This window comes from Pseudomonas sp. TE50-2 (genome assembly GCF_040813665.1).
Taxonomy (GTDB): domain Bacteria; phylum Pseudomonadota; class Gammaproteobacteria; order Pseudomonadales; family Pseudomonadaceae; genus Aquipseudomonas; species Aquipseudomonas soli.
Window position 1 is genome coordinate 1,266,828 of sequence record NZ_JBFNXN010000001.1, and the last position, 57,671, is coordinate 1,324,498.

General features: G+C 63.8%; 50 protein-coding genes. 9 read left to right on the plus strand and 41 right to left on the minus strand.

The annotated features are described in order from the left end of the window. Window positions 1-167 precede the first annotated feature (167 nt). The 4 genes from AAHK21_RS05635 to AAHK21_RS05650 all read right to left on the minus strand — a co-directional run bounded on the left by AAHK21_RS05635 (window position 168) and on the right by AAHK21_RS05650 (window position 14,163). Entirely contained in the window at window positions 168-596 is a 429-nt protein-coding gene (locus AAHK21_RS05635; protein ID WP_367856677.1) for a hypothetical protein, read from the minus strand. Continuing rightward, a complete protein-coding gene (locus AAHK21_RS05640) occupies window positions 596-11,368 on the minus strand; it encodes a DUF637 domain-containing protein (protein WP_367856678.1) in 10,773 nt (3,590 codons plus the stop codon). The genes AAHK21_RS05635 and AAHK21_RS05640 overlap by 1 nt, the downstream gene beginning before the upstream one ends. A 56-nt stretch (window positions 11,369-11,424) precedes the next feature. After that, window positions 11,425-13,119 carry a ShlB/FhaC/HecB family hemolysin secretion/activation protein gene (locus AAHK21_RS05645; protein WP_367856679.1) on the minus strand — a complete coding sequence of 565 codons (1,695 nt, stop codon included), beginning with the start codon at window positions 13,117-13,119 and terminating at the stop codon, window positions 11,425-11,427. A gap of 144 nt (window positions 13,120-13,263) precedes the next feature. Then, window positions 13,264-14,163 (minus strand): DMT family transporter, encoded by a 900-nt coding sequence (locus tag AAHK21_RS05650; protein ID WP_367856680.1) that lies wholly within the window; start codon window positions 14,161-14,163, stop codon window positions 13,264-13,266. Window positions 14,164-14,296: 133 nt separating this feature from the next. Between AAHK21_RS05650 and AAHK21_RS05655 the strand changes: the two genes are divergently transcribed. Beyond that, the gene (locus AAHK21_RS05655; protein ID WP_277503258.1) at window positions 14,297-14,734 is read left to right on the plus strand and encodes an Lrp/AsnC family transcriptional regulator; all 438 of its coding nucleotides are present in this window, start codon (window positions 14,297-14,299) and stop codon (window positions 14,732-14,734) included. A 21-nt stretch (window positions 14,735-14,755) separates the two neighbouring features. Here AAHK21_RS05655 and AAHK21_RS05660 read toward each other — a convergent pair whose 3' ends face one another. The 7 genes from AAHK21_RS05660 to AAHK21_RS05690 form a co-directional block, all read right to left on the minus strand. Beyond that, entirely contained in the window at window positions 14,756-15,868 is a 1,113-nt protein-coding gene (locus tag AAHK21_RS05660; protein WP_367856681.1) for an SbmA/BacA-like family transporter, read from the minus strand. 128 nt (window positions 15,869-15,996) lie between these two features. Then, on the minus strand, window positions 15,997-16,152 hold the full coding sequence (locus tag AAHK21_RS05665) for a hypothetical protein (protein ID WP_158539556.1): 156 nt from the start codon (window positions 16,150-16,152) through the stop codon (window positions 15,997-15,999). A gap of 486 nt (window positions 16,153-16,638) precedes the next feature. Next, the gene (locus tag AAHK21_RS05670) at window positions 16,639-16,860 is read right to left on the minus strand and encodes a hypothetical protein (RefSeq protein ID WP_146230448.1); all 222 of its coding nucleotides are present in this window, start codon (window positions 16,858-16,860) and stop codon (window positions 16,639-16,641) included. A 51-nt stretch (window positions 16,861-16,911) separates the two neighbouring features. Then, the gene (locus AAHK21_RS05675; RefSeq protein ID WP_367856682.1) at window positions 16,912-17,205 is read right to left on the minus strand and encodes a hypothetical protein; all 294 of its coding nucleotides are present in this window, start codon (window positions 17,203-17,205) and stop codon (window positions 16,912-16,914) included. An 87-nt stretch (window positions 17,206-17,292) separates the two neighbouring features. Further along, entirely contained in the window at window positions 17,293-18,705 is a 1,413-nt protein-coding gene (locus AAHK21_RS05680) for a TolC family protein (protein WP_367856683.1), read from the minus strand. Beyond that, the gene (locus AAHK21_RS05685) at window positions 18,702-20,855 is read right to left on the minus strand and encodes a peptidase domain-containing ABC transporter (RefSeq protein ID WP_367856684.1); all 2,154 of its coding nucleotides are present in this window, start codon (window positions 20,853-20,855) and stop codon (window positions 18,702-18,704) included. Before AAHK21_RS05685 ends, AAHK21_RS05680 begins: the two co-directional genes overlap by 4 nt. Window positions 20,856-20,865: 10 nt before the next feature. Further along, window positions 20,866-22,119, minus strand: a complete 1,254-nt coding sequence (locus AAHK21_RS05690) for an HlyD family secretion protein (protein WP_367856685.1) — start codon at window positions 22,117-22,119, stop codon at window positions 20,866-20,868. A gap of 244 nt (window positions 22,120-22,363) precedes the next feature. On the opposite strand from AAHK21_RS05690, the gene AAHK21_RS05695 reads away from it, so the two are divergent. The 5 genes from AAHK21_RS05695 to AAHK21_RS05715 all read left to right on the plus strand — a co-directional run bounded on the left by AAHK21_RS05695 (window position 22,364) and on the right by AAHK21_RS05715 (window position 27,659). Next, on the plus strand, window positions 22,364-22,567 hold the full coding sequence (locus AAHK21_RS05695; RefSeq protein WP_094010633.1) for a response regulator transcription factor: 204 nt from the start codon (window positions 22,364-22,366) through the stop codon (window positions 22,565-22,567). 156 nt (window positions 22,568-22,723) lie between these two features. Further along, window positions 22,724-24,445: a hypothetical protein gene (locus tag AAHK21_RS05700; protein ID WP_367856686.1), complete on the plus strand. Its 1,722-nt coding sequence runs from the start codon at window positions 22,724-22,726 to the stop codon at window positions 24,443-24,445. Window positions 24,446-24,449: 4 nt separating this feature from the next. Beyond that, entirely contained in the window at window positions 24,450-24,911 is a 462-nt protein-coding gene (locus tag AAHK21_RS05705) for a toxin-activating lysine-acyltransferase (RefSeq protein WP_367856687.1), read from the plus strand. A 466-nt stretch (window positions 24,912-25,377) separates the two neighbouring features. Continuing rightward, window positions 25,378-26,913: an NCS1 family nucleobase:cation symporter-1 gene (locus AAHK21_RS05710; RefSeq protein ID WP_046856516.1), complete on the plus strand. Its 1,536-nt coding sequence runs from the start codon at window positions 25,378-25,380 to the stop codon at window positions 26,911-26,913. 17 nt (window positions 26,914-26,930) lie between these two features. Continuing rightward, window positions 26,931-27,659: an aspartate/glutamate racemase family protein gene (locus tag AAHK21_RS05715; protein ID WP_367856688.1), complete on the plus strand. Its 729-nt coding sequence runs from the start codon at window positions 26,931-26,933 to the stop codon at window positions 27,657-27,659. 101 nt (window positions 27,660-27,760) lie between these two features. On the opposite strand, the gene AAHK21_RS05720 is transcribed toward AAHK21_RS05715, so the two are convergent. The 8 genes from AAHK21_RS05720 to AAHK21_RS05755 form a co-directional block, all read right to left on the minus strand. After that, a complete protein-coding gene (locus AAHK21_RS05720; RefSeq protein WP_367856689.1) occupies window positions 27,761-28,951 on the minus strand; it encodes a D-amino acid dehydrogenase in 1,191 nt (396 codons plus the stop codon). Window positions 28,952-28,996: 45 nt separating this feature from the next. Next, a complete protein-coding gene (locus AAHK21_RS05725; protein WP_023629101.1) occupies window positions 28,997-29,659 on the minus strand; it encodes a hypothetical protein in 663 nt (220 codons plus the stop codon). 726 nt (window positions 29,660-30,385) lie between these two features. Further along, window positions 30,386-30,724: an FKBP-type peptidyl-prolyl cis-trans isomerase gene (locus tag AAHK21_RS05730; protein ID WP_110703933.1), complete on the minus strand. Its 339-nt coding sequence runs from the start codon at window positions 30,722-30,724 to the stop codon at window positions 30,386-30,388. 74 nt (window positions 30,725-30,798) lie between these two features. Beyond that, on the minus strand, window positions 30,799-31,212 hold the full coding sequence (locus AAHK21_RS05735; RefSeq protein WP_367856690.1) for a GFA family protein: 414 nt from the start codon (window positions 31,210-31,212) through the stop codon (window positions 30,799-30,801). Window positions 31,213-31,319: 107 nt separating this feature from the next. Next, the gene (locus AAHK21_RS05740; protein ID WP_046856523.1) at window positions 31,320-31,880 is read right to left on the minus strand and encodes a DUF1285 domain-containing protein; all 561 of its coding nucleotides are present in this window, start codon (window positions 31,878-31,880) and stop codon (window positions 31,320-31,322) included. Between the two features lie 11 nt (window positions 31,881-31,891). Beyond that, on the minus strand, window positions 31,892-32,497 hold the full coding sequence (locus AAHK21_RS05745; RefSeq protein ID WP_023629097.1) for a DUF4823 domain-containing protein: 606 nt from the start codon (window positions 32,495-32,497) through the stop codon (window positions 31,892-31,894). 66 nt (window positions 32,498-32,563) lie between these two features. Then, window positions 32,564-33,532, minus strand: a complete 969-nt coding sequence (locus AAHK21_RS05750; protein ID WP_367856691.1) for a GTP 3',8-cyclase MoaA — start codon at window positions 33,530-33,532, stop codon at window positions 32,564-32,566. Between the two features lie 128 nt (window positions 33,533-33,660). Further along, on the minus strand, window positions 33,661-34,296 hold the full coding sequence (locus tag AAHK21_RS05755) for a TetR/AcrR family transcriptional regulator (RefSeq protein ID WP_023630645.1): 636 nt from the start codon (window positions 34,294-34,296) through the stop codon (window positions 33,661-33,663). Window positions 34,297-34,369: 73 nt separating this feature from the next. On the opposite strand from AAHK21_RS05755, the gene AAHK21_RS05760 reads away from it, so the two are divergent. Then, entirely contained in the window at window positions 34,370-35,503 is a 1,134-nt protein-coding gene (locus tag AAHK21_RS05760; RefSeq protein WP_367856692.1) for an aminotransferase class V-fold PLP-dependent enzyme, read from the plus strand. A 252-nt stretch (window positions 35,504-35,755) separates the two neighbouring features. Here AAHK21_RS05760 and AAHK21_RS05765 read toward each other — a convergent pair whose 3' ends face one another. The 12 genes from AAHK21_RS05765 to AAHK21_RS05820 form a co-directional block, all read right to left on the minus strand. After that, window positions 35,756-36,538, minus strand: coding sequence for a TatD family hydrolase (locus AAHK21_RS05765; RefSeq protein ID WP_367856693.1), 783 nt, complete (start codon window positions 36,536-36,538; stop codon window positions 35,756-35,758). 34 nt (window positions 36,539-36,572) lie between these two features. Next, window positions 36,573-37,559, minus strand: a complete 987-nt coding sequence (locus AAHK21_RS05770) for a DNA polymerase III subunit delta' (RefSeq protein ID WP_046856528.1) — start codon at window positions 37,557-37,559, stop codon at window positions 36,573-36,575. After that, window positions 37,552-38,184: a dTMP kinase gene (tmk, locus tag AAHK21_RS05775; protein ID WP_367856694.1), complete on the minus strand. Its 633-nt coding sequence runs from the start codon at window positions 38,182-38,184 to the stop codon at window positions 37,552-37,554. Before tmk ends, AAHK21_RS05770 begins: the two co-directional genes overlap by 8 nt. Continuing rightward, window positions 38,181-39,356 (minus strand): endolytic transglycosylase MltG, encoded by a 1,176-nt coding sequence (gene mltG, locus AAHK21_RS05780; protein WP_367856695.1) that lies wholly within the window; start codon window positions 39,354-39,356, stop codon window positions 38,181-38,183. The genes tmk and mltG overlap by 4 nt, the downstream gene beginning before the upstream one ends. A gap of 3 nt (window positions 39,357-39,359) precedes the next feature. After that, a complete protein-coding gene (gene pabC, locus AAHK21_RS05785) occupies window positions 39,360-40,175 on the minus strand; it encodes an aminodeoxychorismate lyase (RefSeq protein WP_367856696.1) in 816 nt (271 codons plus the stop codon). After that, window positions 40,175-41,419: a beta-ketoacyl-ACP synthase II gene (gene fabF, locus AAHK21_RS05790; protein ID WP_102683587.1), complete on the minus strand. Its 1,245-nt coding sequence runs from the start codon at window positions 41,417-41,419 to the stop codon at window positions 40,175-40,177. Before fabF ends, pabC begins: the two co-directional genes overlap by 1 nt. Before the next feature lie 154 nt (window positions 41,420-41,573). Beyond that, window positions 41,574-41,810 carry an acyl carrier protein gene (gene acpP, locus AAHK21_RS05795; protein ID WP_046856533.1) on the minus strand — a complete coding sequence of 79 codons (237 nt, stop codon included), beginning with the start codon at window positions 41,808-41,810 and terminating at the stop codon, window positions 41,574-41,576. Between the two features lie 203 nt (window positions 41,811-42,013). After that, window positions 42,014-42,754: a 3-oxoacyl-ACP reductase FabG gene (fabG, locus tag AAHK21_RS05800; protein ID WP_023630496.1), complete on the minus strand. Its 741-nt coding sequence runs from the start codon at window positions 42,752-42,754 to the stop codon at window positions 42,014-42,016. Window positions 42,755-42,770: 16 nt separating this feature from the next. Beyond that, complete coding sequence (fabD, locus tag AAHK21_RS05805) at window positions 42,771-43,709, minus strand: ACP S-malonyltransferase (protein WP_367856697.1); 939 nt, start codon at window positions 43,707-43,709, stop codon at window positions 42,771-42,773. Between the two features lie 148 nt (window positions 43,710-43,857). Beyond that, the gene (plsX, locus tag AAHK21_RS05810; protein WP_082120461.1) at window positions 43,858-44,868 is read right to left on the minus strand and encodes a phosphate acyltransferase PlsX; all 1,011 of its coding nucleotides are present in this window, start codon (window positions 44,866-44,868) and stop codon (window positions 43,858-43,860) included. Window positions 44,869-44,871: 3 nt separating this feature from the next. Then, a complete protein-coding gene (gene rpmF / locus AAHK21_RS05815) occupies window positions 44,872-45,054 on the minus strand; it encodes a 50S ribosomal protein L32 (RefSeq protein WP_028690987.1) in 183 nt (60 codons plus the stop codon). A gap of 13 nt (window positions 45,055-45,067) precedes the next feature. Next, entirely contained in the window at window positions 45,068-45,595 is a 528-nt protein-coding gene (locus AAHK21_RS05820; RefSeq protein ID WP_023630499.1) for a YceD family protein, read from the minus strand. 96 nt (window positions 45,596-45,691) lie between these two features. Between AAHK21_RS05820 and AAHK21_RS05825 the strand changes: the two genes are divergently transcribed. After that, complete coding sequence (locus AAHK21_RS05825; protein ID WP_367856698.1) at window positions 45,692-46,270, plus strand: nucleoside triphosphate pyrophosphatase; 579 nt, start codon at window positions 45,692-45,694, stop codon at window positions 46,268-46,270. 94 nt (window positions 46,271-46,364) lie between these two features. Here AAHK21_RS05825 and AAHK21_RS05830 read toward each other — a convergent pair whose 3' ends face one another. From AAHK21_RS05830 to rluC, 3 genes are read right to left on the minus strand one after another with little or no spacing between them, the layout of a single operon-like run. Then, window positions 46,365-47,351, minus strand: coding sequence for a S49 family peptidase (locus tag AAHK21_RS05830; RefSeq protein ID WP_367856699.1), 987 nt, complete (start codon window positions 47,349-47,351; stop codon window positions 46,365-46,367). Between the two features lie 2 nt (window positions 47,352-47,353). Then, window positions 47,354-48,034 carry an HAD family hydrolase gene (locus AAHK21_RS05835; protein WP_367856700.1) on the minus strand — a complete coding sequence of 227 codons (681 nt, stop codon included), beginning with the start codon at window positions 48,032-48,034 and terminating at the stop codon, window positions 47,354-47,356. A 3-nt stretch (window positions 48,035-48,037) separates the two neighbouring features. Further along, window positions 48,038-48,991, minus strand: coding sequence for a 23S rRNA pseudouridine(955/2504/2580) synthase RluC (gene rluC / locus AAHK21_RS05840; protein WP_046856538.1), 954 nt, complete (start codon window positions 48,989-48,991; stop codon window positions 48,038-48,040). Window positions 48,992-49,785: 794 nt separating this feature from the next. Between rluC and rne the strand changes: the two genes are divergently transcribed. Further along, window positions 49,786-53,001 (plus strand): ribonuclease E, encoded by a 3,216-nt coding sequence (gene rne, locus AAHK21_RS05845; protein WP_367856701.1) that lies wholly within the window; start codon window positions 49,786-49,788, stop codon window positions 52,999-53,001. 107 nt (window positions 53,002-53,108) lie between these two features. Here rne and murB read toward each other — a convergent pair whose 3' ends face one another. Genes murB through AAHK21_RS05880 form a run of 7 tightly spaced genes read right to left on the minus strand, consistent with a single transcriptional unit; the run spans window position 53,109 to window position 57,645 of the window. Then, entirely contained in the window at window positions 53,109-54,128 is a 1,020-nt protein-coding gene (gene murB, locus AAHK21_RS05850) for a UDP-N-acetylmuramate dehydrogenase (RefSeq protein ID WP_367856702.1), read from the minus strand. Beyond that, the gene (locus AAHK21_RS05855) at window positions 54,125-54,589 is read right to left on the minus strand and encodes a low molecular weight protein-tyrosine-phosphatase (RefSeq protein ID WP_038705674.1); all 465 of its coding nucleotides are present in this window, start codon (window positions 54,587-54,589) and stop codon (window positions 54,125-54,127) included. The genes murB and AAHK21_RS05855 overlap by 4 nt, the downstream gene beginning before the upstream one ends. Beyond that, on the minus strand, window positions 54,589-55,353 hold the full coding sequence (kdsB, locus tag AAHK21_RS05860) for a 3-deoxy-manno-octulosonate cytidylyltransferase (protein ID WP_367856703.1): 765 nt from the start codon (window positions 55,351-55,353) through the stop codon (window positions 54,589-54,591). Before kdsB ends, AAHK21_RS05855 begins: the two co-directional genes overlap by 1 nt. Continuing rightward, window positions 55,350-55,535 (minus strand): Trm112 family protein, encoded by a 186-nt coding sequence (locus AAHK21_RS05865; protein WP_003247142.1) that lies wholly within the window; start codon window positions 55,533-55,535, stop codon window positions 55,350-55,352. The genes kdsB and AAHK21_RS05865 overlap by 4 nt, the downstream gene beginning before the upstream one ends. Window positions 55,536-55,568: 33 nt before the next feature. Beyond that, window positions 55,569-56,579, minus strand: coding sequence for a tetraacyldisaccharide 4'-kinase (gene lpxK, locus AAHK21_RS05870; RefSeq protein WP_367856704.1), 1,011 nt, complete (start codon window positions 56,577-56,579; stop codon window positions 55,569-55,571). After that, window positions 56,579-57,013 carry a biopolymer transporter ExbD gene (locus AAHK21_RS05875; RefSeq protein WP_023632003.1) on the minus strand — a complete coding sequence of 145 codons (435 nt, stop codon included), beginning with the start codon at window positions 57,011-57,013 and terminating at the stop codon, window positions 56,579-56,581. Before AAHK21_RS05875 ends, lpxK begins: the two co-directional genes overlap by 1 nt. Next, window positions 57,010-57,645: a MotA/TolQ/ExbB proton channel family protein gene (locus AAHK21_RS05880; RefSeq protein WP_046856543.1), complete on the minus strand. Its 636-nt coding sequence runs from the start codon at window positions 57,643-57,645 to the stop codon at window positions 57,010-57,012. Before AAHK21_RS05880 ends, AAHK21_RS05875 begins: the two co-directional genes overlap by 4 nt. Between the last annotated feature and the right edge of the window lie 26 nt (window positions 57,646-57,671).

A 57,671-nucleotide genomic window follows, 5' to 3' on the forward strand; every position in this document is an offset into this window, starting at 1 on the left:
CGTCCTTGCTACAAAATGGCAAGTTCCGTTCGCCGCCAGGAGCCGAAATTAGAGCAGTAAAAATAAATCCGCCCCCTTTTCTACAGCCCCCTTTTCTACACAATTTTCGGCTATGAATTTTCTCAACATAATTTGAAGCCATAAGTCCTGTAAAGGAAAACCTCTCCTCACATTTCACACATAGATCTTATATCTTCCAATTTAGCAGTACCTTTCTGATCATCAAAGTACAAACAACCGTCATCATATACAACCTTCCCTCCCCCACCCACACCTACACCATAAGAAACTGCAAGAGCGAGATTCCTTCCTTCGCCAACGCTACCTGAAATATGTGCAATAAATGGCATGCCAAACTCGTCCTCTTCCAGCAAACAGTCATCTGCACTCAAGAACGTCACCCAGCAACAGACATTTCTTTCATGATCAAAAATATAAATCATGTTCGAAAGCAAGTCAGATGCACCAACCAAATTAACACCAACCGTAACTCTATTAACCACAAACCCTAAAGCAGACAAAGCCTCTTGAAGCCAGCTTTTTAACTCTTCAAATTCAGGCACACGTGTCACAGGGACAAATAAACTTGCTGCCACTACTGCCACCCCTTATGCTGGGAAACTCTACCAGCCGATACATTCAGCCAGCCATCCTGAGTTTTAATATAAACATTTGAGACCGTTCCTTCCCCAACAACATTAGATACCGGAGAGCCAGGCCGGAAATGGTCAATCATTTTCTCCATCGAGACGCCTGTTTTCGAAGCATCAACATACATATCGCCTTTATACCCAGCCTTACTCATATCCTTGGCACCACTAACAATATTCCGCCGTACAGCATTGATGCTTGTTCCTTCTACGACTTTAAGCTGCACGGGCACTCCATCTAGCCAACCATCAATACCCGCAAAGCTTTTGCCCTCCGCACCTTTGAACTCACCGCCCCTGAAGGCAACGATTTCTGAAGCTTGCTTGAATTCATGGTCCTCCAAAGCTCCCCTGATAACAATGCCTGGCCTTGCTGAGGGCAATGCCAAAGGTGGGTCAAGTTTGGGAATCTCCTTACTTGTAGCCGAACCACCTGCCTCGGCCATTGCAGCACTAACCCGCTTGGCCAGCAACGCCCGTAACACAGCAGGCGCCCCTGTCATCGCCAAAGCGATATCCAGGTCCACCGTCACATCCTTCACACCACCCGTGGCAATGACCGAGATGCGCTCCATCAGGTCTTTCATTTCTGCCGGGCTGCTCGAGACCTGCCCAATCTCGCGCATGTAGATCGCGGCATTCTTCTCACCAAACTGCCGCTTCCAGGCCTCGGGTACAGTGTCTACTTCACCGGCCCAACTGTTGCCCGAGGCTTGCGTCCATTTCGAGTCGGTGTTGAACAAGCCATGGTCCTGCCTCTGCATTTCAGTCGCCTGGAATGCCTTCACCTCATCCCCATCTGCCATGATGGGACGGCCGTCTTTCCAGGTCAGGACAATATCCTGGGCGGCCAGTTTGGAAATGCTGTCCTGGGCGATCTGCAGGTTTTGGGCAAAATGCAGCCCCTCAGGTTTCTTCGGGTCATACATCTGCAAGAGCACCTGCAGGCGTTTGTTCTCTGTCTCGTCCACCTCAGCGTTGGCGGCCAGCAACAGCAGGTCTTCCCAGGAAAGGTCGGTCCCAGGCTTGCCCAGCCGCTTTTGCAACTCGGCCGCCTCGGTCGTCAGCGCCTTCTTTTCAGCGTCATGCAAGAGACGGTTGTAAGAGGTGGCATTGCCCGCGACCCACGACCCCGTCTGCAGGTCCTTGGCTTCGCCCCCAGCAGCAGCAGCCGTCAATATGCCGATGAGCTGCGAGTTCATCACCAACAGGCGGTTCCTATCCTCTTTCGGGATTTTGGTGTACTGATCAGCCAGTAACCCGACTACCGCTTCGTTCACCCCGGCCGACAGGGCACCAATTCTGAAATCGCCGCCAGCTGCCTCTGCGGCCAAACCGCCCATGAGGGCGTGCAGCGCGATCTTGGGTAACCCCCCATCCTTCAGGTTGAGTTTGTTTTCTCCGCTGATATCACCAACCCATTTGAATCCAGCCGCCGCAAAAGTGTTAACCAGACTATTGCGCAAGGCATCGCTGAACGAGCTGTTACCGCCAAGTGCGCGGTCGAGCACAGCGGACGTACCGTTCTGCAACATCTGGCTGCCGGCGAAACGCCCGATCCCGTCCAGCGTGGAAAGCCCGCCCGGTGGCAACACGGTAGTGGCGTTGACGACGGCTCCGGTCGACCCCGCAGCAGCAACGGCATCGGTCTTGGTTCCGGTCCAACCCTCGAACAGCCCCGCAGTCAGCCCTGCCGTGATACCCGAGACAGCGTATCCTCGCAGTGCATCCTTGGACGTCACGTCCTTGAGCACCAGGCTCAAGTTGCCCTTGTTGTTGATGGTGCTGATGGCAGCATTGCTGGTCAGGCCCATCGCGCCTGCGGTCACTATCGCATTGGCCCAACCAATGCCCTGCAAGGACGCACCGGCGCCAGCGGCCCACATGCCGCCCGCAGTGGTGGCCGCCGTAGATGCACCAGCGGCCGAAGCTCCACTGGCAACCAACCCACTGGCCGCACCTGCGGTGAAATAGGCGATCAGGATGGCGATGACCATCTGCGCCCCTGCCCCAAGCCCCGAATGGCTGTACTTGAAGGAGTCATGCACCTCCTTCACCTGCCGCCAGTCCACATCCCCGCGCTTCTCGACTTCCTTCAGCCAAGCCAGCTGTGGATCGGCCGCAACCATCGCGTCGATGCTCTGACTGATGGTCGCCTGGTCGACATGTTTCACATCGACCTTCAAGCCATCCACCGCCTTGATCACCAGGTCGCCCTTGGCCGTCAATTGGCTCTGGCGCAGGGTCTCGTCGGTGCTGCCCTTGCCCTTCATGCTGTTCCAGGCAAGGTCACCCTTGGACTTCTCGTGACTCTCCTGATGCATGTCCTTGACCGCTTCGAAGGTCACCGAACCGCCGCTATCAATGGTCAGGTCCGCACCGGAGGCGAGTTTCGCGCCCTGGTACAGCTGGTCACCGCCGCTCTCGAGGGTCAGGTTGCCACCACTGGTGATCTCGCTCCCCACCGCCTTCACGTCGGTCACTTCATCACGCTGGGTCTTCTTGCTCCCCCAACCACCCTTCTTGTTCATGTCATACAGCGAGTACTGGCTGTCGTTGGCGGCCAGCAGCTCGAGCTTGTCGCCGGCCACCAGGTAGGCTTCGTCGCCGGCGCTGGCCTTGCTCGCCACCATGCGCAGGTCGCGCCCGGCGTCGATGGTCAGGTCGCCGCCGGCCTTCACTTCGGCCGACTGCTGCTCGACGTCGTCCTCCTGGCGCTCGTACTTGGTCTTGCCTTTCTTGCCCTTGGCGTAGCTGTGCTCCTCGTTCGCCGCGGCGGCCAGGGTCACGTCGCGCCCGGCCTGCAGGGCCAGGTCGCGGCGGGCCTCGATTTCGCTGGCGACGATGCTCAGGTCCTGGCCGGCCGTGGCGGTGAGGTTGCCGCCGGCCTTCACCTCGCTGCCGTACTGGGTGATGCTGGTGTCGTGGCCGCTGACGCGACGGCGCTGGTACTCGTGGCTGTCGACACCTTCCTGGCTGGCGATGATCAGGTCACGGCCGGCATCCATGTCGATGTTGCCACCGGCCTGCACGGCGCCGCCGACAATGCCGATGTCCTGCCCCGCCGTGATCGTCAGGTTGTTCGCCGCCTCGATGCGCGCGGCGGTGTCGACCAGGTCCTTGGTCACGTGCTCACCGCCCGCGCGGCCTTCCAGGCGGGTGACGCTGCGTTCGTTGATCACGTCGCCGGTCAACGCGGTAAGGCTCACTTCACGCCCGGCGATGATCCCGCCCTGGGCGTTGCGGATCGACTCGGTGGCCAGCATGTCCAGGCGCCCGCCCGCTTCCATCAAACCGGCGTTGCCGATGTTGGTGGCGCTGACGGCGAGGTTGTTGGTGGCGCGCAAGGTGCCGACGTTGACCAGCTCGCCGCCGCTGATCAGGTTGACGTCGCGGCCCTGGATCAACGCGCCGTTGGGGGCCACGCGGCCGTTGGCGTGGGCCAGGTACAGCACCGGGGCGAGTACCTTCTCGCCGTTGACCTCGATGTTTTCCATCCACACGATGTCGTGGGTCAGCGCCGCCACCTGCTCGGCGCTGAGCGACACGCCCACGCTCAGCGACAGCTTGTCCTTGCTGGCGATGGCGTTGTCCATCAGGTAGCGGAACAGCGTTTCGTCGCTGGTCATGCCGTCGATGTAGCGCTGCCCGGTACGGGCCACCACCGCCTCGCGGATCAGGCGCTGCTCGTAGAGGCCGTCGCCCAGGCGCTTGATCGCCTGGTCCGGCTTGATATTGAGCTGGCCGAGCATGTAGTCGGAGCTGAGGAACTGCTTGAGGTCGGTCAGGACCGGGTTGGTCTCTACCAGGTACTTGTGCGAGACGCTCGGCACGCTGCGCTCAGGTACGCCCTGGACCAGCTTGACGCCAGCGGCCAAACCGCCCAGCGCCACGCCGGAGCCGGCCACGGCGCCTTGGGCAGACGCCGCGCTGTCGGCACCGAGCGCCGAAGCCGCGCGGCTGTCGGCGCTGGTCGCAGTGGCCAGCGGTGCGATGAAGGTGCCGCTGCCGGCTTGGGTGCGGTCAGCGGTCGCGCCCAGGGCGTCACCGCTGATCGCGGCCTGGCCGGCCTGGCTGCTGATGCGGAACAGGCCGTTGTCGCCCTGGGGCAGGCTGAAGCTGGGCAGGGTCACCGGGTTGACCTGGCGCTGGGCCAGGTCTGGCGGCAACTGCGGGTTGAGCGCGCGCACCTGGGTCTGGGCCTGGCGCGCATCGGCCGTGGCATCGCCACGGGCGTTGATGGTGCCGGCACCGGCCTGGTTGACGCGCACCACGCTGTTGTCGATGCGCTGGGTGGCGTTGATGGTCACCGCGCCGGCCGACTGCACCACCGCCGGGGCGACCACGGCGCCGGCAATCGGCGTCTTGTTGTCGATGACGTCATAGATGCTGGCATACGGATAGCCAGACGCGGCCATCACCTGGTCCAGGGTCAGCGAACCCGGGTTCTGGTTGAACTGGTTCTTGGCGTTGATGAACGCGTTGTACTGGCCGCGATCACGGGTGTACATGCTGGCGGTGAGGTTGCGCTGCTCGCCGCCACCGGCGCCCTTGTTCTCGAACACGGCCGTATTGATGGCGATATCGCCGCCCGCCGAGACACTGCTGTAGTGGTTGCGGAACGCGTCACCGGCAAAGGTCAGCTTGCCGCCGCTGGTGATGAAGGCCGTGGGGCTGTCCTGGTCGATGACATCCTGCCAGCTCTCGGTGGCCGAGAAGTACAGCTCGCAGCCCTTGCCCTTGCAGCGGTCATCGGAATACACGTTGACGTAGCCGGCCACCAGCTTCTGCTTCGAAGTCAGGTGTTCCTTGCGGTTGAGCAAGGTGTCCACCGCCAGGGTCATGCTGCCGGCGCTTTCCATGCTGGCGGAGATATTGTCCAGCAACGCGGCGCGGGCGCTGCCGTTGCCGGCCAGGTCCAGGCCGCCGAGGCTGTAGATGTCGCCGTAGTAGTTGCTCAGGCTACCCACGCGCAGGGTCATGTCGTTGCCGCTGAACACCAGGCCGCGCTGGTTGCTCAGGGTGTTGGCGGCAAGTGTCACTGCCGCGGCGCCGCCGAGGGTGCCGCGGTTTTCCAGGCTGGCGGCGTTGACCGTAAGGCCACCGAGGGCGGTCAGGCGACCGTCGTTGCTCAGCAGGTTGCGGGCGGTCACCACGCTGCCCGCGCCGCCGGCCAGGCTGGCGGCACTGGACAGGCGGATATCGGTGGCGCTCAACCCCAGGCTGCCGAGGCTGCTCAGGCGGCCGTTGCCGTCGTAGTTGCCGGTGAGGTCGAGTTGCAGGCTGCCATCGCTGGCCAGCAGGCCATGGTTGGTCCAGTCGCCACCGCGGCCCTTGAAGCTCTCGACCGCCAGCAGCTTGCCGCTGGCCGTCTGCACGAAGCGCCCGATGTCCAGCTCCAGGCGCCGAGCCTGCAGCACGCTGCTGTTGGTCCAGCTGGCGGCGCCGATGCTCAGCAGGCCATCGGTGTGCAGGACACCGCCGGCCTGGGTGACCTTGTCGGAGGCCAGGCCGAAGGTGCCAAGGCCGGTGTGCAGCAGTTGCCCGCCGCTGTTGCTCAGGCCGCCGATCTGCAGGTCGAGGTCGTGGTTGGCGGTGGCCAGCACGCCGTTGTCGTTGAGCAGGTTGCCCGTGACGATGAAGCGGCTGGTGCCGGTCTTGCCGAGGGCGCGCAGGTTGCCCGTGCGGTTGTCGAGCTCGCTGGCGCGCAGCTGCAGGTCGCTTTCGCTCTCCAGCTGGCCAAGGCCGTTGTACAACGCGCCGCTCAAGCCGAAGTCGATGCGCCCGGCGCCGATCTTGCCGCTCTGGTTGAGCAGTTGCTGGCCCTGCAGGTGCAGCAGCCCGGCGGCGTACAGGCCACCGCCCTGGTTGTCGAACTCGGCGGTGACGAGCTGATTGTCGCCACCCTGGGCCGAGAGGTAGCCGCCCTGGTTGTTCATCCGGGTGTCGGCCTTGATGTCCACCGACTGCGCCTGGGTGGTGCCGCCGCCGTTGTCGAACAGGCCGCTGAAGACGCCCTTGAACAGGCCTTTGGCCGCGCTGAGCATGCCGCTGCCGCCGTTGTCGAGGCTCGCGGCGTGCAGCTCGAGGCCGCCGTCCTGGCTCTCCAGGCGCCCGCCGTGGTTGTTCAGGGCCTTGTCCAGGTGCACTTCGATGGCGCCCTGGCTCTTCAGCGTACCGGCCTGGTTGTCCAGGGCATTGGCGTGGATGTCGAGCTTGCCGTGTTCGCTGAACAGCAGGCCATCCTGGCCGTTGAGCAGGTCGCCACTCAGGCGCAGTACCAGGTTCTGCTGGCTGGCCAGGTTGCCGCCGCGGCTGTTGTCCAGCGTCGTCGCGTCGACGCGCAACAGGCCGTGGCTGATCAGCTTGCCGCCGTTGTTGGCGACACTGCCGGTCTTGAGCAACAGGTCGGCGCCACTGACCAGGCGCGCACCGTCAGTGTTGAGCAGCGCCTCGGCCAAGGTCAGGTCAAGCAGCGCGCGGCTGGTCAGCTGCCCCTTGGCGTTTTCCAGGCGCTTGCCGACGACGGTGATCGCCTGGCCGTTGATCTGCCCGCCCTGGTTGTCGATGACGGTGCCTGCCTGGTCGAACGCCAGGTCGCCGGTGGCGGAAATGAGGCCGCCACCGCTGTTGTCGAGCCGGTCGGTGACACTGAGGGTGATGGCCTGCTCGGAAGAGATGATGCCCTTGCTGTTATGCAGGTTGGCCGCGGTGATCTGTTGGTTACCCTTGCTGACCAGGGCGCCCAGTTCGCGGTTGTCGAGGGTACCGGCCAGGGTCACGGTGAGGTCGCCGTCCTTGCTGGACAGGGTACCTTCGCCGCTGTTGTTCAGGTCGGTACCCTTGGCCAGCAGGCCCTGCGCGCCGGAAATCAGGCCCTTGCCGCTGTTGTCCAGCTGTGGCGCCTCCACGGTCAGCCGGCCATCGCTGAGAATGCGTCCCTGCTGGTTGTCGATGCGTTTGGCGAGCAGGTTGTAGGATTGCTGGCTGGTGATTTCGCCGGTGCTGTTGTCGAGCTTGCGCAGGTTCTGGATGTTCAGTGGGCCGTTGGCGCTGATCAGGCCGCCCTGGTTCAGCAGGTCGCCGCCGTTCAGGTCGAGATCGAGCTTCTGTTCGCCGATCAGCCGCCCCTGGCGCTGGATCAACGTGCTGACGCGCAGCAGCAGGTCGCCCTTGGCGGAGATTTCGCCGCCCTGGCTGGAATCGACCTGCCCGGCCACCAGCGTCAATGCGCCATCGCTGTGGATCCGGCCGCCGCGCTGCAGGGCATCGGCGCCGTTGCGCAGCTCGCCGGTGGTCAGCTTCATCGCCTGCTTGCTGCTCAGGGTACCGCCACGGTTGTCGAGCTCGTTGCTGTCGACGGTCATCGCCGCCTGGCTGGTGAGCTGGCCGCCTTGATGGTTGTCCAACTGGCCGGTAGTGACGGTCACGCCGGTGTTGCCCGACAACAGGCCGCGCTCGCCGTTGAGCAAGCCGGCGCTGGTCACGGTCAACCCGCCAACGGCGGACAGGATGCCCTCGTCATGGTTGTCGAGCTGGCCGTCGATTGTGGCCTTGATGGCCTGGCCGCTGGCCAGGCTGCCGCCGCTGAAGTTGTCTAGGCTGACGGCCGCGACCTCGAGGTCGTGGCTGGCCGACAACACCCCCTTCAGGCTGTTGTCGAGGACGCCGGCGATGCGCAGGGTCAGGTCCTGGCTGCTGACCACTCGCCCACCCCGGTTGTCGAGGCGGCTGGCGACCAGGCTGAAACCACGGCTGCTGGAAATCTCCCCGGCATCGCGGTTATCGACCACGCCGATCTGGCGCAACAACAGGTTGCCCGGCGAGCGCAGCAGGCCGTGATCACGGTTCACCCACTGGCCGTGCTGCAGGTCGAGGTCGATGCCGGTCTCGCTGACCAGTTGCCCGTGGTCATGCTGGTCGAGGCCGGTCAGCGTGGCGTCGATCTGGCCGGCGGCGCTGATGCGGCCATAGCCGTAGTTGTCGAGCTGGGTACCGACCAGCAGCAGGCTGCCGGCACCGATATTGCCCTTGGCGCTGTTGTCGATGGCGCCGCTGCGCAGCTCGGCGTGCTCCTGGGCGCTGATGATGCCGAGGTGGCTGTTGTCCAGGCGACCGGCCTTGAGCAGCAGCCCGGTATTGGTCACCAGGGTGCCGCCCTGGTTGTCCAGCAGCTCCTGGCTGGTCAGGTCCAGGGCCGCGATGGCCGAGACCTTGCCGCCCTGGCGATTGAGCAGCGTGCCGGCATTCAGGGTGACGCTGGCGTCACTGATGATCAGGCCGGCGTCGCTGTTGTCCAGCTTGCCGTCCAGGGTCACGTCGATGTGCTGGTGGCTGCTCAGCTTGCCGCCGTTGTTGAGCAGCTCGGTGCCGTGCAGGCTCAGGCGGTCATGGCCACTGAGCAGGCCCTTGTTCTGGTTGAGCAGGCGCTGCACGGTGAGGGCCAGGCCACGGTCGCCGATGACCTTGCCACCCTGGTTGTCCAGCAATTCGCTGGCATTGAGGATGACCTTGCCGACGCTGGAAATCTCGCCCTGCTGGTTGAGGATGCGCGCCGCGCTGATGTCGGCCACGCTGGTCGCGCCAATCTTGCCGCCCTGCTGGTTGTCGATCATGTCGGCGGTGAGCAGCAGGCTGCCCAGGCTGGTCAACTTGCCGCCTTGATGGTTCAAGGTGCCCAGGTGGGCCTCGAGGTCGCCCTTGGCGGTGATGTTGCCCAGGCGCTCGTTGTCGACCTTGCCGGCGATCAGGTCGAGGCGACCATCGCTCTGCAGGTGGCCGGCATCGCTGTTGGCCAGGCTCTCGACGTCGATAAGGGCCTTGCCCTTGGTAGTCGCCGCGCCCTTGTCACGGTTGTCGAAATGCCCGCCGGTGACGGTCAGCGAGCGGTCGGCGAGGACCAGGCCGCCGCGGTTGTCGAGGCGCTTTCCATCCAAGGTCAGGTCGCCGAGGCTCGACAGCAGGCCGTTGTCACGGTTGTCCAGGGTCGCCACCTTGACGCCCAGTGTGCCGTCGCTGCGCAGGTTGCCCTTGCCGCTGTTGTCCAGGCCCACGGCCTTGAGGTCGAGCAGGCGCTTGGCCGAAACCACGCCGAGGCGGTTGTCGATGTCGGCGCTGGCGTTTACCAGTACATCGCCGCCGAGCAACTGGCCGCCACCGTTGAGCAGGCCGGCGGTGGTGATGTCCAGGCGGTCGGCACTGAGCTTGCCGCCGCCCTGGTTGTCCAGCAGCGCGTGGGTGGTCAGCCTGGCCTGCCGGTCGCTGCCGACCAGGCCTTTGTCACGGTTGTCCAGCCGGGTGGCGGTGACCTGCAGGCCGCCCTGGCCCACCAGGCGGCCGCCACGGTTGTCGAGAGTGGTGCCGACGTCCACCACGGCCTTGCCCTTGCCTTGCAGCAGGCCCTGGTCACGGTTGTCGATCGCGTTGGCATTGACCGTCAGGATGTCGTCGGCCAGTGCCTGGCCTTTGCGGTTGTCCAGCTGGCCAGCCGTCAGGGTGGTGACTTGGCCCTTGAAGGTGCCGCCCTGGTTGTCGAGGGTGGTGCTGCCGGTGGCCTCCAGGGTGCGGTTGGCCACTACGCTGCCACGGTTGCGCAGGGTCTGGCCGGTGAGGGTCACGTCGCCGTGGGCATTGCGGGTGTTGTCGGGTTCCACGCCGGCTTCGATGATGCCCTGGTTGTCGATCCGCGCGCCGGTCACGGTGATGCTGTCCTTGGCGGCGAGGCTCTGGCCGACCGTTACCTCGTCACGCACGCGCACAGTGGCACTGCCGGCGGCGTAGGTCTTGCCGGTCAGCTCGGCGCTCTGCGCGGCGACCGTCAGGTTGCCGGCACTGGACGTCTGCGCCAGGGTCACCTTGCCGTTGGCGTCCACCTGGATGTCGCCGGTGGTGGCGGCCATGTTGCCGGCCAGCTTGACGCCCACGCCCTGCTCGGTGCCGACCAGACGAATGGTGTTTGCATACATGCCACCCAGCGCCGAGCTGTCGATGGCCAGCAGCGGCTTGTCGCCGCCCTCGTCGGCACGCGGCGTGGCCTGCAGGGTGTCAGCCTTGACGTCGTTGCGCCCGGTGACGATGTTCAGCTGCTTGGCGTGCAGTTCGGTGTTGAGCTTGGCGCTGCGGGTGATCAGGTCGAACTGGTCGAGGTTGGTGGCATTGAGCGCATCGCCTTCGATGGCGATGTCGCCGCCGTCGACCTGGAAGCGGTCGAGGCGCTCGCCGTCCATGATCGGCTTGCCGGTGGTGAGGGTCGCCCGCGGCGTGTTGATGAAGCCGCAGCCCTTGCAGGTGATGCCATGGGGGTTGGCGACGATGACCCGGGCCGCCTGCCCCGCCACCTCGGTGTAGCCCTGCAGGGTACTGCGGTTGCCGCCGGTGACCTGGTTGAGAATCACCTGGGCCGCCTGGCCCCTGAGGTTGGGGTTGCCGACGATGATGCCGCCCAGCTGGGTCGACTGGGTCTTGCTGGTGGCGTTATTGAGGATCAGCCCGTTGCTGCCGACGTTGTAGTCGCGGAAGGTGTTGGTCGACAGGCCGCTGCCGTTGGGCGTGGCGATATTGACGATCGGCACGCCGTTGCCGGCCTGCTTGAGGCTGGTATTGGCGTTGGCCGCCGCATCGACGGTCAACTGCGCGGCCGTGGCGACGATGGGATTGAGGAACAGCACCCCCGCGACGATCAGGGCAATGCATTGGTTCAGTGGGGTGCGGATATCCATGTCGAACAAACTCCAGGCGCGGGCGGCGGTGTCACGGGCAAAGGGTGGGTCGGGGCTCAGAAGAACGCGTCGACACGGAAATAGATCGGGTGTTCGCGGCGTGTGATGACGTCAGGGCGCTCCAGCGAGCGGGCGAAGGTCGCGCTGGCGGCGAAGTACTGGCCGCGCACGTTGAACTCCAGGGCATTGCCGCTCAGGCGGCCATGGTCCTGGCCGTTACCGTGCTGGCCCTTGATCACCCCCGCGTCGTAGGCGAACGCCATGCCGTATTCGCGCAGCCAGGGCTGCAGCGGCGCCCAGGTGACCGGCCGGCGCCAGCGCAACTGGTTGCGCCAGTAGCCGCCGCTGTCGCCGGTGAGGGTCTGCTCCTTGAAACCGCGCACCGAGGTCAGCCCGCCGACGCTGATGCGCTGGCCGCTGTAGAGGGCATCTTCGCTGCGCTGGCCGGTGGCCAGGCTGTCGAAGCTGAACTGCTCGCCCCACAGCTGGAACGGCTGCAGGTAGCTCAGGGTGAGAGTGTACTTGTTGTAGCGCGCCACCGGTTCGTTGCCGCGCGGATCGCCCGCGCCCTGGGCGTCGAGCGCACCGATACCCTGCTGCCAGCCGGCATCGAGGTTGACGAAGGCATTGCCGATGCGACGACCGTGGTTGACGCCCAGCTGGCGCTCGGTGATACGGGTGCTGGAAACGTCGATAAGGGTGTCGTCCAGGTAGTTGCGCGCCCGCAGGTGGCTGACGCCGACATTGACCGCGGTCTTGCTCAGGCTGTCGCGGTGGATCACCCGTTCGGCCTGGAACTGGTGCACGCTGTTGTCGCCGTCGAGCTTGAAGGGGAAACCGCTGGAGGTGTCGCGGGTGCGGTAGTAGTTGTGGTTGTAGCTGTAGTTGAAGGTCCACCAGCCCCACGGCAGGCTGTAGTTCAGGCCATGGCTGTCGGAATGGCGCCAGTGGTCGCTGACCACGTCGCGCCCGCCACGCAGGCTCAACTGATCGGCCAGGCCCAGCGGGCTGTCCCACTCCAGGCCAAGGTTCATCTGCTGCTCGCCGCTGCTGGCGTCGCCGTTGTTGTGGCGGCTGGCCGAGACCCGCCAGGGCTTGTCACGCTGGCCCTTGAGCTGCACGCGACTGCCGCCGACCTCCTGGCCGGGCACCAGCTCCACCTCGACCTGGCGCGAGGGCAGACGGCCGAGCTGGTCGACCATCTGTTCCGTGTCGCGCAGGTTGAGGACCTCGCCAGTCTTGCCGGGGAAGGCCATGGCCATTTCCCGGGGGCTGGCCAGGGCGGAGCCGTCCAGCCCTTCCAGGCGGCCTTCGACGATGATGATCTGCAGCACGCCGGAGCCCAGGTCCTGCTGGGGCAGGTAGGCGCGAGTGGTCAGGTAGCCACGGTTCAGGTAATGGTCGGTGATGCGCTTGAGCAGGTCGTTGAGCTGGCCGACCTGCAGGCACTTGCCCTCATAACCTTCGAGCAGCGCCTTGCGCTGTGGCTCGTCGAGCAGGCTGGCGCCTTGCAGGTCGATGCGCTGGATCTGGAAGCAACGCCCTTGCTCGGTGGGCTGGGCAGGCGCCTGCGGTGCCTGCCTTCCCGGCAGTTGCTGAAGCTCCTCGAGGCGCTTGCGCTGCTCCTGCAGCAGGTTCTCCTGGCGGTCACGGATCAGGTCACGGTCGCCGGGTGTCTGGAACGGTGCGGCACCGGCGTACAAAGGCAAAAGAGCCAGGCCTGCGGCCAGGAAGCGGGTAGGAAGGGGCATGGGGCATGTCCATCACTTAAAGCCGAGCGCATCACTGCGAAATAGCCGCGCAGGGTACTAAAGGACAGCAGTGCTATCAATAGGCCACCCTTCCCCCGTATTACCGGATAATTCCTTTACGCCGGCAAGCCGCCCTTCATTGCTTTACGGTTGTCGCGCAGGCTTGCCGGCAGGCCGGAACCACCACCCCTGCTGCATGCCGGCAGCGGCGAGCAGAATCAGCCCGACTCCCAACCACTGCAACGCTACCAGGCGATGGTCGAAGGCCACCCAGTCGACCAGGATCGCGGCGATCGGGTAGATGAAAGACAACGCCCCGGTCAACGCCGTGGGCAGGCGCTGGATGGCGCTGTAAAGCAGTACGTACATCAACCCCGTGTGCACGATGCCCAGCGTGACCAGGCTGCCAAGCGCCGGCAGTTCACCCGGCAGGCCGCCCAGCTTCACCCAGGGCGCCAGCAGCAAGACGCCGGTACTCACCTGGATTAAAGCGATCAGATGCGGCGGCGTGCCGGTCAGGCGCTTGATGATCAGCGCCGCCACGGCATACAGAAACGCCGCGCCCAGCGCCAGGGCGATGCCCTGCAGGTACTCGCCACCACTGGCCTGCCCCGCGCCATGGGCGCTGACAATGGCGAGCATGCCGAGGAACGCCACGCTCAGCCAGGTCAGCTTGGCCAGGGTGATCTTTTCGCCCAGGAACAGTGCCGCCAGCCCCACCAGCATGAACGGCTGGACGTTGTACACCGCGGTGCCGATGGCGATCGATGCCCGCGAATAAGAGGCGAACAGCAGTACCCAATTACCGACGATCGCCACCCCGCTGATCACCGCCAGCAGGAAAGTGGCACGGGTCAGCACGCCCGGTTTGAGGAAGCCCATGGCCGCGCAGATCAGCAGCAAGGTGCCGGCACCGAACACGCAACGCCAGAACACCACCTCCAGCACCGGCTGCCCGGACACCAGCACGAACCAGCCGATGGTTCCGGAGATCAGCATGGCGGCGATCATTTCCAGAGAACCACGGCGCAACGAATTGTCCATCTCACACCTCCTGTCGACGATGGGCACAGTATGCGGAGGGTTGAGGCTGACCTTCCAGCGGATAACCAAGGCCGATCGGCTCATGCACCTTTACTATCAAGGCCGATTTGGAAAATCACCTAACGAGGCAGCCATGACCGATGACATTGACCAGTTGCTGATCAACGCCCTGATGGAAGACTCGCGCCGCTCGCTCAAGGCCCTGGCGCAGATCAGCGGCCTGTCGGCGCCCAGCGTCAGCGAGCGCCTGCGCCGCCTGGAGGAGCGCGGCGTGCTGCGCGGCTACACGGTAGAGGTGGACCCGCGCTGTTTCGGCTACCAGTTGCAGGCCATCGTGCGCATTCGCCCGCTGCCGGGGCAACTGCAGGAGGTGGAACGGCAGATCGTCGCCATCCCCGAGTTCACCGAGTGCGACAAGGTGACCGGCGAGGACTGCTTCATCGCCCGCCTGCATGTGCGCTCGATGGAGCAGTTGGACACGCTGCTCGACCGACTGAATGTGCTGGCCGAGACCAATACCGCGATCATCAAGAAGACGCCGGTGAAGCGGCGGTTGCCGCCGATGAATTGATAAAGGCGCCTCAGGGTGAGGCTACTTCGCGAAGACAGTTCCGTGCCCACGCGTCACACCCTCTATTACGGAGCGTTCGGCCAATGCGCCATCGAACGAGATCAACCTGTCCGTCGTGGCTTTCCAGTCGGCCAGGCGGTGATAGGCATTGATGAACCAGCTGAGATTATCGCAAAGGTTGCCGAACGCCGAGTTGATCTGCATGACGTCACCAAACTGGATGGCACCGGAAAAGAAGCGCGGAACCGCCAGCAGGCTGCTGAACACCAGCGAGAGCTGGCTGTAACTCTCGGTGAACAACGAAAGACGCATCTTCACGCGGATAGTGCGGCGCATGTTGGCCAGGCTGACATCGAGCTTTTCACTGATGCGGTCTTTTTCGCCATTGCGGCCTGACTGATCCCCCTGCTCGCAGGAGTGGTCACGGAAACGGATGAGGAAATATCGCAGGTCCGCCTCGGAACGCTGCTGGTTGTTGCTCAAGGAGACCAGTTTGAAGCCGATTTTCTGGCTGATGAAGGTGCCCAGCAGGGCGTAGAAAATGGCAGCCCAGAACATGTAGGCGGGGATACTCAAGCCCCACAGTTGCGCACTGCCTGAAATACTGATCAACACCACGCTGAACGAGACCACGCTGGCCAGGGTGTAGAACAGGCCGCAGGCCAGATCGATGGTCTCGAACGTGAATTTGTTGATGTCCTCGGCGATGCGCTGATCGGGATTATCGACCTGCTGCTCGATCTGCTGAGGGCGATTCGACTCGACGACCCATGCGGACAGGTAGTGATTGGTCAACCAGCGCCGCCATCTCAATGCGAAGACGTCGACCCAATAGGTGATCAAGACGGAGCGCAATACCGACAGCAGCACAACGGCAACGAATACCAGCACCAGACGATAGAAGGAATAGGCATCGAGTGCCTGGATGGCATTGTAGAAGTGCTTGTACCATTCGTTGATAGCCAACGCGGTGGCTACGGCCAGCAGCGACAACACCGCCAAGGCCACCAGTGAACACCAGGCGAATAGCTTCTCTTCACTCTTCCAGTACAACGACACCAAACAAAAGGTCTTACGCAAAAATGACGCGTCTTCAGGGACGCCATCATTCCCGCTAGCGATTTTCGAATTCATTGGACATCACGGAATAAAAATTCATTATTAGCGGAGTGTGTACCACTCCTTATATACACGCTGCACGCACTATCTAACCCTTGCGCGCAGGGCCGCCAACCGGCCACTGAAAACCAAGAACAACTGCCTTACAGTTTACTTCCACGCAGTACCCGTAGCGACAGCGTTATCACCACTGCCATCAATGCGTACTTTATAAATTTATCAAGCATCCAATAATCGGCAGCCGTACCCACGGCTATTCCGATCAAGATGGTTACGACCATCGCGACAAAAGCATTCATCAGTACTACTCCAGATCATCTATCGTCTGACTTTTTTCGTCGAACCGAGGCCAGATGCCACCACTCACATTCAGTGTATCGCCACCCGACCGCGCCCGACACCCTACAGGTGTAGGGCTGGATCTAGTGTGGTGTTTCACAAATAACGACCATAACTCGCGGCGCTTTTTGCGCTCATGCGGCGTTGTCGCTCCTCGCCGTAGCTGGGCTACAACTCGTCGCGACGCCTTGCCTGAGCGCAAAATTCGCCGCGATTTATTGGTCGTATTTGCAAAACACCACACTAGTTGACTCGCCCAGTCGAAAAGAAGCTCAAACACCCAGCGAATACCGGATGTTCAAGCCTCTTTCGACGTTGAAGCGGTCAACCGGTCAAAATTGACCGCACTGCCTTCCCTGATGGTGGGCCATCGAAAGCACTTTGCAGCCACCCTGTTACTGCGCGCCTGTAAGGCAATCGAGCTTTACAGGCGAGCGGCAACCTGTCTAGAACCACTTGGACAACGACGGGTGAACAACAAAATAAATCAACAGGTAGATGACCGGCACCGATATCAGACCCAGCACGCCATCAGTGTTCCAGCCGAACTTGCCCTTCAGCAAGCCGGCCACTTTTTTGAACAACACTGCCAATAGCAAGGCCGACAGCAAATCCATAACATATATCAACCTTACCTCCAACCTGCGGGCATTGATGTAACGTGCCATCGTGAGGAAAAACCGCTCTCACCTCGAAATCACCACCATCGGGATAAACGCTCAAGCCCCCGTCGAACCACTGCCCCACATACGCGATCCATTACCTGTAATCACTCCGCCACCAAAACCTGCGGTCGTTCCCGCAGCAATGCTGCCGATGCCGGCAGGGCCGGTAATAGCACCTATCAGAGCACCAGCCCCTGCCGCCAACGCCAGATCAGCTCCATTGATACTTCCACCACCGGTCTGGCTACCGAGATAAGTAGCAACTCCAACTGCCGCACCACCGACTGCCCCAACAGGACCAAAGGCGCCTGCCACCATCTCGAGCTCTTCTGCTGTGATATCTCGCATTGTTACAACTCCCTATGATTTCATGGAAAAACGTTTGGCATTTACCCTTTGGCTACACGCGCGAACCCACTTGTCGTACAGCAGCGATCAAAGCGCCCAGAACCCCAGGCGCCCCAAGCTCGCCGCCAGACGCAATCGCGCACGGTGCCAACCATTCAATGCAGCAATATGCTCCTGCTCCGCCATTGCATAGGCGGACGAAGCATTGAGCAGCTCGATCATGCTGCCCACTCCAGAGCGATAACGGCCCTGGACCACGGTCAGGGCGAGCATTGCCTGCTCGACCCACTCGGCGGTTCTGTCCAGCGCCTGGGTCTCGATACCCAAGGCCTGGTAACTGGCCCACAGCTCCAGCGCCACACGCTGCCGAGCATCGGCCAGTTCTGCTTCCTGGGCCTGCACCCTGGCCCGGGCACCCCGAACCTGATAGGTGCGCCCGAACCCTTCGAACAGCGGGATGCTGACCTGAAGACCAACGCTGTTGTCACGGATATGGCTATCGCCGTTGTACGCCATTGCCTGATGGGTCTTCACATCCGACAGCGAGGCGATCAACGACAGCGATGGGCGGCCAGCAGCCTCGCGCTCGGCGACGGCTGCCTTGGCCGCCTCCAGTTTCGCCTTTGCGGCGATCAACGCAGGGTGGTCGCTGCCCGCCTGCTCGAGCAGTGCATCCAGGCCTTTGACGAAGGCGGTGTCCGGCCGTCGTGTCAGCGCTTGCGCCAGCATCAACCGCGTCTGCGGCGCCAGCCCCATGCGCAAGGCGATCTGGCCTTTGGCATCGCGCACCGCCCCCTGGCCGCGAACCAGGTTCAGGCTGGCCTGCGAGTAGGCGGTCTGCGCCTGGAGGCGGTCGCTCAGCGCGGCGGCGCCCGCGTCGAACTTGGCGCTGGCATCCTTGAGGTTTTCCGCGGCCAGCGCGGCAACCTGCTCGGCGGCCCGTTGCCTGTCCTGGGCGGCCAGGGTGTCGTAGTACAGGCTGGCTGCCTGCACAAAGGCCTCCTGCAGGCGCTCATCCTGATTGGCATTGGCCGCCACCAGCAACTGCCGCGCATTGCGCAGGTCGGCTTCACGCCGGCCGGAATCGAACAGCACCCAGCTCAGGCTCAGACGATGGTCCAGCTGACGTTGACGCCCCTGGGCCGAGGTGTCGGTCTGTTCGTATTGGGTGTCGTTGCGGCCGCGTCTGTAGATGGCCGTGGCATCGAGCCTGGGCAGGTACGCCGAGCGCGCTACCCCGACCTGCGCCGCCTGGGCCTTGGCCTGCGCCCAGGCGTGCCGGGCCTGGGGGTCGTGGCACAACACCCGCTCGACCATGACCTCCAGGCTGAGCACCTCCGGTAGCGCCCCATCCACGCAGGCCGCACCCAGGCCTGAGCCTTGGAGCACGGCCGCAGGCGCCACGGCGTCGGCGGTCGAGAACACGTCCAGTGCAGCGGCACAGGGCGCCCATGCGCACACAAGCACCAGCAGGCAACGATTGAAGACACCTGCACTCATGGCGTGACAACTTCGCCCAGGTCCGACGACACGCACGCCACCCGCTGATCAAGCACCACCCGCCCCGCCTCGAGACGCACTACCCGATCTGCGGAGGCGATCGTCTCGGCACGGTGGGCAACGATGATTCGCGTCACATCGAGTGCACGTACCGCCGCGTTGACACACTGCTCGCTGGCCACATCGAGATGACTGGTGGCCTCGTCGAGGATGAGAATATCCGGCCGCCGGTACAGTGCCCTGGCCAGCAGCACGCGTTGTTTCTGCCCGCCCGACAGTACGGTGCCCATGTCGCCCACCAGCGTGTTGTAGCCCATCGGCATGGCTGCGATGTCGGCATCGATGGCGGCCATGCGCGCGCATTCCATGGCCCATTCCAGATCGGGGCTCGTTTCGAAGAAGGTGATGTTGTCCGCGAGCGAGCCGGCAAACAGGCAGTCGTCCTGCATCACCGTGCCGATCCGCCCGCGCCAGGATTCCAGGTCCAGCTGGCGCAGTTCATGCCCCGCCATGCGGATCTGCCCGCTGGTGGGCGGCAATACCCCCAGCAGCACATTCACCAGGGTGCTCTTGCCACATCCCGAGGCCCCGGTGATGGCCACGGACTCTCCGGGAGCAATGCGCAGGTCGATGCCATCGAGCACCAGCGGCTCATGCTCGGAGTAGCGGTAGCTGAGGTTCTGGATGTCGATGCTCATCCGCCCGGCTGGCCAGTTCACCGATTGGCACGCATCGCGCTGTTCCTCGGGCGGCTGCAGGACGATGTCAGCCAGACGCTCGCCCTGCAAACGCAGCATATGCAGGTCGAACAGGTGGTCTACCAGGCTCGCCACACGGCTGACGAACTGGCTCTTGTACGCCACGAACGCCATCAGCACGCCAACGGTGAAGTGGTTGTCCATCACCAGCGCAGCGCCAAAGCCAATGGTGCAGAGGTTTTCCAGGCCGAAGATCAACGCATTGAGCTGGGTATAGAGCAACTGCAGTTTCTGCGTACGCAACCCCGCGTTGATCTGCGCGACCAGCAGCCCCAGCCAGGTGGAACGCCTTTCGCCTTGCCGCTGGAACAGCTTGAGCGTGCGTATGCCGCGCAGGGTTTCCAGAAAGTGGCTCTGCTGGCGGGCCGCATGCACGATCTGCTCCTCGCTGGCGCGGCGCAGAGGGCCATACCACGCCCATCGCACGCCGATGTAGGCCACCATGGCCAGTACCGCGATCATCGCCAGCAAGGGGCTGTAGAGGAACATCAGGGCCAGGGTCGCGACGGTCATCAGGCCATCGAGAATCGCCGAGAAGAACGCGGCGGTCAGCGTATGCTGGATTTGATCGACAGCCCCGAAGCGAGACACCACATCACCCAGGTGGCGTTTCTCGAAGTACTGGATCGGCAGGCGCAACAGGTGGCTGAAGACGTTCGCCCGCCATTGCACGCTCAGCAAGGTGCTCATGTGCATCATCACCCAGGCCCGCGTGGCGCTGACCAATTGCTGCATCAGCAGCAACAGGCCGAAGCCGATCATCAGCGTGCTCAGCAAGTCGCGGTCCTGGGTGACCAGCACATTGTCGAGGGTCCATTGCAACAGGAACGGGCTGACCAGCGAGAACACTTCCAGCGCCAGCGCCAGCAGCAACACCTGGACCAGGCCGCGGTACAGCCCGCTGACGCGACCGAGCATTCTCGTCAAGCCGAGCCGGGGCTTGGCAGCTTGCGGTTCGAAGCCCGGCTCGGGCCAGACCTCCAACGCAACGCCGGTGAAGCATTCGCTGGCCTGGGCCAGGCTCAGTTGCCGTACCCCCTGCGCGGGATCATGCAGGGTCAGGCGCTGCCCGTTGACCGCCTTGAGCACCACGAAATGGTTGAAGTTCCAGTGCAGCACACAGGGCAGCTTGAGCTTGTTCAGGTCGCTCAGCTCCAGCCTTACCGCCCGAGTGCCAAGATCGAGGCGCTGCGCAGTCTGCATCAGTTGCCTGAGGGTGATGCCCTTGAGCGAGACGCTGAACTGCCGGCGCAGCTCCATCAGGGACGTATGGTGGCCGTGCAGGCCAGCGATCATGGCCAGGCAGGCGAGCCCGCACTCGGTGGCCTCGGTCTGCAGGATCAGCGGCAGGCGGCGCCCCAGTGTCGGGGTGATGGCATCGATGTAGTTCATGCATGCATTCCTAGAGCTTGCCGGTCAGGCTGTAGAGCGGTTCGAGCACCCACTCGTACAGATGCCGGGTTTCCTGCAGGACATCCGCCTCTAGCAGCATGCCCGCCTGCAAGGGCCGGGACTCACCGTAAGCCAGCACCGCCTGTTTCTGTATCTCCACGCGGATGCGATAGATCTGTTCGCCGTCGCCTCCCAGGCCCGGCACGGTCCCCACCACATTGGCAAGCTCGGCGGCCGAAAGCGTCGTTCTGGACACGGAAATCACCTGGCCACGGTGCTGGCCGAACTTTTGATAGGGATAGGCCTTGTAACGCAGCAACACGGCATCGCCTGCCCGGATGAAACCGATGGCCTTGCTGGGCGCATACAACTCGGCTTGCAGGTTGGCATCCGCCGGCACCAGGCTCATCAGCGATCGCGAACTGTCCACGACCTGCCCCGGCTCGGCCAGGATGGACGTGGCCACGCCTTGCTGCGGCGCCGTGATGACGAGCGAACGCTTGGCTTCGCTCTCGATAAGCGCCTGCTGCACCGACGACAGGGAGCGGCCGATGCTGGCCAGCTGATTGCCATGCAACGCGGCCAGCCCGGCCCGTTCGTGCTGGCGCTCGACCAACTGCTGCTTGAGCACCGTGGACTCGCGCACCAACCCCTGCAGGCTCCGGCGCTGACCAAGAAGCTCGGCCTGCCGCTGCTGCAACTGGTCCATGGAGATGTAGCCCTTGTCCATGAGGCCCTGGTAACGCTCCGCCGCATTGCCGGCCAGTTGCACAAGCCGCTGCTGGCTGGCGATTTGCTGGGCCAGCGTGTCCAGTTCCTGAGTCAGGCTTTGCAGTTTGCTGTCCAGGCTCAGCCGCGCTTCGACTTGCAGTTGCTGCTGCTTGCGCAGCTCTTCCTCCAAGGAATGACGCTGGCGCAGGAGCTGGTCGCTGACCTCTGCCTGGACAGGCCCCGAGTCGACCGAGCGCTCACTGGAAATCAGCAACAACCGAGCCCCCTGCTCTACCAGCTGACCCTCTTCGACGAAACGCTCCAGCACGACACCGTACTGCGGTGCGTGTATTTTCAACTGCCCGGATGACGGCACCAGTTGACCCGGGACTGTGCTGCGCCGGGTATAGCTGCCGTAGAAGAAAAAACTCACGACCATCACCGCGAGCAACAACGCCACGAGTGTCATCACCGTGAAGGAAACGGGCCGGACCAGCACGATGTCACCCAGCCAGTTGGTCTGCCGCGCGGCCAGCGCTTCGTGTCGAAACAAGGGGGCCTTACCTGTCACGCCGTCATCCTTTACCTGCCCGGGCGCCACGCCCTGGGCTCAACCCCGCAGGGCCTATCGTGTCAAGAGGTCGCCTTCGGTGGCCGATAAAAAATCGGTCACCGCACTAAATTTTTGACCTTACCGCTCGTCCCACCCCACCATGAGCAGAACCGCACACCCAGCCACTCGATTTTTACCATCCGCCGCCTGACAGTCGGCAACTGCAACACAAAGGGAACATGCGTTGAACATCACGGAACGAGAACATGACGTCATTCACTGCTTATCAAAAGGATTGACCAACAAGGAAATCGGGCAACAACTGGGTATCAGCCAACACACCGTCAGAGACCATTTGTCTTCGGTATTCAAGAAATTGAATATCAGCAGCCGTATTGAACTGGCGATTCTTATCAATGCGTCGAAAGTACCTGCGCACAACGCTTGATTATCCACACTCTTGAAGTTCAGGCCATCCTACACCTGTAGGGTGGCACTTTGGCATTACCGTGAGGTATAAACAGTCACTGCCCCGCCAGTTCGATACGCTGACTGGCCACTTCGGCACCCACCTGCCCACCACTGTCGAAACTACGCTTTCCCGATGAACGCCCCAGACAATAAAGCGGCTCAACTCAATGAGCTGCACGAAGTATTCGTCCCTTTCGACGCTGTACTTATCGAAGGCTGTGAAGTTGTTTATCTCAACGAGTCGCTGTGCCAACAACAGACTTCGGATGACGTACTCGCTTCTTACAGTTACTTGATCAAGCCCGAGGCCGTGCCGCGGTGCGACAGCGCACCGCGCAAGACTTTCATGGCTGAACGCTATGGCGGCGACGGCATTCTCAGCAACGGCGGTGGCGCGCGCTGCGGGTTCGATGGCACCTGGCAACTCAAGGGGCTGGGGGCCAATGCCCTGGTCGGTCATGATGTCGACGCGGGCCATGGGGATGGCAACCTGTCGCTGACCACCGCGCTCTATGAATCGATCTGGGCAGAGATCATCGAGTCGGTGCTGCCTTTCGGGGCGACGCGCACCGTGGCCATCCTCGACACCGGTCTGACCTATGACACGTGGAAAGGGGCGTTGAAACGCGGCCTTCTCGTGCGTCAGCCGGTTGTGCGCCCCGCGCATTTCATCAGGTCCGTTTACTTCAGACAGAAGCGCCTGGATGGTTTGGGCGAGGATGCGCTGCGGGTAAAACAGGCCATTCAGCGACTTGTCGAATTCCTCCCCGCGGCACCAGGCTCGACCGCCCAGATGCCCGCACTCGAACAACGCCTGCAAAGTGGCCTTGTTGAACTGGCCGACCGCTACGCCGAGCAATTCGCGGCTGCGCGGGCAAAGCACATCATCCATTTCAATGTCAGCGCATCCAATGTTTCACTTACAGGCGGCTGGCTGGACCTCAGCGGTATTTGCCTTTTCACTGACGACGCTATACACGACCGCTCCAGCATCGACCGCTTCAATACCGAATACCTGCCCGCCGTGCAAAGCCTGCAGAGCCTGTGTTACTACCTGGGCAAATATGCGGTCGTGACAGGCGACGTTTCGCTACGCCTTTGGCAAACGACTGCGGAGCACTTTACCCAACGCTACAACCACTACCTGCACCTGTATCAGGTCGCTCAGGCCGGGTTCCCGCTCTGGTTGTTGCGCGCGGTGGAAAATGCCCCGGAGTTCACCGCCTTTGCCACGGCACTGCACCGTGCTCTGGAACTTGACGAGTTCACGGTCACCTCCATAGCCGACGCAGTAGGTTGGGACGGATATGAACGCTGGAGTGGAGCGCTCTTTCACGCCCTGCTGGCCAGCCTGGACCAGGACACTGCAGCAGCCGGCCCAGCCTGGCTGGCGAGCAATCCCACCCTGGACGCTCAACTGCGCTCAAGTTACGGCCAGTTGTTTGACAGGGTTGTACAGGCAGCTGGCGATCACGGCATCGACCGCCGGCACTTGCACCTCGCCCTGCTGATCAATGCCACGCGGCTGAACCGCAGCCACCGCGTGCTGCATGAGCTGCAAAGCCAGATCGATGCCCTCGACGAGAAACCGGACGGTGACCGAAGAGCGGCCCTGCATGCCTTGCAAGACCACGCGCTGCTGGCGGCTCGCTTCAACCTCGGCCATGAACAGCCGGACGCCCTGCCGTTCTGGTCAACTGCCACGCTGGCCATCAGCTTCAACCCTGAAACCGGCTGCTTCACCTTACCAGGGCGTGCTGCACAAGCGCTGACCCTGGAGGCGCTGCTGGCCGAGGCCGATGGCGATGAAGAAATCAAACAAGCATTGAACTTCTACCCTGGCCTCGCGAGGTGAAAAGATGAACAGACATTACAACCTGCAGACCAGCTGCCGGGATCCCAAGCTCAATGACAAGGCGACGATGTTGGGCCATGCGGCCATGGTCATGGCCTCTTGCCGACGCTCTTCAAGCTTCCAGATACGCACGTTGTACTACTGGCTCGCACCCGCTATCGAGCACGCACAGATCATCATGCTCTTCGACTCGTCATCTGCCCCCCGAGGTTTTCTCATCTGGGCGCACCTGGCGCCCGATACCGAACAACGCTTTGTGCAGGACCCGAATTTCCTGTTGCACCCCAGCGAGTGGAATGAGGGGGGACGGGCCTGGGTGATCGATTTCTGCTTCCCTGGCGGCGCTGTCAAGGAAGCGCTTGCCATGTTCCGGAAGCATTTGCGCGAAGCCGGCGTCAGCCAGATTTCCTGGGCACGCAGACGCGCTGACTATTCGATCCGGCGCGTTGGAAGCTGCAGGACATGAATGTCCTGGCCGGAAAAAGGATCCACTCGCATAAATAGTTGTACACACAAACGTCACCATTGGTGCCATTTTTGTGTGCACTTTCACAAGGTAACGCCCCAATAAGTTACACATCAATCGCTATAAAATTTGACCAAATGATCAACTAATTCAACATCATAAATTTTAAACCTGTTCATTCGGTCAGTTTATAATCGACTACTTTCATTAACTTACCTACCAACTAGATCTATTCGAAATAAAAGCTACACCGCACTCCGATTCCCTCTGGCATGGAACTGGCTTTTGTGTGCTCGTGTTTTGTATACAAATTCAACAAAACATAAATACACAAGAACTCGCAGCGCCGCCCCATCGGCGGCCGTTGCGCCCAGAACCCAGTGATGCCAACGCCTGCACCGACGAGATGGCGAGCCCGTGCGCCAGCGCCCGCTCATCGCAGTCACGCGCATCAGGAGCCGCCGGAATGAGTAGCAGCCTCCCCCTTGCCCCTGAACTTTCCGTTGCCAGCACCCATCCCTCGACCACCAGCCTCGAAGGCCATCCGGCCGACCTCGAACTGAGCCCACGCCTGCACAACCGCGACCTCGCCCCGACCAAACTTGCGGGCCGCCGCTGGGGCGGCTACAGCATCTTCGCGCTGTGGACCAACGATGTGCACAACATCGCCAACTACTCGTTCGCCATGGGGCTGTTCGCCCTGGGCCTGGGCGGCTGGCAGATCCTGCTGTCGTTGGCGATCGGCGCGGCGCTGGTGTACTTCTTCATGAACCTGTCCGGCTACATGGGGCAGAAGACCGGCGTGCCGTTCCCGGTAATCAGTCGTATCGCCTTTGGTATCCACGGCGCGCAGATCCCGGCGCTGATCCGCGCGGTGATCGCCATCGCCTGGTTCGGCATCCAGACCTACCTGGCCTCGGTGGTGCTGCGCGTGCTGCTGACCGCGGTGTGGCCGCAGGTGGCGGCCTTTGATCACGACAGCATCCTCGGCCTGTCGAGCCTGGGCTGGGTGTGCTTCGTGGCGATCTGGCTGGTGCAGTTGGTGATCCTCGCCTATGGCATGGAAATGGTGCGCCGCTACGAGGCATTCGCCGGACCGGTGATCCTGCTCACCGTGGCCAGCCTCGCCGTGTTCATGTACTTCAAGGCCGATGCGCGCATCGCCTGGTCGGTGGCCGAGCCCCTGAGCGGCTACGAGATGTGGCGCAACATCTTCGCCGGCGGCGCGTTGTGGCTGGCGATCTACGGCACCCTGGTGCTCAACTTCTGCGACTTCGCCCGCAGCTCGCCATGCCGCAAGACCATCCGCGTCGGCAACTTCTGGGGCCTGCCGGTGAACATCCTGGTGTTCGCGGCGATCACCGTGGTGCTGTGCGGCGCGCAGTTCCAGATCAACGGCCAGATCATCGACAGCCCGACGCAGATCGTCGCCAGCATCCCCAACACCGCGTTCCTGGTGCTCGGTTGCCTGGCCTTCCTGATCGTCACCGTGGCGGTGAACATCATGGCCAACTTCGTTGCCCCGGCCTTCGTGCTCAGCAACCTGGCGCCGCGACACCTGAACTTCCGCCGCGCCGGGCTGATCAGCGCCACCCTGGCGGTGCTGATCCTGCCCTGGAACCTGTACAACAGCCCGCTGGTGATCGTGTACTTCCTCTCCGGCCTCGGCGCCCTGCTCGGCCCACTGTACGGGGTGATCATGGCCGACTACTGGCTGCTGCGCAGGGGCCGCATCAATGTGCCCGAGCTGTACAGCGAGAACCCCGCCGGCGCCTACCACTACACCAAGGGCATCAACCTGCGCGCCGTAGCGGCATTCATCCCCGCCGCGCTGCTGGCCATCGTCCTGGCCCTGGTACCCAACTTCCACAGTGTCGCGCCGTTCTCGTGGCTGATCGGTGCCGGCATCGCCGCCGCCGTGTACCTGCTGATCGCGCCGCGCCATGTCCAGTACCACGACGTCAGCGGTGAATGCATCGCCGTCGACCACAGCAGCCACTGAATTCAGGGAGATCTGTCATGCGTATTCTGATCGCCAACGTCAACACCACCGCCGCCATCACCGAAGCCATCGCCGAACAGGCGCGCAGCGTGGCCGCGCCCGGCACCGAGATCGTCGGCCTGACCCCGTGGTTCGGCGCCGAGTCGGTGGAAGGCAATTTCGAAAGCTACCTGGCCGCCATCGCGGTGATGGACCGGGTGCTGGCCTACGACCAGCCCTTTGACGCCGTGATCCAGGCCGGCTACGGCGAGCATGGCCGCGAAGGCCTGCAAGAGCTGCTGGACGTGCCGGTGGTGGACATCACCGATGCCGCCGCCAGCACCGCCATGTACCTGGGCCACGCCTACTCGGTAGTGACCACCCTGGACCGCACCGTGCCGTTGATCGAGGACCGCCTGAAACTGTCCGGGCTATACGAGCGCTGCGCCTCGGTGCGCGCCAGCGGCCTGGCGGTGCTCGAACTGGAGGCCGATCCACGGCGTGCGGTGGAGGCCATCGTCGAGCAGGCCGAGCGGGCTGTGCGCGAGGACAAGGCCGAGGTGATCTGCCTGGGATGCGGCGGCATGGCCGGGCTCGATGAGCAGATTCGCCAGCGCACCGGGGTGCCGGTAGTGGACGGTGTGAGCGCGGCGGTGACCATTGCCGAGTCACTGGTGAAGTTGGGGTTGAGCACCTCCAAGGTACGTACCTATGCCACGCCGAGGGTGAAGAAAGTGGTGGGCTGGCCGATGCGCTTCGGGCGCTGAGAGACTCGGCGCCTGCTTAGGCCCTATCGCCGGCAAGCCGGCTCCCACAGGACACTGCAGCCCTTGTGGGAGCCGGCTTGCCGGCGATAGGGTCAGTTTCGTCAGCGCAACAGCCGTGCCAGTCGCTCGCCACTGCCACACGCCAAGGTGAACCCCAGCGCACCATGCCCCAGGTTCAACCACAGGTTGCGATACCGTGTGGCCTCGATGATCGGCACCCCGGTCGGCGTCGCCGGCCGCATCCCCGCCCACTCCACCGCCTGCCCGTAATCAGCGGCCTGTGGCAGGGTCTCGCGCGCCAACCGGCGCATGCTCGCGAGCCTGCCGGCGTCCACCGCCTCGTCATAACCGACGATGTCTACCATCGCCGCCACCCGCAGTTGATCGTCCAATCGGGCATAGACAATCTTGCGTTCGTAGTCGGTGATGCTCACCTCGGGCGCCCGGTGCGTGGCACCGACCGGCGCGGTCAGGCTGTAGCCCTTCAATGGGTAGACAGGCAGCCGCAAGCCGGGCAAGGCCAGGCCGGCGCTAAGGTGCCCGGCGCTGAGCACCAGGCGCTGCACCTCCAGCTGCTCACCGCCCAGCTCCAGCGCGGCCACACGATCATCGCGCGCTATCAGCCGGGTCACCGGCCGCCCCAACAGCAACCGGCACTGCCCTGATGCCTGCAGGCGCTCGGCCAGGCGCAGGCAGAAGCGGTGACAGTCGGCGACCTCCTCGTCTGCCGTGAACACGCCGCCCACGAAAGGGGCTTCGGCAAGCGCCGGGTCGAGCCCGCGCAGATCGGCGGCATTCAAAACCCGTTGCGTGTCGGGATCCAGCAGGTGTTGGCGGCCGTGCTCGAATGCGCGCTGGGTTCGGAACGCGACCAGCTTGCCATTGCGTCGCCAGGCGAAGCCATCGAGGCCGTCCTCTTCACGCCAGCGGGCGAGAGCGGCCTGGCTTTGCAAGGCCAGATCCAGCAACTGGGCGGCATTGCGCCGATTGATCCGGGTACGGCAGGCCATGACAAAGGCCGCCAGCCAGCGCCACTGCGCGGTATCCAAACGTAGCCGCAGACGTAGCGGCGAATCGCCGCGCAACAGCCAGCCCAGCGCTTGCCATGGCACCCCGGCATCGGCCAGCGGCGCCACGTAGCGATATGACAACTGCCCGCCATTGGCGAAGCTGGTCGCGCTGGCCAGGGTGTCGCGGGCTTCGACCAGGTCGACCTGCCAGCCTTCGCGTACCAGTGCATAGGCCGTGGCCAGCCCGACAACGCCGCCACCGATCACCGTTACCCGCTCCATCGGCACATCCCTGCCCAGCCCAGAAAGCCAGACAGTAACAGCAGGTCAGGTCGGGCAGCCAGGTTCGCCGTTATCAAGGCCCTGGCGCACGTTACGGCTGAGCAGCGTCGCCTTGCCATCGCGCCAGGTCAGCGTGAGCACGTACAGGGAGTCGAAATCGTCGCGATGCCAGTCCTCGGTGAGCACCCGGTCTTCGCCCAGGGCCTTGCCGGCCACGGTGTTGATCAACTCCGGCAGATACCCCCGCGACCAGGCGGTGTAGACCGTCGCATTGCGATACTTGTCACTGAGCAGTTCGTCGGCCAGCGCGGCCGTGTCATTGGCGCCGTAGTCGATATTGACCGGCAAACCGAGGCGGATGGCGGCGGGGCTGATGGTCATCAACGGGCGGATGTAACTGTAGCGCTCGTCCTGGCTGCCCTCCTCGACACCTCGTGAAGGGTTGGCGGCGAAGACATAGTCGGCATCGCCGAAACGCTCGGGCAACAGGGTGGCCAGGTCCAGGGCGCGGTTCAGGCCCTGGCAGTTCAACTGCCCGAGGCCCTCGCCGGGCTTCTCGGCGTGGCGCAGGAAGACCAGGGTCTGGGTCCCGTCGACCGGCTGCGCCCGGCTCTCGACCACATCCAGGGCCAGCGGCACGGCGGCGGCGACGAGCGTCAGGCTCAACAACAGGTGGCGGCGACGGCGAAGGAAGGCTGGCAGCTTCATACAGGGCGGACTCTATGTGGCACTGGATATCGGGTTGCCCCGCCATATGTCCCTGTCGTGATCGCCATCCTTGGCAGCGAGTGAGGCTCAGAGTGCCTGCGGCCCGTTTGGTTCCTCCATGACTGCACATACCTTCCTTGGACAATCAGCACCTTAGCGCATCGGTGTTGCTGAATTATTGCGCGCGGTTCAATCGTCGCGGGTCAGACGCGAAGAATTGAACCGATCCATTTCAAGAGCAACGTCATAGCGCATCTGTATAGCGGTCTCGAAAAACAACCAGACATATACCCAACACGATAGCGAAGGACTTCCACAACACCACATCAACCCCATTGAGCGTTTCACGATGCAAGAACAGCATACCCAGCGCCCCGGCAGTGAACAGGCTCAAGCCAAGCCATGTACGCAGCCGGGGAGACCTCAGCCAACGATCGATGGCAAAACCTATGAATAGCGACAGGGCTACCTGGACAGGATCCTCGTACATTGGCGGTTACTACCCAGGGACGACCATTGATATCGAAGGTGGCACGATAGCTCCGGCAATACCGTATCAAACACCCGTAGACGTCCGATAAGCAGGTGGGAAACTTCCTAAATCAAGCAACTAACATCACAGCGCAAACTCTTCATCAGCCGCTTCCCAGGCATGAGGGGCCTTGAAGGACTTAATGAACTTGATGTTCTGCCATTTGTACACCGAGTAAACGCGCAAGCTGCCCATCAATCGTCGCGGGTCAGCACTTCCAGCAACTCGATCTCGAACGTAAGGTCCGAATTCGGCGGAATCGCACCGACCGAGCGTTCGCCATAACCCAGGTGCGCCGGTACCTGCAGCTTGCGCTTGCCACCCACACGCATGCCCATCAGGCCCTGGTCCCAACCCTTGATCACCCGGCCGGTACCGATGACGCACTGAAAGGGTTTGCCGCGTGCCCAGGAGGAATCGAATTCACGGCCGTCAGCCAGGGTGCCGCGGTACTGGGTAGTGATCAGCGCACCCTTGACCACGGCCTTGCCGTCGCCTTCCTGTAGATCGATGACTTGCAGCTCACTGCTCATGGCAGGTTCCTCGAAGCGGTTTTTCGTGGCCGCCGTTTTCTCAGGAATGCGCAGGTTTGGCAAGACGAGCCGTGTCAGGTGGGGGCGAACTGGTCGAAGACCTGTTGGCCGGTGAGTTTCTTGGTCTCGTTCTTGAAGCAATACCAGGCGGGCTGTTCGTCAACGAATATCTGCTCGGTGAAGCTCCAGTCACCCTCGCCATCAAGCAGGCCAACCGGTACGACGTACATGTCGCTCTCTTTCAGGCGGTAGAACAGGTGCGTGCCGCACTGGCCGCAGAAGCCGCGCTGGGCCCAGGGAGAGGAATCATAGGCGATGGGCGCCGGGCCTTCGATGGCTGGGGGCTCGGTGCATTGCACTGCCAGCAGCGGGCCGCCGGTCCATTTGCGGCACATGCTGCAATGGCAAGCGCTGACATGGTTATTCTCGAGCGTGACACTCAGTCGGGTTTTGCCGCAGAGGCAACTGCCTTGCTTTTCCAGTGACATGGCCCGGGCTCCTTGCTGTTGTTCTTGGGGACTTGGAGTATAGGGTCCGGCCGGTCAAGAGCAAGAACGCGTGTCGATGGGGCTGGGCGGCCCCGACAACGCCATCGTCAGGCAGCACGCCCAATCGGATAGAACGTGCCCCGGCTCCAAACCCCAAGCCACTCCTCCCCGTCGATCTCGCGCGGCACCGCCAGTTCCACCAGCTGGTAGAACACGTTGCGATGGACCAGCGCCTCGAGATTGCCGCGCATCAGCACATAGGGCGAAGGCTCTTGGGTGACGGGATCGAGCTCGACCCGCAGCGGATGGTCCGGCCCGGCCTCGACCAGGTCCTCGACGTTGCTGGTGAAGCGCAATACCTGCTGCTCGCCACTGCCCTGCACGTCGAGCAACACAGCCACGAACGGCGCGTCATCCACCGTGATACCGACCTTCTCCACCGGCGTGACCAGGAAGTAGTCGTCGCCATCGCGGCGAATGATGGTGGAGAACAGCCGCACCATCGGCTTGCGGCCAATCGGCGTGCCCAGGTAGTACCAGGTGCCGTCACGCGCGATGCGCATGTCGATGTCGCCGCAGAAATCCGGGTTCCACAGGTGCACCGGGGGCAGCCCCTTGTGCGCGGGGATCTGCGCCAGCAGATCGCTGGCCTTGCCGGAATCGCTCATGACTCGCTCGCTCAGTTGCTCATGCCCAGGAGGCTACGAGCGTACTCGCGCATTGGCGCGGCAAGCAAATCCTGTGGCGTGTTGTCGTGGAACGTCAACAAACCGCCGCGACTCTTGATCCGGGCCGTGTCGATCAGATAACGGGTGCTGGTCTCGATCAGCATCATCTGTACCACGCCACGGTCCCAGCCCAGGCGGTCGACGGCCTGCTCGTCATACCATTCGTCACCGTTGCCGATACGGTCGTCGGTGCGGGCGAAACGGGTGTACAGCACGTAATCGGCGCCGACCGAACGGGCTTCGGCGATCGCGTCCTCAAGCCCCAGGGGGCCTTGGGCACGGCGCACCAACGGGAAGTACTCGACGAAACTCTTGAAGGCCTCCTCGGCCACTGCGTTCTGCCGTGGTACCGGCCCCTTGCCCGGTGGCACGAAGGCGCCCTGGCCGATGAAGATGAACGAGTCCGGCTGCAAGCGGATCGACAGGGTACGAGTGGTGTCGCTGTGATCCAGCAGGCCCGCATCACTCATGTGGTAACGGACGCCCTCGCCCATATCGCTGACATTCATGCAGCCGCCCAACGCCATCAGCGCCAGCAGCAAGACCAGGCTACGCATCTTTCCTCCAGAAACCGGTGACGAAAAACCGGCGAATAGCCGCAGGATGCAGCTTTTGCGCCAGAGTCAGCCACCGATCACCTTCATCACCATCACATCACCGGAAAATGCCACATCCTGCTTGTCCGCCAGGGCCTTCACCAATAACCGCTGCAATGCCGGAAGCGCTTGATGACGGGGCTTGTCGAGCAGGTCACCGACAAAATGACGGTTACTCGACGACAGGCAACCATGCAGCCAGCCGGTGGACGACAGACGCAGGCGCGAGCAACTGCGGCAGAATGGCACGCTCTCGTTGGCGATCACCCCGAAATGACCTTTGCCGGGAATGCGATAGCGCAAGGCCGTGGCATCCAGCGGGCGTGGCGCCTGTTCATAGGCATGGGACTGTCCGATCAGCGCCAGCAGTTGTTCCAGGCCTACGAACTGCTGCAGGAAGGCGTTGCCATCACGCGCCAGGTGGCCCATGCGCATCAGCTCGATGAAACGCAGCTCGTAGCCGCGCTCGAGGCAGTAGTCGAGTAGCGGCAGCACCTGGTCGAGATTCTGCCCGCGCATGGGCACCATGTTGACCTTGATCGTCATCCCCGCGTCACTGGCCTGGGCCATGCCCGCCAGCACGCTGGCCAGGTCGCCGCCGCGGGCAATGCGGCGAAAGGCCGTGGCATCGAGGGTGTCGAGCGAGACGTTGAGCCGGCGGATACCTGCGTCGCGCAGCAGCGGGAGCTTGCGGGCGAGCAATTGGCCGTTGGTGGTCAGGCTGATGTCCTCGAGCCCCAACCCGGCCACCGCGCCGAGGAAGGCCTCCAGGCGCGGGCTCACCAGCGGCTCGCCACCGGTAATCCGCAGCCGCTCCACCCCGGCCGCCTCGACCAGGTACGCCACGCCGCGCGCCAGGGCATCCGCCGTGAGCTCGTCCTGCGCCGCCACCAGGCGCTTGCCGTCAGGCACACAGTAGGTGCAGGCATAGTTGCAGGCAGCAGTCAGGCTGACGCGCAGGTTGCGAAAGCGCCTGCCTTGACGATCGACGATCATGGATGACTCCGGCATGGATGAATCGGGCCGGCAAAACCTGACTCAAAAATCAGGTTTTTGCAAGCCTTCCTGTCGAAGCCTTGAAGCGAAAATGCCTGGCGAAGGTCGACAGGCATCTTGCGAGGGCTTTAGTTCGCGCCTTCCGGATCGCGCTTGCGCTTGTTGCCCATGCGCACGCCGATGTCCATGAGGAACTGGAAGAAGCCCTCCTGGTCCTCAAGCACGTTGCTCCAGAACGGCGAGTGATACAGCGCCACGGCGCCATGGACCAGGGCCCAAGCCGCGCAATAATGGAAGTATGGCGGCACGTCCTCGAGCTTGCCCTCGCTGATGCGCCCCTTGATCAATTGCGTGAGGCGGTCGAAGTTGGAGGCACGGATGCTGTGCAACTGCTCGACCATTTCCGGCACCTGGTTGCCCTTGACCACCTTTTCTTCCAGGCGGTCGAACAGCCGGTAACGCTGCGGGTCACGCATGCGGAACTCGAAGTAGGCGCGCGACAGGGCTTCCTTGTCGCGGTCGACGTCAGCCGAGTGCAGCAGCGCGTTCAGGTCGCGCTCGTAGTCGAGCATCAGGCGCAGGTAGATTTCCGCCTTGGACTTGAAGTGCTTGTAGATCGTGCCTTTGCCGATGCCCACGGCGTCGGCGATCATCTCGACGGTGACGCTGTCTTCACCTTGTTCGAGAAACAGCTTGAGCGCCGTGTCGAGGATCTCTTGTTCGCGACGGCGAAACTCACGGACCTTGCGAGGTTCTTTCTGCATAAGAAGGACTGGGATGACAATCGAAGCGGATTATTATGCCTAACTGGCGGCAAAATGCACGGATCTTCCAACCATGTCTGTGTTTCTTGATGAGTTCGAGCAGGCGCCGGGCCTGTGTTACCTGAACCACGCGGCAATCGGCCCCTGGCCACGCCGGGCCGCCGAGGCCGTGGCAAGCTTCGCCCGTGACAATGTACGCCTGGGTGCCAGCGGTTATCCGGCCTGGCTGGCCACCGAGCGACGCCTGCGCGACCGCCTGGCACGCCTGCTCAATGCCCCCACCAGCGGTGATATCGCCCTGGTGGGCAACACCTCCCAAGCGCTGTCGCTGGTGGCCTTCGGCCTGGACTGGCAGCCCGGCGACCAGGTCGTCATCAGCGACGAGGAGTTCCCCTCCAACCGCGTGGTCTGGCAAGCGCTGGCCAACCATGGCGTCGAGGTGATCGAGGCGAGCCTGGCCGGTGCCGACCCGGAAGCGGCGTTGCTCGCCGCCTGCGGTCCACGGGCGCGACTGCTCTCGGTCAGCGCCGTGCAGTTTGCCAGCGGCCTGCGCCTGGACCTGGCGCGCCTCGGCGCCGCCTGCCGCCAGCGCGGCGTGCTGTTGTGCATCGACGCGATCCAGCAGGTGGGCGCCCTGCCCTTCGATGTACAGCGTTATCAGTGCGACTTCGCCATGGCCGACGGCCACAAGTGGATGCTCGGCCCAGAGGGGTTGGGCGTGTTCTATTGCCGTAGCGAACTGCGCAGACAGTTGAAACTGCACGCCTATGGCTGGCACATGCTGGAACACCTCGGCGACTTCGAGCGCCGTGAGTGGCAACCGGCACGCAGCGCGCGGCGCTTCGAATGCGGCAGCCCGAACATGCTCGGCGCCTGCGCGCTGGAAGCGAGCCTGTCGCTGCTGGAAGATGTGGGCATGGTGGTGGTCGCCGAACAGTTGGGGCTGCGGGTCGAGCAACTGCATCAAGGTTTACTGGCGATCCCCGGCGTGCAGGTGCACAGCCCGGCTGATTCTTCACGGCGGGCAGGGATCGTCAGCTTCAGCATCGATGGCCACGCCAACGCCGACATTTATCGAGCCTTGGGCAGCAACGGGGTGATTTGCGCCCTGCGCGGTCCGGGCGTGCGGTTTTCCCCACATTTCTATACCGACCAGCGCCTGATCGACGAAGTACTGCGCCAGGTTCGCCAATTGGCAATGCATTGATCGCGCAAGGGGCTGCGCACGTATTCCAAATCTGTTTAAAAAACGATCAACAGCCGCTGGCAGCGCGCCAATCCTGGCCAATACTTGAAGTGTTGGCGCGGCACATCCCCCCCAAGTGGTGCGCCGATAAAGGTGCCCAGGGACCGTGTACCTTTGTTTTACTCCTAATGGTCTTAACCCGGATTCCCCCCCCAGAACCCGGGTTTTTTTTGTCCGGGCCTCAAGCTTTTATTGGGGGGGGGGGCGAAATCCTCAGGCCACCCGCGCCAGCGGGAACAAGCGCTTGAAGTTCTCGGTGGTCTGCCCGGCCAGCTGCTCATAGCTCACACCGCGCAACGACGCCACGTACTCGGCCACTTCCCGCACGTACTGCGGCAGGTTCGGCTTGCCGCGGTGCGGGATCGGCGCCAGGTACGGCGAGTCGGTCTCCACCAGCAGGCGGTCCACCGGCACCTGCCGGGCTACATCGCGCAGGGCATCGGCATTGCGGAAGGTGACGATGCCGGACAACGAGATGTAGTAACCCAGGTCCAGCGCGGCCTTGGCCATCGGCCAGTCCTCGGTGAAGCAATGCAGCACACCGGCCTGGGGCAGGCTGGCCTCGCGCAGCAACGCCAGGGTGTCCTCGCGGGCCGCACGGGTGTGGACGATGACCGGCTTGCCGGTCTGCCGGGAGGCTTCCAGGTGCAGGCGGAACGAAGCCTGCTGCAACTCGGCGGCTTCCGGCTCGTAGTGGTAGTCCAGGCCCGTTTCGCCAATGGCCACCACGTGCGGGTGGGCCAGCTCGCGCAACAGCCACTCCAGGGCCGGTGTCTCACCGGGCGCCAGGTCGAGCGGGTGCACGCCTACCGAGCAGTCGACATCGGCGTAACGCTCGCTCAACGCCTTGACCGCCCCGGCATTCTCGGCACTGACGCCAATGCACAGGAAATGCCCTACCCCACGCTCGCGGGCCGCCTGCAGGGCGGCGTCGAGAGAACCCTGGTGGGCACTGAGATCGAGACGGTCGAGGTGGCAATGGGAATCTACGAGCATGGGAACACGACACACATAAAGGGAGCGGTGGAAATCAACGCATGCCCGGCAGCTGCACCCAGTGGGCGAGCAACGCTTCGAGCAGCAGTACACGATTGAGGTTGGCCTTGCCCAGCACCTTCTGGCGCTGCTCGAGAATCCACGCCTGAACCTCGAGCACCTTGGCCTGCCGGCTCTTCTGCGCCAGGTACTGCAACACCTTGCGCATGTCGGGCAAGCCTAAACCCTCTTCGTCCTGGGTCAACTGATAACGCAGAATCAAGTGCGACCAGTCGCAGAACCAGTCGAACAGCAGCAACAGGGGCACCGTGTTCCAGGCTTCGGCCAGCTGGGTAGGCGACTGCTGCTGCTTGAGCAGCTTCTTCACCCCTTCGGTAACCAGCGCCCGCTGCTCCCGCACGCCCTGGGCCTGCAGGCTGACCGCCATCAGCGGCGAACCCGCGGCCAAGGTCAGCAGCTCTTCGCGCTCCTGTTCGTCGCTGCCTTCGAGCGCGCCGGCCAGCCAGGCACGGCTCTGCTCCAGGCTTGGCTGCGGGCAGGCGACCTGCTGGCAGCGACTCTTGATGGTCGGCAGCAGGCGGCTGGGCTGGTGGCTGACCAGCAACAGCACGGTGTCGCCAGAGGGCTCCTCCAGGCTTTTGAGCAAGGCGTTGGAGGCATTGATGTTCATCGCCTCCACCGGCTCGATCAGCACCACCTTGCGCCCACCCTGCTGGGCGGTCTGCACCACGAACGACACCAGTTCACGCACCTGGTCGATCTTGATCGGCTTGTCGGCCTCCTCCGGCTCCAGCACGAAGTTGTCCGGGTGGCTGCCGGCCTTGAGCAACAGGCACGACTTGCACTGGCCGCAGGCATCCAGGCCCTGTGGCTGCTGGCACAACAGCCGCGCCATCAGGCGTTCGGCCAGGGCCCGCTTGCCGATGCCCTGGGGGCCGTGCAGCAAGTAGGCGTGGGCGTGTTGGGCACGCCCGGCCAGTTGCTGCCAGAGCGCCTGCTGCCAGGGGTAGGCCTCAGCCACGGCAACGCTCCAGGATGCTCGGCACCAGGGCGTCGATGGCCTGTTGCACCGCGCTCAAGGGCTGCGCGGCGTCCAGCAGGCGATAGCGCTGTGGCTGCTGACCTGCGCGCTGCAGGTAGGCCTGGCGCACCGCCTCGAAGAACGCCTGGCCCTCCTGCTCGAAACGATCCAGCCGGCCACGGGCCGCAGCGCGGGCCAGGCCGACCTCCACGGGCAGGTCGAAGACCAGGGTGAGGTCCGGGCGCAGCTCGCCCTGCACAAAGCTCTCCAGGATGGCGATACGCTCTACCGAAAGACCGCGGCCACCGCCCTGGTAAGCGTAGGTGGCGTCGGTGAACCGATCGCACAGCACCACGGCACCACGGGCCAGCGCCGGGCGGATCACTTCGGCCAGGTGCTGGGCGCGGGCGGCGAACATCAGCAGCAGCTCGGTGTCCACCGCCATGCGCTCCTCGCTCGGCGCCAGCAGCAGTTCGCGGATGCGCTCGGCCAACGGCGTGCCACCGGGTTCACGGGTCATGACCACATCGACGCCCTGCTCGCGCAGGCGCGCCGCCAGATACTCACGATTGGTGCTCTTGCCCGCGCCTTCGGGGCCTTCCAGGGTGATAAACAAGCCGCTCACGAGCGTTCCTTAGGGTCTTCTGGCACCGACGTATCAGCCGGCGCGGATTCATCGGTGGGGGCCGGCGCGTCGCTTTCAGGTGCGGGCGCAGGGGCCGCGTCAGGAGTCGTCTGCTGTTCGGGCGTCGTCGGTTCGGCCTGCGGCGCAGGGCTCGAACGATAATCCGCCCGCCGCTTGATCTGGAACTCGCGCACCGCGCTGTTGTGATCGTCCAGGTCATCGGAGAACACATGGCTGCCGTCGCCACGGGCGACGAAGTACAAGCTCGAGCCATCGCTTGGGTTCAGCGCGGCGTGGATTGCCTCGCGCCCGACCATGGCGATCGGCGTCGGCGGCAGGCCGGTCATGGTGTAGGTGTTGTAGGGCGTCGGCTCACGCAGGTCGGCGCGGGTGATCTTGCCGTTGTAGCGCTCGCCCATGCCGTAGATCACGGTGGGGTCGGTCTGCAGCATCATGCCCAGGCGCATGCGCCGCACGAACACCCCGGCGATCTGCCCGCGCTCCTGCGGAATGCCGGTTTCCTTCTCCACCAGCGAGGCCATGATCAGCGCCTGGTACGGGTCGCGATACGGCAGGTCGGTGCTGCGCTCGGCCCATTCCTTGGCCAGCACTTCGTCCAGGCGCATGTAGGCCTGCTGCAACAACTCGACATCGCTCATGCCGCGCACGAAGCGATAGGTATCAGGGAAGAAACGGCCCTCGGGGAACACGCCGGTATGACCAAGCTTGTCCATCACCTCGGTATCGGACAGACCCTCGAGGGTGTGCTTGAGCTTTTCATGCTTCGCCACCGCGGCACGCACCTGGCGGAACGTCCAGCCCTCGACCAGGGTGAGGTTGTACTGCACCACATCGCCACGCTTCCAGGCATCGAACAACTGCCCCACGGTCATGCCCGGGGTCAGGCGGTATTCACCGGTGTGCAACGCCGTGCCGGCCATGTTGAAGCGCCAGTACAGGCGCAGCCACAGCGGGTCATCAAGCAGGCCTTCGCCCTGCATCCGGTAGAACATGCGGTTTGGCGTCGTGCCATTGGGCACGTCGAGCATGCGCTCCTGTGCCACTTGCAGCGGCTGCTCCAGGACCGAGTTGACCTTCCAGGCGGCCCAGCCGAGTGCCAGGCCGGCGAGGATCAAGCTCATTTCCAGCAGCAGCAGGAATTTGCGTCTCACGAATCAGGTATCCAGTAACGTACGGGCAACGGCCTGCAGTTTACGGGTGAGCGGCCCTGCCGGCCAGTTCAGCGCGGCGAATTCACGCACGGGCCAGATGCCGTAGACACTGTTGCAGACGAATACCTCGTCGGCCTGCTCCAGCGCCTCCATCGGCAAGTCCCGCACCTGCGTGGGGATACCCAGCAGCGCAGCCTGCTGCAGCAATGCCGCGCGCATCACCCCGGCCACGCCGCAACGGCTCAGGTCGGCGGTAAACAATACGCCGTCACGCACCAGGAACAGGTTGCTGTACACCCCTTCGATCACCCGCCCTTGGCCGTCACGCATCAAGCCTTCGGCAAACGCGCTGTCCTGCCATTCGGCACGGGCCAGCACCTGCTCGAGGCGGTTGAGGTGTTTGAGCCCGGCCAGCAGCGGTTGTTCCGCAAGGCGCGTCTCACAGGGGAACAGCCGCACGCCGACCTCGGCATGCTGCACCGGGTAGGCCGGCAAGGGGCCGCCTTGCAGGATACGCCGTGCCTGTGCGCCGGCCAGCGGGGCATAGCCGCGCTGGCTGTCGCCACGGGTCAGGATCAGCTTGGCGACGCCTTCGCCCAGTTGCCGGGCGAATTGCAACAGTTCATTGCGAACAAGCGTCAGGTCAGCTTCGATCGCCAGGCGCTGGCACCCCAGCGCCAGGCGGTCGAGATGCTGCGCGAGCAGGCTGGGCCTGCCGCCGCGCACGGCGATGGTCTCGAACAGGCCATCGCCGTAGGCCAGGCCACGGTTCTGCAGATTGACCGCAGCCGCGTTCTGGCCATCGATCCAGCTGAGCATCAGCCGGCGAACCGGCGGAACACCAGCGAACCGTTGGTACCACCAAAGCCGAAGGAGTTGGACAGCACCACGTCGATCGGCATGCTACGCGCCTGGTGCGGCACGAAGTCCAGGTCGCAGCCTTCGTCCGGCTCATCCAGGTTGATGGTCGGCGGCGCCATCTGGCTGTTGATCGCCAGGACGCTGAAGATCGCCTCCACCGCACCGGCGGCGCCGAGCAGGTGGCCAGTCATCGACTTGGTCGAGCTCACCGCCAGCTTGTAGGCATGCTCGCCGAACACCCGCTTGATCGCAGCCACTTCAGCCACGTCGCCAGCCGGCGTCGAGGTGCCGTGGGCGTTGATGTAGCTGACGTCCTCAGGCTGGATGCCGGCATCGCGCAGGGCGTTGGCCATGCAGCGGGCGGCGCCTTCGCCGGAATCGGGCGGCGAGGTCATGTGGTAGGCGTCACCGCTCATGCCGAAACCAACCAGCTCGGCATAGATGGTCGCGCCGCGGGCCTTGGCGTGCTCCAGCTCTTCGAGCACCAGGGCGCCGGCGCCATCGGACAGCACGAAGCCGTCACGGCCCTTGTCCCACGGACGGCTGGCACGGGCCGGCTCGTCGTTGCGGGTGGACAGCGCGCGGGACGCACCGAAGCCGCCCATGCCCAGGCCGCAGGCGGCCATCTCGGCGCCACCGGCGATCATCACGTCGGCTTCGCCGTAGGCAATGTTGCGCGCGGCCATGCCGATGCAGTGGGTACCCGTGGTGCAGGCAGTGGCGATTGCATAGTTCGGACCCTGCAGACCCAGGTGGATCGACAGGAAGCCGGAGATCATGTTGATGATCGAGCCCGGCACAAAGAACGGCGAAATCCGCCGCGGCCCCTGCTCATGCAGGGTACGGCTGGTTTCCTCGATGTTGGTCAGGCCGCCGATCCCCGAACCCATGGCCACGCCGATGCGCTCACGGTTGGCATCGGTGACTTCCAGCCCGGCATTGCGCACCGCCTGGAAACCGGCCGCCAGGCCGTACTGAATGAACAGGTCGAGCTTGCGGGCCTCCTTGGCCGACAGGTACTGCTCGACTTCGAAGCCCTTCACCGAGCCGCCAAAACGGGTGGAGTAGGCAGACAGATCCGTATGTTCGATCGGACCAATGCCACTGCGGCCAGCCAGAATGCCCTGCCAGGTGCTCGGTACATCGGTACCCAGTGGCGACAGCATACCCATACCAGTGACCACGACGCGTCTACGCGACACAGTACTCTCCTCATTTCCAAATAACAGAGTCTCTTGCCAGTGCACTTGCCATGGCGAATGGAATGGCAGCAAACCCCGGCTCTCGCAAAGAAAAAACCGCACGCCGGCAAAGGCAGTGCGGTTTTTCCCGACAAGAAGCGTCGACTACAGCGTCTTAGGCCTGGTGGGCGTTGACGTAGTCGATGGCAGCTTGAACGGTAGTGATCTTCTCGGCTTCTTCGTCAGGGATTTCGGTCTCGAATTCCTCTTCCAGAGCCATCACCAGCTCAACAGTGTCAAGCGAATCGGCACCCAGGTCCTCAACGAAGGAAGATTCGTTCTTGACTTCCTCAGCCTTGACGCCCAGTTGCTCGGCGACGATTTTCTTGACGCGTTCTTCGATGGTGCTCATACCTAGTTTTCACTCCTAATGGACATATGTCAGGCAGCTGGCCGGTGACCAAGTTTATAGGAAGACGCCTGCTTTTCAAGCGTAACGCGCCTTCCACCAAGTCACCGGGCCCTCTGCCCGGAATCTGGTTGCAGCTTTATAACGGATTTTAGGCTCGGAGTATGACTCTTTTTTGAAGCAATCCGTCACATTGAGTTGCGGTTTTACATGTACATCCCGCCGTTCACCGGCACGGTGGCGCCGGTGACATAGGCTGCGCCGTCGGAAGCCAGGAAGGAAACCACTTTCGCGATTTCCTCGGCCTGGCCCAGGCGGCCCAGCGGAATTTCCTTCTGCAGGGCCTCGCGCTGCGCTTCTGGCAGCTCACGGGTCATGTCGGTGTCGATGAAACCTGGGGTCACCGAATTGACGGTGATGCCACGCGAACCCACTTCACGGGCCAGGGCACGGCTGAAGCCTTCCAGGCCGGCCTTGGCGGCAGCATAGTTGGCCTGGCCGGCGTTGCCCATGGCACCCACCACCGAACCGATGCTGATGATACGGCCCCAACGGGCCTTGGTCATGCCGCGCAGCACGCCCTTGGACAGACGGTAGAGGCTGTTGAGGTTGGTGTCGATCACATCGAACCACTCATCGTCCTTCATGCGCAGCATGAGGTTGTCGCGGGTGATACCGGCGTTGTTGACCAGGATGGCCGGCGCGCCGAACTGCTCGCCGATGGCGCCCAGCACCGCATCCACGGACTCGGCGCTGGTGACGTTCAGCTCAAGGCCGGTGCCGTTGATGCCGTGCTCTTTCAGGGTGGCGGCGATACGCTCGGCACCGGAAGCGGTGGTGGCGGTACCGATCACGGTCGCGCCCTGGCGGCCCAGTTCGAGGGCGATGGCCTGGCCGATACCACGGCTGGCGCCGGTGACCAGTGCAACTTTACCTTGCAGGCTCATGCAAGCTTCTCCGAATTCAGGCCAGCGCCGCACGGGTGGCGGCGACAGCGTCTGGGGTGTTGAGGTTGTAGGTGGTCACGCCGTCGGCGCAACGCTTGTTCAGGCCAGCCAGGACCTTGCCCGGGCCGCATTCGACCAGGTTCACCGCACCGCGCTCGGCCAGGGCCTGCACGCACTCGACCCAGCGTACCGGCTGGTACAGCTGCGCCAGCAGGTCCTGCTTGAGGGCATCGAGGTCGGCGGCGATCGCCGCGGTGACGTTCTGCACCACCGGGATCTGCGGCGCTTTCCATTCGATGGCGTTGACCGACTCGGCGAAGCGCTCGGCGGCCGGCTTCATCAGGGCGCAGTGCGATGGCACGCTGACCGCCAATGGCAGGGCACGCTTGGCGCCCTTGGCCTTGCACAGCTCGATGGCACGATCGACCGCAGCCTTGTTGCCGGCGATGACCACCTGGCCCGGCGAGTTGAAGTTCACCGCGCTGACCACTTCGTCTTCGGCGGCTTCGGCGCAAATCTCGACCACCACGGCGTCGTCCAGGCCAAGGATGGCGGCCATGGCACCATGGCCGGCAGGCACGGCCTCCTGCATCAACTGGCCACGGCGCTCGACCAGGCGTACGGCATCTTTCAGCGACAGGCTGCCAGCGGCGACCAGGGCGCTGTATTCACCCAGGCTGTGCCCGGCGACGAAGGCCGGTTGCGCACCGCCCTCGTTCAGCCACAGGCGCCACAAGGCGATGGAGGCGGTCAGAATGGCCGGCTGGGTCTTGTCGGTCTGGTTGAGTTGTTCTTCCGGGCCTTCCTGGACCAGTTTCCACAGGTCGTAGCCCAGGGCCTCGGACGCTTCCTTGAAGGTCTCGACGATTACCGGTTTTTCGGCGCCCAGCTCTGCGAGCATGCCCAGCGACTGGGAACCTTGACCAGGAAAGACGAATGCGAGGGATGCAGACATTGAACAAGCCCTTATGATCTTGTCGTCGGATAGGGTGCGCCAGGCCGCGGGCCAGACGCGCAATCTGAAAGCTTGGATGGAACGGCGGACCAAGCGGTCACATTTAAGCACTTCATCGCGGATATGCCTAAGACCTGTTTTGGCCGCATCACGGCAACAGGTCTTCAAGACGCCCGTGCAAACGCTGCGGCAGGTTCTCCTGGATCTCGATCAGCGCCCGCTGGATCGCGCTCTGCAAACCCTGCACGCCCGCCGAGCCATGGCTCTTGATGACGATGCCCTGCAACCCCAGGAAGCTTGCGCCATTGTGTCGCGCCGGCGCCAGGTCGGCCTGCAGGCGCTTGAGCAACGGCATGGCCATGGCCCCCGCCGCCCGCGCCAACAGCCCGCCACGGAACAACGCCTCGATGCGCGCACCGATCATGGTCGCCAGGCCTTCGCTGGACTTGAGCAGGATATTGCCGACGAAACCGTCGCACACCACCACGTCCGCCTCGCCACGGTACAGCCCGTCACCCTCGACGAAGCCGATGTAGTTCAGCCCCCGGGCGTTCTGCAACAGGCTGGCGGCCAGCTTGACCTGCTGATTACCCTTGATGTCCTCGGTACCGATATTGAGCAACGCCACCCGCGGCCGATGCACGCCCAGGGCCTGGGCGGCCACCGAACCCATCACGGCGAACTGGTAGAGGTTTTCCGCGCTGCAGTCGACGTTGGCGCCGAGGTCAAGCAACTGGCAGTAGCCGGCCTGGGTCGGGATCGCCGCCACCATCGCCGGGCGATCGATACCGGGCAAGGTCTTGAGCACGAAACGCGACAAGGCCATGAGCGCGCCGGTATTGCCGGCACTCACGCAGGCCTGGGCCTTGCCATCACGCACCAGTTCGAGGGCGATGCGCATCGACGAGTCCGGTTTGCCCCGCAACGCCTGCGATGGCCGCTCGTCCATGCCGATCACTTCGCTGGCCGCGACAATCTGCAGGCGTGCGCGATCCGCAGCTGCAAGGCCACCGACAAGATCTTCAAGGAGGGAGGGTTGACCGACGAGGGTCAGGTGCAGCGAGGGGGTAGCCGATAGGCAGGCAATGCTAGCCTGGACAATGCTGCGGGGACCGAAGTCCCCGCCCATTGCGTCGATCGCGATGATCTGAGCGGACAAGGATTACTCGTCAGCGCCCTTGTCGATCACTTTGCGACCACGGTATACGCCTTCTGGCGAAACGTGGTGACGCAGGTGTACTTCACCGGTGCTCTTCTCTACCGACAGAGCTTCTGCCGACAGGGCGTCGTGCGAACGGCGCATGTCACGGGCAGAGCGGGATTTTTTGTTCTGCTGAACAGCCATAATTGATTAACTCCTAAACGTTTGGGTCACGCTTTAACTGCGCCAATACACTGAACGGGTTGGACCGCGATACCTCGTCCTTGCTCGGCTCGGGCTCATCGAGTCCCGCCGGCTGCTGGCATTCTTCCGGATGATGAGCAGGCACGATTGGCAGGGCAAGCAAAAGCTCTTCCTCGACCAGCGCCTGCAGATCCAATGGATCTTCGCCCAGTTCCAGCACGTCATAGCCTTTCGGCAACGACTGGGTGTTCGCACCCTCCTTCACCACGGCGTACGTACATTCGCTGTGGATCGGCAGGGTGACCAGCTCAAGACAACGCTGGCAAACCATCTTGACTTCGACATCCAGCGCGCTGTGGATAACCACCACGTGCTGTTCATCTCGTTCAAAATCGAACTTCGCCTGCACCGTACCGACATTGTCGGAAAGCGGGTCGCAGAGTCTTTCCAAATCAGCGAGTTGCAGCGAACCTTCGAGGGTTACGCCACGATCAGCCAATTTGCGCGGGTCAACGTGAGGTGGAATCGGGTCATTCAACATAGGCGCAGCATTCTAGGGATGCACCCCCTCCCTGTCAAAGGAAATTAGGTGCCATCTCGCATGTTAGAATTCGGGGCAATTGCCCAGGAGTCTACCATGCTTCCCTTGTTACTGGCTTCCAGCTCGCCCTACCGCCGCAAACTGCTCACCCGCCTGCGCCTGCCCTTCACCTGGGCGAGCCCCGACCTTGACGAACGGCGCCTCGATGGCGAGCCCGCCGTCGAGCTGGTGCGCCGCCTGGCCCGACAGAAGGCCGAAGCCCTGGCCGCCAGTCACCCCGGCCACCTGATCATCGGCTCCGACCAGGTGGCGGTACTGGGCGAGCAGATCCTCGGCAAACCCCACACCTTCGAACGCGCCTGCGAGCAGTTGCTGGAGGCCAGCGGGCAGCAGGTCACCTTCCTCACCGGACTGGCACTGCTGAACAGCGCCACTGGCCACTGCCAGGTCGATTGCGTGCCGTTTACCGTGACGATGCGCGAGCTGGATCGCGAGCGCGTGGAGCGCTACGTGACAGCCGAGCAGCCACTGGACTGCGCCGGCAGCTTCAAGGCGGAGGGCTTGGGGGTCAGCCTGTTCCAGAGCACCCATGGCTGCGACGCCACGAGCCTGATCGGGCTGCCGCTGATTCGGCTGGTGGACATGCTGCACAAGGAAGGCGTGCAGGCGCCTTGAAAATGCAATCGCGGGGCAAGCCCGCTCCCACCAGGCCAATGAGCGACCTGTGGGAGCGGGCTTGCCCCGCGATGAATGCCACGCCGACTTCAGATCAACGCAGCGAAGGCCCCTGGAAGCCCATGTACAGCGCCAGGCGCTCCGCCACACTGGCACCGATGCGCTTGGAGAAACGATCGAACGGCGACTCCTGCACTGTGAAGTCCACCAGTTCCTTCTCGCCGACGATTTCGCGGGCGACATAGCTGGCACTGCCCAGCCCGTCCACCAGCCCCAGCTCCTTGGCCTGCTCGCCCGACCAGATCAGCCCGCTGAACAACTCAGGGTGATCCTTGTCTTTCAGGCGCTCGCCACGCCCCTGCTTGACCATGGCGATGAACTGGCGGTGCGTGGTATCCAGCACACCCTGCCAGAACGCGGTTTCTTCCGGCTTCTGGGGCGAGAACGGATCAAGGAAGGCCTTGTGCTCGCCCGCCGTGTAGGTACGCCGCTCCACGCCCAGCTTGTCCATGGTACCGACAAAGCCGTAGCCCGCCGCGGTGACGCCGATGGAGCCGACCAGGCTGGCCTTGTCGGCATAGATCTCGTCGGCCGCGCTGGCAATGTAGTAGGCGCCGGAGGCACCCAGGTCGGCAATCACCGCGTACAGCTTAATGGCCGGATATTCGGCGCGCAGACGGCGGATCTCGTCATACACATAGCCCGCCTGCACCGGGCTGCCGCCCGGGCTGTTGACGCGCATGACCACGGCCTTGGTCTTCGGATCCTTGAACGCCTCGCGCAGGCTTTTGACGATATTGTCGGCGCTGGCAGGCTCCTGATCGGCGATCACCCCGCGCACCTCGACCAGCGCGGTATGGCTGCCGCTGCGCGAGGCAGCCTTGTCCACATCCATCAATGGCGTGAACAGGAACAGGATGCCGAACAGGTAAACGAAGGTCAGCAGCTTGAAGAAGATCCCCCAGCGCCGCGCCCGACGCTGCTCCTGGACACCCGCCAGCAAGGTCTTCTCAAGCAGCTTCCAGCTCTTGCGCTCCTCGCCAGCCTCATCGGCCTCGGGTGCCTTCCACTCGTCAGTCATGCTCACCTACCTTGGAAATTGATCTGCGCAGGCTCGGCCAGCCATTCGCGCAACTGGGAAAAATGCTCGATGCACACTTGCGGACCAAATTCGGCCAGGGCCTGCAGCGACATGGCGCCATAGCCCACGGCGACCGAATGCATGCCGGCATTGCTGGCCATCTGCAGGTCGAACGCCGAATCTCCGACCATCAGCGCCCGCCCGGGTTCGACCTGGCAATGAGCGAGAATCTCCTCGAGCATCAGCGGATGCGGCTTGCCGCGGGTTTCGTCGGCCGCCCGGGTAATGTCGAAGTAGCTTTCCCAGCCATTGGCCTTGAGCACCCGATCCAGACCACGCCGCGCCTTGCCGGTGGCCACCGCCAGACGATACCCCTCGGCACGGAACGCTGCCAGCGACTCGACTACACCGTCGAACAGTGGCGACGGCTGTTGATCCAGCGCCATGTAGACATCGGCGTAATGCTGGCGGAATGTTTCCACCTGCGACGGCTCAAGATGCGGATACAGGGTGGCGATCGCCTCCCCCAGCGCCAGGCCAATGATGCCCTTGATCGCCTCGTCGCTGCTGGCGGCCTCCCCGGCACGCCCGGCGGCCACGTTCATGGCCTCGACAATGCGCCCGATGGAATCGGCCAACGTGCCATCCCAGTCGAAGATCAGCAGGTCATAACTTTTATTCATGGTTCAGGACGCCAACCGCGCAATGGTCTTGGCCCACATCTCGTCCACCGGCGCCTCGAGCTTGAGCTCGCCGCCGTCGGGCAGCGGCACGGTCAACTGGTAGGCGTGCAGGAACAGGCGCTTGCCACCCAGGTCGCGAATCTCGCGGCTGAAGTCTTCATCGCCGTACTTGCTGTCGCCGGCGATCATGTGTCCGGCATGCAGGGTGTGCACGCGGATCTGGTGGGTGCGCCCGGTAATCGGCCGCGCCTCGACAATCGTGGCGAATTCGCCGAAGCGGCGCAGCACGCGGAACAGCGTCAGCGCGTCCTTGCCCTCGTCATTGACCTCGACCATGCGTTCGCCGGAGCGCAGGTTGCTTTTCTGCAGCGGCGCATTGACCTGCTTTTTCGAGGTCGGCCAATGGCCGCGCACCAGCGCCATGTAGCGCTTGTCCACGCCATCGCCGCGCAGCGCGGCATGCAGGTGGCGCAGCATGCTGCGCTTCTTGGCGATCATCAACAGACCCGAGGTGTCGCGGTCCAGGCGATGCACCAGCTCCAGCTCCTTGGCGTCGGGGCGCAACTGGCGCAGCGCCTCGATCACCCCGAAGCTCAGGCCGCTGCCGCCATGCACGGCAATGCCGGCCGGCTTGTTCATCACGATCAGCGCCTTGTCTTCATAGACGATGGCAGCCTCCAGGCGCTGCAACAGCCCCTGGGCCACGGGCGCGGGTTCGTCACGCTCAGGCAGGCGCACCGGCGGCACCCGCACGATGTCGCCGGCCTGCAGCTTGTACTCAGGCTTGATCCGACCCTTGTTGACCCGCACCTCGCCCTTGCGCAGGATGCGGTAGACCAGCGTCTTGGGCACGCCCTTGAGCGCGGTGATGAGGAAATTGTCGATGCGTTGGCCGGCAAGCTCCGGCGCGACTTCGATCAGCTGAACGCCGGAAGTCGGAGGGGTATTGGTCGTCATGGCGGGATCATAACAATTTTTTATGGAATTGAAGCACTTAATCATAACTGCTATAGTCGCGAACGCCGCCAAAAGCGGCAGGCCAGCGGCATCAGGCTCTACGCCGGCCCTGACCATCGCAATTCCGAGGACGCGAGGCCGTCCTACGGAGCGTTTGCCAGTTTAACTAAATGCCTGGAATCGCCACCAGCGCTGTGTAGAGAAGACCGAAAAAAAACGACAAGTGCGGTGTTTCACCTGCTTACCCGCTTCTTTTCGCCGTACCTCTGCCCGCCACCGTCGTTTCCGCGCATTCGGGCGAATGCTTCGGAAATACCTGCCTTGGATATGTCATGGCGCCAGCCCGGAACCGGGCTGGCGAAAAATGCAACCCGTTGCGGATTCAGCGCGCGGCAGCACCGAATTTTCAGGGATACGTGCAGGGTGGAGATGCACAGCCTTCGGACCGTGTGGCACCGAACCCGACCCACCGCCCCACTCAACGGGCGATGAGCGGGCAAGGTCCTGAACAGACGCCCTTGTGGCATCCACGGACGACCGGTTGATTCCTCCTCCTGACTGAGTGCACCAGGCCCGCTCGATTGATTCGGATAACCTTCGAAAAGCTCGACAGGTCTTTTGGCACCGCAAAACAGGACGCGTCGTCGCGACAACGGCAGGCTGGGCAACCGGCTGGTGCCGAACGTCGTCAGACACGGGGGTGGTTCGCCACCCTTTGCGCACCTTGGCACCGATCATGAAAAGTCGTGTGTGCCGAACGCCGTTTCCGGCAGCCCGGAAACCGACGGTACAACATGAAAAGAATGCTGATTAACGCAACTCAACCCGAAGAGTTGCGTGTAGCCCTGGTGGACGGCCAACGCCTCTACGACCTGGACATCGAGTCCGGTGCCCGTGAGCAGAAAAAGGCCAACATCTACAAAGGCAAGATCACCCGGATCGAGCCCAGCCTTGAAGCCGCCTTCGTCGACTTCGGCTCCGAACGTCACGGCTTCCTGCCGCTGAAGGAAATCTCCCGTGAATACTTCAAGAAAGCCCCTGAAGGCCGGGTCAACATCAAGGAAGTCCTGAGCGAAGGCCAGGAAGTCATCGTCCAGGTCGAGAAGGAAGAGCGCGGCAACAAAGGCGCCGCCCTGACCACCTTCATCAGCCTGGCCGGCCGCTACCTGGTGCTGATGCCCAACAACCCGCGCGCCGGCGGCATCTCCCGCCGCATCGAAGGCGAAGAGCGCAACGAGCTGCGTGAAGCACTGAACGGCCTGACCGTTCCGGGCGACATGGGCCTGATCGTGCGTACCGCGGGCCTTGGCCGCAGCAGCGAAGAAATGCAGTGGGACCTCGACTACCTGCTGCAGCTGTGGACCGCCATCAAGGAAGCCTCGCTGGACCGTACCGCGCCGTTCCTGATCTACCAGGAAAGCAACGTCATCATCCGCGCCATCCGCGACTACCTGCGCCAGGACATCGGCGAAGTGCTGATCGACAGCATCGACGCCCAGGAAGAAGCCCTGACCTTCATCCGTCAGGTGATGCCGCAGTACGCCAGCAAGGTCAAGCTGTACGAAGACAGCGTGCCGCTGTTCAACCGCTTCCAGATCGAAAGCCAGATCGAGACCGCCTTCCAGCGCGTTGTCGACCTGCCGTCCGGCGGCTCGATCGTGATCGACCCGACCGAAGCCCTGGTTTCCATCGACATCAACTCGGCGCGCGCCACCAAGGGCAGCGACATCGAAGAAACCGCCCTGCAGACCAACCTGGAAGCGGCCGAAGAGATCGCCCGCCAGTTGCGCCTGCGTGACATCGGCGGCCTGATCGTCATCGACTTCATCGACATGACCCCGGCGAAGAACCAGCGCGCCGTCGAAGAACGCGTGCGCGAATGCCTCGAGGCCGACCGCGCCCGTGTGCAGGTCGGCCGCATCTCGCGCTTCGGCCTGCTGGAAATGTCCCGCCAGCGCCTGCGCCCATCGCTGGGCGAGAGCAGCGGCATCGTCTGCCCGCGCTGCTCGGGTACCGGCATCATCCGTGACGTCGAGTCGCTGTCGCTGGCGATCCTGCGCCTGATCGAGGAAGAAGCCCTGAAGGACCGCACCGCTGAGGTGCGCGCCCAGGTGCCGATCCCGGTGGCCGCCTTCCTGCTCAACGAGAAACGCAACTCGATCACCAAGATCGAACTGCGCACTCGCGCACGCATCATCATCCTGCCGAACGACCACCTGGAAACCCCGCACTTCGAAGTCCAGCGCCTGCGCGACGACAACCCGGACGTGCTGAACAACCAGTCCAGCTACGAAATCGCCTCGGCCGAGACCGAAGAAGCGCCGCTGCCGACCGCCACCCGCACCCTGGTACGCCAGGAAGCCGCGGTGAAGACCGCACCGGCCCGCGCCAACGCACCGGTACCGGCCGCCGTCGAAGAGCAGCCAGCCGCACCCGTGGCAGTGGCGCCTAGCGTACCGGAGCCAAGCCTGTTCAAGGGCCTGGTCAAGTCGCTGGTCAGCCTGTTCGCCGGCAAGGAAGAGCCTGCCGCCGCACCGGCCGTCACCACCGAAAAACCGGCCACCGAGCGTTCGCCACGCAACGAAGAGCGCCGCAACGGCCGCCAGCAGAGCCGCAACCGCAATGGCCGCCGCGAGGAAGACCGCAAGCCGCGTGAAGAACGCAGCGAGCGCGCCCCGCGTGAAGAGCGCCAGCCACGCGAAGAGCGTGCACCGCGTGAAGAACGCGCCCCACGCGAAGAGCGCCAGCGCCAGCCGCGCGAAGACCGCCGTGGCAACCGTGAAGAGCGCGTGCGCGAACTGCGTGAGCCTCTGGATGCCGCTCCGGCCCCGGCCGCCCGCGAAGAACGCGCCCCGCGTGAAGAGCGTGCGCCACGTGAGGAACGTGTAGCCCGTGAAGAGCGCGCACCACGTGAAGAACGTGCCCCTCGCGAAGAGCGCGCGCCACGTGAAGAACGCGCCCCACGCGAAGAGCGTGCACCGCGTGAAGAACGCGCACCGCGTGAGGAGCGTGCACCGCGTGAAGAACGCGCCCCTCGTGAAGAGCGTGCGCCACGTGAAGAACGTGCTCCTCGTGAAGAGCGCCAGCTGCGCCCTGAGGCGCAGGCCGTCGAACAGGCCGCCGAGCTCGCCGAAGAGCAACTGCCGAACGACGAACTGCTGCAGGACGAGCAGGAAGGCACCGATGGCGAGCGTCCGCGCCGCCGCTCCCGTGGCCAGCGTCGTCGCAGCAACCGTCGTGAGCGCCAGCGCAACGCCAATGGCGAGCTGATCGAAGGTGATGAAGACGCCGGCGAAGAGCAGCAGCCACAACAGCACCAGGCCACCGAGCTGGGCGCTGAACTGGCCGCCGGCACTGCCGTCATCGCCGCCGTGGCCACCAGCAACATCAGCGCCGATGCCGAAGCCCAAGCCAACCAGCAGGCCGAGCGCGCCAGCGCCGCTGTCGCCGAAACCCAGGTGGAAATCACCGAGGTCGTGGCCGAGCAGGTCGCCATCGCCCCGGTGGTCGAGCAACCGGTCAGCGAGCCAGTGGTCGCCGTCGAGCCGAGCATCGAACCGGTGGTCGAAGTAGCACCGCAGCCAGTGGTCGAAGAAGCCCCTGCCGAGCAGCCTGCCGTCGTCGCCGAGGCGCTGCAAGCCCCTGCCGTGGAAGCTGGTGAAATCGAGCAGCCGCAGGTAGTCGAAGCCACCGTGGTCGAAGCCCCGGTAGCCGAGCAGCCTGTAGCGGTCGTCGAGCCAGTGGTCGAGGCCCAGCCGGAAGTGGCTGAAGCACCTGCCGCCGAGCCTGCGCCGATCGTTGCCGAGCAGGCGCCCGAGGAAGCACCGGCCCCGGTCGAAGCGCCTTCGGCGATGCTGGCCAACGGCCGCGCCCCGAACGACCCACGTGAAGTGCGTCGCCGCAAGCGCGAAGCCGAAGCTGCAGCCGCCGCTGCCGCCCAGGCCGCTGCCGAAGCCGCCCCTGCGCAAGCGCTGGAAACCGCCGATGAGCACAAGCCTCATCACGGTTGATAGCCTCGGCTGAATGAAAAAGCCCCGCCAGTGCGAACTGGCGGGGCTTTTTCTTTGCCGGGATGGTAACGGCTCTACTGGTGATCCGGGCTTGCCCCGCGATAGAGTCAGTACAGGTTCGGCTCCATCTCCAGCTCGACCCCAAAGCGCTCAAGGATATCCGCCTGGATCCGCTGCGCCAGCCCATGCAACTGCGCCCCGCTCGCCTGGCCGTAGTTGACCAGCACCAGCGATTGCAAACGGTGCACACCGGCATCGCCATCGCGATACCCCTTCCACCCCGCCTGCTCGATCAACCAGCCGGCCGCCAGCTTCACCTGGCCGTCGGCCTGCGGATACGCCACCACGCCAGGATGCTCGGCACGAATGCGCTCGGCCAACGCAGCAGGCACCACAGGATTCTTGAAGAAGCTCCCGGCGTTACCCAGCTCAGCCGGATCCGGCAGCTTTTCCCGACGGATACTGCAGATCGCATCGCTGATCGCCTGCGCGGTCGGCTGCTCGATACCCTGCTCCGCCAGGCGCTGACGCACCGGGCCGTAGTCCAGGTGCGCCTGCAACGACCGGCTCAGCGCAAAGCGCACGCGCAGGATCAGCCAGCGGCCCGGATTGCGCTTGAACAGGCTGTCGCGATAACCGAAGCCGCACGCCTCCAGCGAGAAGTCACGCAGCTCGCCGGTCTCGCGGTCCAGCGCGGTCAAGCCGGTGAACACGTCCTTGATCTCCACGCCATAGGCGCCGACGTTCTGCATCGGCGCAGCGCCGACGGTGCCGGGGATCAGGCTGAGGTTCTCCAGCCCGCACAGACCCTGGTCGAGGCTCCACTGCACGAACGGATGCCAGGGCTCGCCGGCCTCGGCCTCGACCACCACACGCTCGCCGTCGTCGCTGAGCAGGCGCCGCCCACGGCTGGCCATATGCAGCACCAGCGCGTCGACATCGCGGGACAGCAGCAGGTTGCTGCCACCGCCAATGACCAGCACCGGCACCTGCCGCGCAGCGGCCTGGGCCAGTGCCTGGCGGGCCTCGTCGTCGTCATGGGCCTGGGTGAAATAACGGGCACTGACGTCGATGCCGAAAGTGTTGTAGGGCTTGAGCGATACCCGCTCCTGCCAGTTCGCCGTCATAACCGCCCCTTGATTTCCACGACCAGCTCACGGCACGCCGCCTCGATCAGGTCCAGGACCTGCTCGAAACCTTCGGCACCGCCGTAGTAAGGGTCAGGCACTTCGTCCAGGGCCGCGCCATAACGGCGCAGGAACAGGTCGAGCTCGCCCGTGGCGTTGTGCGGGCGCAGGGCCTGCAGGTTGCCGAGGTTGCTCTTGTCCATGGCCAGGACCAGGTCGTACTCGGCGAAATGCGCCGCCTTGACCTGCTGGGCGCGCTGGCGCGACAGGTCATAGCCGCGGGCCAGCGCGGCCTTGCAGGTACGGCTGTCGGGCGCCTTGCCGACATGCCAGTCGCCGGTACCGGCGGAGGCCACGTGCACCACGTCACCGAGGCCGGCGGCCTCGAGCTGATGGCGCAGCACGCCTTCGGCAGTCGGCGAGCGGCAGATATTGCCGAGGCAGACGAACAGAACGCGCATCAGGCCTCCAGCAAGCGCCGTACGCGCTCCAGGTCTTCAGGGGTATCCACACCCACGGCCGGGGCCTCGATGGCATCGGCAACGTGGATGCGCACGCCGTGCCACAGGGCACGCAGCTGCTCCAGCGACTCGGTCTGCTCCAGCCAGCATGGGCCCCAGGCGACGAAGTCCTGAAGGAAGCCCACGCGGTAGGCGTACATGCCGATATGGCGGCGGTACGGCACGCCTTCGGGCATGCGCTCACGGTCCTTGGCAAACGCGTCGCGGGCCCATGGCAACGGGGCGCGGCTGAAGGTCAGGGCCAGGCCGTTCTTGTCGCTGACCACCTTCACCGCGCTAGGGTTGAAGATGGTCTCCGGCGCGTGGATCGGCTCGGCCAGGGTGGCGATGCCGGCCTCGGGGTGCGCAGCGAGGTTGGCCGCCACCTGGTCGATGATCACCGGCGGAATCAGCGGCTCGTCACCCTGCACGTTGACCACGATGGCATCGGCGGCCAGGCCCAGCTGGGCAGCCACTTCGGCCAGGCGGTCGGTGCCCGACTCGTGGTCGGCGCGGGTCAGCAGCACTTCGGCGCCGAACGCCTGGCAGGCCTCGACGATGCTGGCATCGTCGGTGGCAATGACCACGCGGCAGGCGCCGCTCTTGCGCGCCTGCTCCCACACATGCTGGACCATCGGCTTGCCGGCGATCGCCAGCAGCGGCTTGCCCGGCAGGCGCGTGGAGCGCAGCCGGGCGGGGATCACCACGGTGAAGTCCAGGCTCATTTGTCCAGGCGCTCGTCGTCGGTCAGGGTGCGCGCCTCGCTTTCCAGCATCACCGGGATGCCATCGCGAATCGGATAGGCCAGGCCCGCGCCCTTGCTGATCAGCTCGGTCTTGTCGGCGCTGAGCTTGAGCGGGCCCTTGGTGATCGGGCAGGCCAGGATATCGAGCAGTTTGGTGTCCATGGGAGCTTCCTTGAAACGGAAATTGAAAAAGGCTCAGGGCCGGAGGCGGCCAGGCAGCAGGCGATCGAGCTCGGCGTCGAACCAGGCGACGAACGCCTGCGAGGGTACGGCGTCGACCGCCAGGTACCACCAGTCGTCGGCAGCGAACGGCCGACATTTCACCGCATCCTTCTCGGTCATCACCAACGGCAGCGGCGGGCTGAACGACAGCACTTCGCGGCTGTACGGCGCATGGTCGGCAAAGGGGTGCGGCACCGGCTGCCAGTTTAGCCCCAGCAGGGTGTTGAAGAAACGTTGCGGGTTGCCAATGCCGGCCACGGCGTGCAGCGCCTGGCCAGCGGGAAACAGGTCGAGCTCGCGGCGCTCGCCGCTGCGCAGGTTGATCAGCGCCGACGGCTGCAGGCGGAAGGCAAAGCCGCCGTCGCGGTCAGCCTCGGCGCCATTGAACAGCACCGCGTCGGCCTCGGCCAGGCGCTCGGCGGGCTCGCGCAACGGGCCGGCCGGCAGGCAGCGACGGTTGCCCAGGCCACGGGCGGCGTCGATCAGGACCAGCTCCAGGTCGCGGGCCAGGCGGTAATGCTGCATGCCGTCGTCACACAGGATCAGGTCCGGCGCGTCGCTTGCCAGCAGCGCCTGCACGGCGCGAGAGCGGTCGGGGTCGATCAGCAGCGGCACGCCGGTGCGCTGGACGATCAGCAAAGGCTCATCGCCGGCCTGATCGGCGGGCTGGTCGGCGGCGACACGCCAGGGATACTGCGGCGGCTTGGCGCCGTAGCCACGGCTGACCACGCCGACCTTCAGCCCCTGCCGGCGGCAGTGCTCGATCAGCCAGAGGATCATCGGTGTCTTGCCGGTACCGCCCACGGTGATATTGCCCACCACGATCACGGGCACCGGGGCACGGTAGCTGGGGCTGATGCCACTGAGGAAGCGCGCACGCTTGCGCGTCACCACGCGACGATACAAAGCCTCCAGCGGACGCAGCAGGGCCAGCGCCGGGTGCCCGGCATACCAGGCGGCGAGCAGACGGTCGGCGAAGGCCATCAGGGATTGCCCTGCGCGGCCTCGACGGTGGTCATGCGCAACTTGCTGAAGCCGAGCTTGCCGGCCGCATCCATTGCGGTGATCACAGCCTGGTGCGGGGTCTTGCCATCGGCGCTGATCGCCAGCGGCAGGGTGATGTCACCGCCGGATTCCTTCTCGATGGCTTCGGTCAGGGTAGCCAGGTCGCTCTTGGGCAGCAGGTGGTTGTTCACCGAATACACGCCGTCGGCACTGATGGTGACTTCGATCAGCTTGCCATCATCGGGCTGCGCGGGCGCGGCACTGCTTGCTTCGGGCAGCTCGACACGCAGCTGGGTCTCGCGGGTGAAGGTGGTGGTGACCACGAAGAACAGCAGCAGCACGAACACCACGTCGATCAACGACGCCAGGTTGATGTCGACGTTCTCGCGCTGGCGATTGCGCCGAAACTTCACGCCTTGCCTCCGGCCACTTCCACTTCGCGGTCGCCCTGCAGCACCTCGACCAGCTTGATCGCCTCCTGCTCCATGCCCACCACCAGTTCATCGATGCGGCGCAGCAGGAAGCGGTGGAAGAACACCGCCGGGATACCGACCATCAGGCCGGCCGCGGTAGTGACCAGGGCCTTGGAGATACCGCCGGCCAGTACCGCGGCATTGGCGGTCATCTGCGAGCCCATGAAGGCGCTGAAGATGTCGATCATGCCCAGCACGGTGCCCAGCAGGCCCAGCAGCGGGGCCATGGCGGCGATGGTGCCGAGGGTGCTGATGTAGCGCTCCAGCTCGTGGATGACGCGCGAGGCGGCCTCCTCGATGCACTCTTTCATGATCTCGCGGCCATGGCGCGAGTTGGCCAGGCCTGCGGCGAGGATCTCGCCCAGCGGCGAATCGGCGCGCAGCGCCTTGAGCTTGTCACCGGTGAGCTGCTTGTCCTTGATCCACATCCATACCTGGCCCAGCAGGTGCGGCGGGGTGACACGGCTGGCGCGCAAGGTCCACAGGCGCTCGACGACGATCGCCATGGCGACGATGGAGCTCAGGATGATCGGCAGCATCATCCAGCCACCGGACTTGACCAATTCCCACACAGTAAGCATCCCCTCGGAAAAAGGCC

What these genes read in the sequence shown, in the direction of transcription:
- AAHK21_RS05640 (WP_367856678.1), bottom strand. Translation starts at nt 11,368, where the DNA reads ATGGATATCCGCACCCCACTGAACCAATGCATTGCCCTGATCGTCGCG.
- AAHK21_RS05645 (WP_367856679.1), bottom strand. Translation starts at nt 13,119, where the DNA reads ATGCCCCTTCCTACCCGCTTCCTGGCCGCAGGCCTGGCTCTTTTGCCT.
- AAHK21_RS05650 (WP_367856680.1), bottom strand. Translation starts at nt 14,163, where the DNA reads ATGGACAATTCGTTGCGCCGTGGTTCTCTGGAAATGATCGCCGCCATG.
- AAHK21_RS05655 (WP_277503258.1), top strand. Translation starts at nt 14,297, where the DNA reads ATGACCGATGACATTGACCAGTTGCTGATCAACGCCCTGATGGAAGAC.
- AAHK21_RS05660 (WP_367856681.1), bottom strand. Translation starts at nt 15,868, where the DNA reads ATGAATTCGAAAATCGCTAGCGGGAATGATGGCGTCCCTGAAGACGCG.
- AAHK21_RS05665 (WP_158539556.1), bottom strand. Translation starts at nt 16,152, where the DNA reads ATGAATGCTTTTGTCGCGATGGTCGTAACCATCTTGATCGGAATAGCC.
- AAHK21_RS05670 (WP_146230448.1), bottom strand. Translation starts at nt 16,860, where the DNA reads ATGGCACGTTACATCAATGCCCGCAGGTTGGAGGTAAGGTTGATATAT.
- AAHK21_RS05675 (WP_367856682.1), bottom strand. Translation starts at nt 17,205, where the DNA reads ATGCGAGATATCACAGCAGAAGAGCTCGAGATGGTGGCAGGCGCCTTT.
- AAHK21_RS05680 (WP_367856683.1), bottom strand. Translation starts at nt 18,705, where the DNA reads ATGAGTGCAGGTGTCTTCAATCGTTGCCTGCTGGTGCTTGTGTGCGCA.
- AAHK21_RS05685 (WP_367856684.1), bottom strand. Translation starts at nt 20,855, where the DNA reads ATGAACTACATCGATGCCATCACCCCGACACTGGGGCGCCGCCTGCCG.
- AAHK21_RS05700 (WP_367856686.1), top strand. Translation starts at nt 22,724, where the DNA reads ATGAACGCCCCAGACAATAAAGCGGCTCAACTCAATGAGCTGCACGAA.
- AAHK21_RS05705 (WP_367856687.1), top strand. Translation starts at nt 24,450, where the DNA reads ATGAACAGACATTACAACCTGCAGACCAGCTGCCGGGATCCCAAGCTC.
- AAHK21_RS05710 (WP_046856516.1), top strand. Translation starts at nt 25,378, where the DNA reads ATGAGTAGCAGCCTCCCCCTTGCCCCTGAACTTTCCGTTGCCAGCACC.
- AAHK21_RS05715 (WP_367856688.1), top strand. Translation starts at nt 26,931, where the DNA reads ATGCGTATTCTGATCGCCAACGTCAACACCACCGCCGCCATCACCGAA.
- AAHK21_RS05720 (WP_367856689.1), bottom strand. Translation starts at nt 28,951, where the DNA reads ATGGAGCGGGTAACGGTGATCGGTGGCGGCGTTGTCGGGCTGGCCACG.
- AAHK21_RS05725 (WP_023629101.1), bottom strand. Translation starts at nt 29,659, where the DNA reads ATGAAGCTGCCAGCCTTCCTTCGCCGTCGCCGCCACCTGTTGTTGAGC.
- AAHK21_RS05730 (WP_110703933.1), bottom strand. Translation starts at nt 30,724, where the DNA reads ATGAGCAGTGAGCTGCAAGTCATCGATCTACAGGAAGGCGACGGCAAG.
- AAHK21_RS05735 (WP_367856690.1), bottom strand. Translation starts at nt 31,212, where the DNA reads ATGTCACTGGAAAAGCAAGGCAGTTGCCTCTGCGGCAAAACCCGACTG.
- AAHK21_RS05740 (WP_046856523.1), bottom strand. Translation starts at nt 31,880, where the DNA reads ATGAGCGATTCCGGCAAGGCCAGCGATCTGCTGGCGCAGATCCCCGCG.
- AAHK21_RS05745 (WP_023629097.1), bottom strand. Translation starts at nt 32,497, where the DNA reads ATGCGTAGCCTGGTCTTGCTGCTGGCGCTGATGGCGTTGGGCGGCTGC.
- AAHK21_RS05750 (WP_367856691.1), bottom strand. Translation starts at nt 33,532, where the DNA reads ATGATCGTCGATCGTCAAGGCAGGCGCTTTCGCAACCTGCGCGTCAGC.
- AAHK21_RS05755 (WP_023630645.1), bottom strand. Translation starts at nt 34,296, where the DNA reads ATGCAGAAAGAACCTCGCAAGGTCCGTGAGTTTCGCCGTCGCGAACAA.
- AAHK21_RS05760 (WP_367856692.1), top strand. Translation starts at nt 34,370, where the DNA reads ATGTCTGTGTTTCTTGATGAGTTCGAGCAGGCGCCGGGCCTGTGTTAC.
- AAHK21_RS05765 (WP_367856693.1), bottom strand. Translation starts at nt 36,538, where the DNA reads ATGCTCGTAGATTCCCATTGCCACCTCGACCGTCTCGATCTCAGTGCC.
- pabC (WP_367856696.1), bottom strand. Translation starts at nt 40,175, where the DNA reads ATGCTCAGCTGGATCGATGGCCAGAACGCGGCTGCGGTCAATCTGCAG.
- acpP (WP_046856533.1), bottom strand. Translation starts at nt 41,810, where the DNA reads ATGAGCACCATCGAAGAACGCGTCAAGAAAATCGTCGCCGAGCAACTG.
- fabG (WP_023630496.1), bottom strand. Translation starts at nt 42,754, where the DNA reads ATGAGCCTGCAAGGTAAAGTTGCACTGGTCACCGGCGCCAGCCGTGGT.
- fabD (WP_367856697.1), bottom strand. Translation starts at nt 43,709, where the DNA reads ATGTCTGCATCCCTCGCATTCGTCTTTCCTGGTCAAGGTTCCCAGTCG.
- rpmF (WP_028690987.1), bottom strand. Translation starts at nt 45,054, where the DNA reads ATGGCTGTTCAGCAGAACAAAAAATCCCGCTCTGCCCGTGACATGCGC.
- AAHK21_RS05820 (WP_023630499.1), bottom strand. Translation starts at nt 45,595, where the DNA reads ATGTTGAATGACCCGATTCCACCTCACGTTGACCCGCGCAAATTGGCT.
- AAHK21_RS05825 (WP_367856698.1), top strand. Translation starts at nt 45,692, where the DNA reads ATGCTTCCCTTGTTACTGGCTTCCAGCTCGCCCTACCGCCGCAAACTG.
- AAHK21_RS05830 (WP_367856699.1), bottom strand. Translation starts at nt 47,351, where the DNA reads ATGACTGACGAGTGGAAGGCACCCGAGGCCGATGAGGCTGGCGAGGAG.
- AAHK21_RS05835 (WP_367856700.1), bottom strand. Translation starts at nt 48,034, where the DNA reads ATGAATAAAAGTTATGACCTGCTGATCTTCGACTGGGATGGCACGTTG.
- rluC (WP_046856538.1), bottom strand. Translation starts at nt 48,991, where the DNA reads ATGACGACCAATACCCCTCCGACTTCCGGCGTTCAGCTGATCGAAGTC.
- rne (WP_367856701.1), top strand. Translation starts at nt 49,786, where the DNA reads ATGAAAAGAATGCTGATTAACGCAACTCAACCCGAAGAGTTGCGTGTA.
- murB (WP_367856702.1), bottom strand. Translation starts at nt 54,128, where the DNA reads ATGACGGCGAACTGGCAGGAGCGGGTATCGCTCAAGCCCTACAACACT.
- AAHK21_RS05855 (WP_038705674.1), bottom strand. Translation starts at nt 54,589, where the DNA reads ATGCGCGTTCTGTTCGTCTGCCTCGGCAATATCTGCCGCTCGCCGACT.
- kdsB (WP_367856703.1), bottom strand. Translation starts at nt 55,353, where the DNA reads ATGAGCCTGGACTTCACCGTGGTGATCCCCGCCCGGCTGCGCTCCACG.
- AAHK21_RS05865 (WP_003247142.1), bottom strand. Translation starts at nt 55,535, where the DNA reads ATGGACACCAAACTGCTCGATATCCTGGCCTGCCCGATCACCAAGGGC.
- lpxK (WP_367856704.1), bottom strand. Translation starts at nt 56,579, where the DNA reads ATGGCCTTCGCCGACCGTCTGCTCGCCGCCTGGTATGCCGGGCACCCG.